Consider the following 57,671-nt stretch of genomic DNA (forward strand, 5'->3'; position numbering starts at 1 on the left):
CTCAATCGTTTACATCCGATTTGCATTATTCTGGATTTGGCAGTGCTCATAATATTGTGGTCAACCAAGCTAATGGTTATGCCTACATCGTAGGAACTGACAGAGATGGTCCCTATGCAGGCGATACTATTATTATTGATATAGAAAATCCATTAGATCCAATTGAAGCTGGTACAATAAGTGGATATTCCCATGATGCTCAAGTGGTTATTTATAATGGACCAGATGCAGAACATTTTGGAAAGGAGATTTATATTGGCAGTAATGAAGATGAAGTTTTAATTGTAGATGTGACCAATAAAGGAAATCCAATAGTTTTGTCTAGTGTTAGCTATAGTAATACAGGCTATACGCATCAAGGCTGGTTTACTGAAGACATGAGATATTTTATTGTTGGAGACGAGCTTGATGAATTGACATTTGGAGGCAATACAAAAACTATTATTTTTGATTTAATAGATTTAGACAATCCATTATTTTCTTTTAACTACATTGGGGCAACAACTGCCATTGACCATAATGGTTATGTTAAAGGAAGTACATTTTATCTAGCTAATTATAGAGCTGGAGTAAGAATGATTGATGTTACAAATATTGAAAATTCTAGTATTTCAGAAATTGGATATTTTGATACCTATCCAGATAATGATGTTGCTTCTTTTGATGGAGCATGGAGTGTATATCCTTATCTGCCTAGTGGAAATATTCTAGTAAGCGATATTGATAGTGGCTTATTTGTAATTAGAGAAAGTGATTTATAAAGGCTTCTAAAATATGAAATGTAAAACACACATATCATTTGTTTGTTTTCTATTTTCATCATGGTGTTTTCTTAATTGCTCAAGTAATGAATCTGAAAACCCTAACCGAGAGAATTCTATCTCCATTAAAACATTTGGAGGCACAAACAATGAAGGGGCAAATTCTGTAATCAATACTACCGATGCAGGTTTCGCCGTTTTGGGCTACGCTCAAAGTACTGATGGCGATGTTTCAGGAAAAACTAACGCAAGTTACGATTATTGGGTTCTTAAGTTTGATGCCAATGCTAATTTACAATGGAACAAAACATTTGGCGGTAATGATAATGACCGTGGCAAAGATTTAGTCCAAACTTCTGATGGAGGTTATGCTGTTTTAGGTTTCAGTACAAGTTCTGATCTAGATGTTAGCGAAAATGCTGGAGCCCAAGATTATTGGATGGTTAAGCTTGATGCTTCTGGAAACATACTTTGGGAAAAATCTTTAGGATTTGCTGGTAATGACACTGGAATATCTCTATTACATACCAATGATAGTGGTTTTCTGTTAGCAGGAATTCTAGATGTAACAGCTTCAGGAGGTGAAGGAAATTACAACAGATCTGGTCGTCATGCAGGTGGTGATTATTGGATTATAAAATTAGATTCCAACGGAGACTTAATTTGGAGCAGATACTATGGTGGCACAAATACAGACACACCTTATGACGTTATAGAAACTCAAGATAACGGGTTTTTAATTGTAGGTTCATCAGATAGTAATGATGTTGATATTACTGCCAGTAAAGGATCTTATGATTTTTGGGTTATTAAAATTTCAAATTCTGGAGATTTACTTTGGGAAAAATCTTATGGAGGTTCAGAAATAGATGAAGCTAGAGCAATTGTAGAAACAGAAGATGGTAATTATCTTGTTGTTGGAGATACAAGAAGTTCCGATTTGGATGTATCTTTAAACAAAGGGGCAGCAGATTTGTGGCTCATTAAAATAACTCCATCTGGAGTTCTGCTTTGGGATAAAACATTTGGAGGAAGTAGTTTTGATGTTGCTCGCTCTATTGTAAGTACTCAAAATAATACTTTTTATTTAGCAGGAAGTTCAAGGAGTATTGATGGTGATCTCAAAGAAAATAAAGGACAAAATGATGCCTGGATACTTAAAATCAATGCCAATGCTGAATTAGATTGGCAGCAAACCATTGGAGGTTCTGAAGTCGATTTTGCTTATAGTATAACCCAACTAAATGATGGAACCGTCATTGCAGTTGGTGACTCTAGTAGTTCTGACGGTGATATCTCCGAAAATAATGGTTTTACAGATGTATTAATTTTACATATAAAATGAAAAAGATCATTAAAAATTTATGGTTAATAGAAATCTTTATGTTGTTATCCTGTTCAAATTCTGACAACAACAATGGTCCTATTGTTTCTCAAGATGCAAATTTTACTTTCAATTTTACACACCATTGGGATGGTACAAATATTACAAATTCAAATTTCAACTCCATACATTTCACCAACGCTAATGGAGAACAATTAAGCATTGAAAAATTGCGATATTTAATTTCAAAAATCACCTTTCAAAATTCAAATGGAACAACCGTGGTAGTAGATGGTTATAATTTGGTAGATGTAACAAACAATACCAACTTAAGCTACTCGCCAAACGTTCAAATACCAAAAGGTACGTATACAAATGTCTCTTTTACATTTGGTTTTGATAATGAAGATAACATTGACGGCGCTTATGCAGATTTAAATACTGAAATTTGGAATGTCCCAATCATGTTAGGCGGTGGTTATCATTTTATGCAGTTAGAAGGGAAATTTATTGATGACATGGCTACTGAAGTAGGTTATCAATATCATGCCATAAGAGCAGTCAATAATTCAGACCCAAATAATTTACAATTTCAAGATACATTTTTTACTGTAGATCTTGGAGGTGTTACTATTAATGACAATATTTCTTTTGAAATTAAAATGAATATTGCCGAATGGTTTAAAAACCCTATTCAATGGGATTTAAAGGAGTTTCACTCCATGCTAATGCCAAACTTTGGAGCACAAATTATGATGTATCAGAACGGCCAAAATGTATTTACTCTGGGTAATGTAATATAATAAAAATGAAGCATTGTATTTGGTTATATACTTTTATTGTTCCATTCATTTGCGCTTCATGTTCAAATGAAAAAGCAGAACAATATGTCAATATACCTACTCCTGCTCCATTAGACGTTCCTCAATTTTTTCAAGACAATATATTGCCTCCTTTAATACCTGTAAGCAACCCTCAAACCGTTGAAGGCATAGTTTTAGGGAAAAAATTGTTTTTTGATCCTGTGCTTTCGGCTGATAATACCCAAGCATGTGCTGACTGCCATTTGCCACAAAATAGCTTTTCGGACCCAGATAAATTTAGCGATGGTATTGATGGCCTTTTAGGTAATCGAAACTCCATGCCTCTCTTCAATTTAGCATGGAATTTTGACGAACGGTTTTTTTGGGATGGTCGAGTTTTTAGTTTAGAACATCAAGCTTTTGAGCCTGTAACTAACCCCATTGAAATGCATAATACATGGGAGAAAGTCGTTTCAGATTTACAACAAACTCCAGAATATCCATCTATGTTTGAAGCAGCATTTGCAACTACAATTATAGACTCAACTTTAGTTACTAAAGCCATTGCACAATTTGAAAGGACCCTTATATCAGGAAACTCAAAGTTTGATCGATATCTTCTAGGAGAAGAAACCTTAACACCTGAAGAATTAAATGGTGTTAATGTATTTATGGATGAAACCAAAGGCGATTGTTTTCATTGTCATGGCAACCCAAATAATCCGCTTTGGACGGACAACATTTTTCATAACAACGGATTGGATTCAGAATTTACAGATCTCGGCTTAGGAGCGGTTACAGGGGATCCTGCAGACCATGGAAAATTTAAAACACCTTCCTTACGTAACCTAGCCTACACGGCACCTTATATGCATGATGGTAGATTTGTTACTTTAGACGAAGTTATCGATCATTACAGTGAAGGCTTACAAAACTCCTCAACAATAGACCCATTAATGAAAAAAGTTGATCAAGGTGGCGTACAACTTACCCAGCAAGATAAAGCCGATCTTAAAGCATTTCTTCTTTCGCTTTCAGATCCATCATTTATTAACAATCCAAACTTCCAAAACCAATAACAAAAACCTATAAAACTATATGCTAATATAATGTTAGGTTATATGGTTTTACAGGACTTATATTGTATATTTGCTCTCTATTTAGACAAAATCTATATAACAAATGATAAAAGTATCTGAAACAGCTAAAAAGAAGGTTGTCGAATTAATGACTGAAGACGGTTATAATTCATCAACTGATTTTATACGCGTTGGTGTAAAAAGTGGTGGTTGTTCTGGTTTGTCTTACGATTTAAAATTTGATAAAGAACAACAAGAAGGTGATAAGGTTTTTGAAGACAATGGAGTTAAGATTATTGTTGATAAAAAAAGCTTTTTGTATCTTATAGGTACAACACTAGAATATTCTGGTGGTTTAAATGGTGCCGGTTTTGTTTTCAACAACCCAAATGCTAACAGAACTTGCGGATGTGGTGAATCATTTTCACTGTAATTTGAATAAAAAAATCAATGAGTAAATATACCGAAGACGATTTAAGAGAAGAACTTAAAACCAAAGAGTATGAATACGGTTTTTACACAGATATAAAATCTGACACATTTCCTATTGGTTTAAATGAAGATATAGTTCGTGCAATCTCTAAAAAGAAAGAAGAGCCTGAATGGATGACCAACTGGAGATTGGAATCTTTTCGCGCTTGGCAACAAATGATAGAACCAGAATGGGCAAATGTTCATTATAAAAAGCCAGACTTTCAAGCTATTTCTTATTATTCAGCTCCAAATAGTAAACCAAAATATAATAGTATAGACGAAGTTGATCCTGAATTATTAGCAACTTTTGAAAAATTAGGTATTTCTCTTGATGAACAAAAAAAATTGGCAGGTGTCGCTATGGATGTTGTAGTCGATTCGGTTTCTGTTGCAACTACGTTTAAAAAGACATTAGCTGAAAAAGGCATTATCTTCTGTTCTATTTCTGAAGCCATTCAAGAACATCCAGAACTTGTTAAAAAATATATTGGAACCGTTGTGCCTCAAAAAGACAACTTTTATGCGGCTTTAAATAGTGCAGTGTTTAGTGATGGTAGTTTTTGCTATATCCCAAAGGGTGTACGATGCCCAATGGAGCTTTCAACTTACTTTAGAATAAACCAAGCTGGTACAGGTCAATTTGAAAGAACACTAGTTATTGCTGACGAAGGTAGTTATGTCTCTTATCTGGAAGGTTGTACAGCACCAAGCCGAGATGAAAACCAATTGCATGCCGCGGTTGTTGAACTCATTGCTCTTGATAATGCTGAAATAAAATATTCTACAGTTCAAAACTGGTATCCTGGTAATGCTGAAGGTAAAGGTGGCGTTTTTAATTTTGTGACCAAACGAGGTCTTTGTGAAAAGAATGCCAAGATATCTTGGACACAGGTAGAAACTGGTAGTGCTGTAACTTGGAAGTATCCAAGTTGTATACTAAAAGGCGACAATTCTGTAGGTGAGTTTTATTCTATTGCTGTAACCAATAACTATCAGCAGGCAGATACGGGAACAAAAATGATTCATTTAGGCAAAAATACCAAGTCAACTATCATTTCAAAAGGTATTTCAGCTGGTAAATCTCAAAATTCTTATCGTGGATTGGTACAAATTAGTTCACGTGCGGACAATGCTCGTAACTTCTCACAATGTGATAGCTTGCTTATGGGTAATGAATGTGGAGCACATACTTTCCCCTATATTGAAGCAAAAAATAAAACAGCTCAAATAGAGCATGAAGCTACAACAAGTAAAATTGGAGAGGATCAAATTTTTTACTGTAATCAACGTGGTATAGACACTGAAAAAGCTATTGCGCTAATTGTTAATGGTTTTAGTAAAGAAGTATTGAATAAACTTCCTATGGAATTTGCTGTTGAGGCTCAAAAATTATTAGAAATAAGTTTAGAAGGATCAGTAGGTTAATATTTATTATGAAAAATTTAGTCTTAATTTTTTTAATAAGCTCATTGATGTTAGCTTGTAAAAATGACAAAAAAACAGAAACTCAAGAAACTGTTATTGAGTCTGAAGATGGTATAACAGCCAAACAAAAAGACGGTTTAACGCTCTTGAAAGGAGAATTTGTGTATTATGCAGATGCTGCTGTATTGCAAACGCATGCTGAAGTTTATGCCGTTGTTATTGATGCTAAAATGCATGAACTTGACAACCTTGTAAAAAAATACAAGCAAGATGCGACAGATATGATTCCTGTAGAAATAAGAGGAAAAATAACACCTAAACCAAAAGATGAGGAAGGTTGGCCTTATCGAGTTGAAATTAAAGAAATATTGAACGTTTATCAACCTGACCCAAAAGATAATAATGTCATAAAATTAGAAAATTAAGTTATGTTAAAGATAAATGACTTACACGCAAGTGTTGAAGACAAAACCATTTTAAGAGGTATTAACCTTGAAGTTAAAGCTGGAGAAGTCCATGCTATAATGGGACCAAATGGATCTGGCAAAAGTACTTTGGCATCTGTTATTGCAGGTAAAGAAGAATATGAAGTAGAAAAAGGAGAGATTCTTCTTGAAGGAGAAAATATAGATGAATTATCCGCTGAAGAAAGAGCACATAAAGGTGTCTTCATGTCTTTTCAATATCCAGTCGAAATTCCTGGTGTTTCTGTTACAAATTTTATGAAGACTGCCATTAATGAAACTCGTAAGGCTCAAGGGCTTGAAGAAATGCCGGCTAACAAAATGCTGAAACTTATTAGAGAAAAATCTGAGCTTTTGGATATTGATCGAAAGTTTTTGTCTCGATCTTTAAATGAAGGGTTCTCTGGTGGTGAGAAAAAACGAACTGAAATCTTTCAAATGGCAGTTTTAGAACCTAAATTAGCCATTCTTGATGAAACAGATTCTGGTCTTGATATTGATGCCCTTCGTATTGTTGCAAATGGTGTTAATAAACTTAAAGGCAAAGACAATGCTGTGATAATCATCACTCATTACCAACGTTTGTTAGACTATATCGTTCCAGATTATGTACATGTTTTACATAATGGTAAAATAGTCAAATCTGGTCCCAAAGAGTTAGCGCACCAACTTGAAGAAAAAGGCTACGACTGGATCAAAGAAGAAGTGAATGCATGATTAATGAGTAAAAATGTTTTAAATACAATTGATTTGTTTTCAGGTTGTGGTGGAATGTCGTTAGGCTTCAAATGGGCTGGTTACAACACACTACTAGCATCTGATATTGATGAAAATTGTAAAAAAACTTTCACTCAAAATTTTCCAGAAGTTCCTTTTATTTGTGGCGATTTGTCAAATCTAAAAAAAGAGGATTTTCAAGATCATATCACATCACAGGTTGATGTTATTATTGGTGGACCGCCTTGTCAAGGATTTAGTTTAGCTAATAAAAAGCGAAACAAAGTCACCGAAGACCCAAGAAACAATTTGTTCTTTGAATTTGTAAAAACCATCAATTGGTATAATCCTCAAGCATTTGTTATGGAAAATGTCAAGGGATTATTGTCTATGAAATCTGGTCAAGTCATTAAACAAATTATTGACGAATTTGAAAATGCAGGAGATTATGGTTATCAAGTTAGATATGAAGTTTTAAAAGCATCCGATTTTGGAGTACCTCAATCAAGAGAGCGTGTTATTATTATTGGATTTAGAAAAGATTTGGAATTGATTCCAGAATTCCCAAATAAAAAATACACAGAAGAAGTAAACGTAAATCAAGCCATTTCAGATTTGCCAATTATAGAAGCATGTGAAGGGGAAGAAGTTCAAGAATATAATCTTAAACCTCAAAATGCTTATCAGGAATTTATGCGAAAGAATTCTGATAAAGTTTACAATCATATTGCAATGAGGCATACCAAACGTTTGATAGAGCGATTTAAAGCCATTAAAAATGGTAAAGGGTTGCTTGATGTTTGGGAAACTCATGGTGCTGTGCAAAGAGGCAATCCATTAAAAAAATCAACTATAAAGTTTAGTCAGAACAATCAACGTTTGCATGGTGATAAACCTGCCCCAACAATAGCTGCATCATTTCAAAGTAATTTTATTCATCCTCAACTAGATAGAAATTTTACTGCTAGAGAAGGTGCGAGATTACAATCTTTTCCCGATGATTTTGTTTTTAAAGGAATGCGTACCAAAATGAGCTGGGAAAAAGGCTTAAGTCAATATCAGCAAATTGGTAATGCAGTTCCACCATTATTGGCTTACGAAATTGGTCTAAAAATAAGATCCCTTTTGGAAAAAGGGAAAATATCAAAAGACATAGAAGAAAATCAATATCAAAACTTTAATCAGCCTGAAATTTTGGCTTATTCATAAAACATGGATTTAAAAGAAAAATTAATATCATCCTTTTTAGCTTTCGAAAATGAAGTAGATGTCGACGCATATGTACATGACATACGTAGTGAAGCTATTAAAACCTTTGAGGAAAAGGGGTTTCCAACCAAAAAAGATGAGGCTTGGAAATACACTTCTTTAAATAAAATTTTAAAACACAATTATAGTGTGTTTCCACATCAGGATACGACTCTTGAATATCGTGATATCAAAAAATATTTTATTCATGATATTGATTCTTATAAAATAGTCTTTGTAGATGGCAGATACTCTTCTCATCTTTCACAGACCACGCATGAAGGGATGGATATCTGCTTGCTTTCAGCTGCGATTTCAAAGCCAAAATATCGTCTAGTTATTGAGAATTATTTTAACAAAGCCGCAACAAAAGATAGTTTGTCATCATTGAATACGGCCTTCTCAAGTGAAGGTGCGTACATTCATATTCCTAAAAATAAACTGGTTGAAAAACCTATTCAAATTATTCATTTTTCAACTGGTAATGAATCTGCTTTAATGTTGCAGCCTCGCAACCTCATTGTTACTGAAGAGAATTCACATGTACAAATTATTGAACGTCATCAAAGTTTAACTGAAAATCCTGTTCTTACAAATAGCGTTACAGAAATTTTTGCTAATAAAAGAGCTATAGTGGATTATTATAAGGTTCAAAATGACAATCATAATGCCTCTTTAATTGATAACACTTTCGTTAAACAGCAGCAACAAAGCCACTGTTATGTACATACTTTTGCGTTTGGCGGAAAATTAACACGTAATAATTTAAACTTCTTTCAACACGGAGAGCGTACAGATTCTACACTTAAGGGAGTAACCATTATTGGTGAAGGACAACATGTAGACCATAATACATTAGTACATCATACAAAACCAAATTGTGAAAGTCATCAGGATTATAAAGGTATCTTTGGAGATAATGCAATAGGTGTTTTTAACGGTAAAATTATTGTTGAAAAGGAAGCTCAAAAAACAAATGCTTTTCAGGCAAACAATAATATTCTTGTTAGTGATAAAGCAACAATTAATACAAAACCTCAATTAGAAATTTTTGCTGATGATGTAAAATGTTCTCATGGTTGCACTATTGGGCAAATTGATGAGAATGCTTTGTTTTACTTACGCACACGTGGTATTCCTGAAAAGGAAGCTAAAGCTTTATTAATGTATGCTTTTAGTAATAATGTATTGAATTCTGTAAAAATTCCTGAATTAAAACAACGCATTACTAAACTAATAGCACTTAAGCTGGGCGTAAGCATTGGATTTAATTTGTAACACCTTTCTAAAAACTAATGATGCCCTTTAATGTTGAAGAAATACGTAAAGATTTCCCTATACTATCTCGTAAAGTAAATGGTAATCCTTTAGTGTACTTCGACAACGCTGCCACATCACAAACTCCAAAACAAGTTATAGAAACCATTGTAGATTATTATTCAAATTACAATGCCAATATTCATCGTGGTGTACATTCCTTAAGTCAAGAAGCAACAGATGCTTATGAACTAGCTCGACAAAAAATTCAGAAGCATTTTAATGCAGAATACACGCACGAAATTATTTTAACATCTGGGACAACACATAGCATAAACTTGGTTGCTAATGGATTTTCATCAATATTAAAAGTAGGAGATGAAATCATTGTTTCGGCTTTAGAACATCATAGCAACATTGTGCCATGGCAAATGTTATGTGAAAAAACAGGTGCTACCCTTAAGGTAATACCAATGAATGATGAAGGTGAGTTGGTTATATCAGAATATGACAAACTCCTTTCAGATAAAACTAGGTTGGTTTTTGTAAATCATATTTCAAATGCTCTTGGAACAATTAATCCCATTGAAGACATTATTAAAAAAGCACGTCAAGCTGGTGCAGCTGTATTGATTGATGGAGCTCAAGCATGTCCACACATAAAACCAGATGTTCAGGAATTAGATGTCGATTTTTATGTGGCTTCAGCTCACAAAATGTGTGGGCCGACTGGTGTTGGTATGCTTTATGGAAAAGAAGCATGGCTTAAACAGTTACCACCTTACCAAGGTGGAGGAGAAATGATAACTGAAGTTACTTTTAAAAAAACAACATATGCTGATTTGCCACACAAATTTGAAGCAGGAACACCAAACGTTTGTGGAGGCATTGCTTTTGGTGCAGCAATAGATTATATGAACACTATTGGTTTTGATGCAATTGCAAATTATGAAAAAGAACTACTTGACTATGCTACACAAAGGCTATTAGAAATTGAAGGCTTAAAAATATATGGAACCTCACCTAAAAAGACATCGGTAATCTCTTTTAATTTAAAAGGCATACATCCTTACGATGTTGGAACGATTCTGGATAAAATGGGAATCGCCGTAAGAACAGGACATCATTGTGCACAACCGATTATGGACTATTTTAAAATTCCTGGTACGGTTCGAGCATCCTTATCATTCTACAACACAAACAAAGAAATTGACTTGCTCGTTGAAGGTGTTAAAAAGGCCAAAAGGATGTTGTCTTAAAACTTTGGCGTCTTTTTTGTATTATTATATTTAGAATCAATACCTTAAAGTAAATGAAATTTAGCTTATTACTATGTATTTTGTTTTCATTAAAATCATGTGGAAACACAAGTGCTATTACATCAATGCAAGAAAATACAATGCAGCAATTATCAGGGAATTATTCGGTAACCAAATTAATTAATAATGACACTCTAATGATTACTCCTGACATAAATTTTGACGCAAGCGATAATCGTGTTTCAGGTTTTTCAGGCTGTAATCGTTTTAATGGCTCATATACAATTGATGGAAACAATATAACATTTGGCCCTTTAGCATCTACTAAAATGATGTGTAGAGAAGAAGCTAATACAATTGAACACAATATGTTTGATACTTTATCACAAGTTAATTCCTTTTCATTACAAAATAATATACTTACCTTATTTAAAGATAAAGATGTGCTATTAACCGCAAAACAAGACAATTCGTATATTATAGAATATACAGCGGTTTCAAGAGGTGTATATCAGCAAGTTATTGTAAAAGATAGTATTGTTTCATTTCAAAAAAATAGAACCTCAAAACCTATTTCTAAAACATGTAATGAAAATGAATGGAACAAGATAACTGCAAATATTGAAACGATTCAGTTAAGTTCAATTTCAAAATTAGAAGCGCCTTCAAAAGCTCATCAATACGATGGCGCTGCTTTGGCGAATCTTAAAATAACCTATCAAGGAAAAGATTACCAAACTCAAACTTTCGACCATGGCAATCCACCAAATGAAATTGCACCTCTTGTTAAAGAAATCTTATCAATAGCTCAAAATATTGAATAGCAACATTACTTGTTGTATTTTTGTATAAAATAACTTAACAGTGACAATAAAAGAAATTCAAGAAGATATTATAGAAGAGTTTTCAATGTTTGATGATTGGGAAGAACGCTACCAATATATGATAGATCTTGGCAAAACGCTTCCATTAATTGACGAACAATACAAAACAGAATCTAATATAATAAAAGGTTGCCAAAGTAAAGTTTGGGTACATGCAGAAATGCATGATGAAAAAATAGTCTTTACGGCAGACAGTGATGCTATTATTACAAAAGGTATAATTGCCATTTTAATTAGAGTGTTTTCAAATCAGCATCCCAAAGATATTATTGAGGCTGAAACATCTTTTATAGATGAGATAGGATTGAAAGAACATTTATCACCAACTCGTGCAAATGGCCTTGTAAGTATGATTAAGCAATTAAAAATGTATGCTATAGCATACCAAACCCAATTAAATTAAAATGGAAACAACTATCGATACTAATGCCCTTGGAGAAAAAATTGTAACGGTTCTTAAAACTATATATGATCCAGAAATTCCAGTTGACATATACGAACTCGGATTAATTTATGATGTTTTTGTTAATGAAGATTATGATGTAAAGATCTTAATGACTCTAACAACACCTAATTGTCCTGTTGCCGAAACACTACCAATGGAAGTTGAAGAAAAAATTAAATCGCTTGATGAAGTCAAAAGTGCCGAAGTTGAAATTACTTTCGATCCTCCTTGGTCTCAAGACTTGATGAGCGAAGAAGCAAAATTGGAATTAGGAATGCTTTAATTCAATATGGCAGAAGAAATTGTAAATCGCGTTGCGAATAGTAAACTTGTTACTATAGATCTGGAAGATTACTATCCTGTCGGTAAACGTGTATTATTTGATATCAAGGATTGGCTTTTTCAAGAACTAGTAATTCGTGAAAAAGAATTTAGAGACTATGTAAAGCAACATGATTGGGTTCAGTACAAAGACTCTTATGTAGCCTTATCCTGTTCTGCAGATGCCATTATTCCCTCATGGGCCTATTTGCTTATTGCTTCGAAACTTTCCGCTTTTGCGAAAAAAATTATTGTAGGTAATTTAGTCGATTTAGAAAACTCAATTTATCAAGATATCATCTCAAATTTAGATTTATCAAATTATAAAGATAAGCCCATAATTATTAAAGGGTGCTCAAATAAGCCAATACCAGACACAGCATATACTCTTCTAATTTCTAAACTTATAAATATTTCAAAATCTATTATGTTTGGGGAAGCTTGTTCGACCGTACCATTGTATAAGAAAAAATAATTTGGTTATATTTGCTTCCCTTTTAAAAAAAAGATACTAACAAAATAGCTTTTGTATGTTTAATTTTTAAATCGTTATTATGAAAATATTACTATTGTTTTTTGTGTTTGTAATTTCACTAGTTTCACTAGAAGCTCAAACTTTAGATGAATTAAAAGCTGAAAAAGCTACAAAGCAAGATTCTATTAATGCTATTCAAAAAAGGGTTGATGCCATTCAAAAAGAGATTGACAATTATCCTGGTTGGCAACTTAAAGCATACGGAACGATAGGTGGAAGCCTGTCTGGTTTTAACAATTGGTATTCTCAAGGAACACCAAACAATTCATCGGGAAATATTGGCTTTACTGTAAATGCTGATGCCAATTATAAAGCCGAGAATTTTTTCTGGTTAAATTCACTAAAATTAAATTTAAATTGGGTAAAATTAGATGATAAAGACGATCCAACAGATGATGATGGGTTTCAACCTAGTGCAGATGTTTTCAATATATCATCTTTATATGGAAGAAAATTAAGTAAGTCTTGGGCTGCTTCTGCCTTAATGGAATACAGAACTACTATTTTAGATAATTTTAACGATCCAGGTTATTTAGATTTAGGTGTTGGTTTTACATGGACTCCTATTAATAATTTAGTTGTTGTAATTCATCCTTTAAACTACAATATTGTTTTTAGTAATGAAGACGCCATATTTGAATCTTCTTTAGGAACAAAAATAGTTGCTGATTATTCTCGAGACATTGGCAAAATAAACTTTAAAACGAACTTATCAATGTTCCAAAGTTATAAGAGTTCAGATTATTCCAATTGGACCTGGACAAATTCATTTAGCTACAAAGTATGGAAATCTTTAGGTTTAGGATTTGATTTTGCCTTGAGGAGCAATAAGCAAGAAGCACTTAACTATGCCATTAATACTTTAGGTGATACCACAGCCACATTTGATAATGTAGATAACGATTTACAATCTTATTGGATCTTTGGTTTAACTTATTCCTTTTAAGGAAAGTTATTCCATATTCTCATAATCTGGGTATAAAAAGTGATTGTATGGAAACCGCGTAATATGAATTTTCCGTACTTCAGTGTAAACTCGCTTTTTAAAATCTTCAAGATTCTGTTTGTTTAAAGCAGAAATGAATAATGCATTATTTCCAATTTTCGCCATCCATGTACGTTTCCATTCATCAAGAGAATAATTTGATTTGTTTCTTTCTATTGTTAAATCTGTTTCATCAAAAGGTTCTGGTTTGTAAGCGTCTATTTTGTTAAAAACCTTAATAATCGGTTTATCAGAACTGCCTATTTCGTCCAAAATTGTATTTACAGAATCAATGTGTTCTTCAAAATTAGGATGTGAAATATCTACAACATGAAGTAATAAATCTGCCTCACGAACCTCATCAAGTGTACTTTTAAAAGACTCTACCAATTGCGTAGGAAGCTTACGAATAAAACCTACAGTATCAGATAACAAAAAAGGAAGGTTTTGCACAACCACTTTTCTCACGGTTGTGTCTAAAGTTGCAAACAATTTGTTTTCTGCAAAAACTTCACTTTTACTAATTACATTCATTAAGGTTGATTTTCCAACGTTGGTATAACCTACCAAAGCAACTCTTACCATTTGACCTCGATTGCCTCTTTGAACAGCCATTTGCTTATCAATGGTTTTAATTTTTGCTTTTAGTAAGGCTATTTTATCTCGTACAATACGACGGTCTGTTTCTATTTCTGTTTCACCAGGACCACGCATTCCAATACCACCTTTTTGCCTTTCAAGATGTGTCCACATCCCTTTTAACCTAGGTAATAAATATTCACATTGTGCTAATTCAACTTGAGTTCTTGCATAGCTTGTTTGAGCTCTTTGAGCAAAAATATCCAATATTAAATTGGTTCTGTCTAATACTTTGCAATTCAAAATTTTACTAATGTTGCGCTCTTGAGCAGGAGATAATTCATCATCAAAAATTGCTGTCCCAATATCATTGTCTTTAATGAATTCCTGAACGTCCTGCATTTTTCCAGAGCCAATAAAAGTTTTAGGGTTTGGCATATCCATTTTTTGAGTAAACCTTTTCAATACTTCACCACCGGCTGTAAAGGTTAAAAACTCCAGTTCATCCATATATTCTTTGGCTTTTACCTCATCCTGTTCTCTGGTTATCAACCCTATCAAAACTGCTTTCTCTAAAGCTATGTCTCTATTTTCTAACATATATAATTTTAAAGTGCAAAGTTAAACAATTGTACTCATTTTAATTTTTATATTTTTAATGACAATTAATGCTTTTGGATGACAAATTATAGTGACAACTTAAAAGAAGAATCAACATATACAATAGCTTTTTATAACCTTGAAAACTTATTTGATATTTATGATGATGAATTGACAAATGATAATGATTTTTTGCCTTCATCAGATAAAAAATGGACTCAAAAACGGTATGATAATAAGTTAAGAAAGCTAGGTTTTTCTATTTCAAATATTGGTATGGAGGAAACACATAAGCCTCCTGTGTTAATTGGATTTGCAGAAGTGGAAAACCAAGGTGTTATAATAGATTTATTATTATCGAAACATTTGAAGGATTTAACATACGATTACGTACATTTTGATTCTCCAGATGAAAGAGGTATTGATGTTGCACTAATTTATAATACTACAATTTTTAAGGTGATATCTTCTGAAACTTTTCCCGTACTTATTATTGAAGAAGATGGTATTAGAGACTATACCAGAGACATATTACTTGTAAAGGGGTTATTTGTTGACGAACCAATATACATTATTGTAAATCATTGGCCTTCGAGACGTGAAGGCCCTGAAGCATCCGAATATAAACGTTTAATTGCTTCAGAAAAAGTAAGTGAAATTATTTTGCAAATAAAACATAATGAGCAAAATCCAAAAATTATTGTCATGGGCGATTTTAATGATGGCCCAAAATCTAACAGTATTAAAAATTTGCTAAATACCAACGATTTATACAACCCAATGTTAAACCTGCATACGATTGATAGAGGAACAACAAATTATGATTTCTCTTGGGATTTATTTGACCAAATACTATTCACTACAAATTTACTCGAAAAAAAATCTGAAGAAATTACTTATGGTAGCACCAATATTTTTGATGCAGAATTTTTAAAGCAGTTTCATGGCAAATATAAAGGGCAACCTTTTAGAACTTATGTGGGTAAAAAATATAAAGTCGGATATAGTGATCATTTTCCTGTATATATGACCATAAAAAAGCCTACTAAAATTTAGCAGGCTTTTTATGATAAAAATATTTTACTTATGGAACCGAAACAGTAACATTCTCTACATGCAATGTCATGTTTTGGTTACTTGTATCACTTCCTGTATATCTAAATGCAATATAAGCAGTTCCTGAATAACCAGAAATATCAATTTCGCCAGAATTAGTAAAATTATACCAATTACCAAAGTCAACAATATAACTTACATCAAAAGTTAGTTCTGTCCATGTTGCCGAAGAAATTCCACTTTCAGTTCCGTCAAAATCAGTAGAAATTAACACGCTTAACGGGTCATGACCTGAATCAGGATAAGCATGTTCCGTTTGGAAAGTTAATACTTCATCATCTTGAGCACTCAAATCTATGCCTGGCGTAATTAACCATGCTATATTTGAAGAATCTCCTGAACTAAATGGATTTAATTCTGCATAGCCATTACCCCTAAAAACTTGCTCTGTCCATACCACTGAACCAGCTTCGGCAAAGTTTATCCAACCTGGTAAATTAAGTATAGTATTATCTATAGCGGAGTTGAAAGATTCCTCAAAAACAGGGTCACAACGTGATTCATTAAAATCAATATCATCAGTTGTATTTAAAACTAACACTCTCGGCGAGCCTCCAAACCCTTGAGTTATGACACCAGAAATACTGCCTCGACCATCTGTTGGTAATGGTTCTTGTTTAAAATTAGCAAATGAGCTTGTCTCCATTTGTATAGAAGATCCATTAACACAACTAACCAAAGGATACCTAGTGTCAAAATCATTTGTTGGGCTATGAAAAGTCATACCATCATAAGCTAATGGAATTTGAACATTACTTAACGTTGCATAAATACCTAAATGTGAATCGTCAACCGCCGAAGGGTCTAGATTAACTGGAACTAATGGTATTGTTGTAGGAGATCTGAATACATGGGTCGAAATCTGATAAATTGTCATTTCATCCAAAAAATTTGCATCCACTTGTCCTCCAATAGAAACAACATCTGATGAATTTTCTCCAAGATATAAGCCTTTAAGTTTAATATAAACTTCTCTACCTTGATTAAATTGGTTGTAAGAATCAACTTGATTTAAAACAACTCCTATCCCTGCTGTAGGGTTCTCTGGTTTATCTTGCATATAAAATTCTTTATAGAAGTTCCCTGTTAAATCTGATGAAGATACATACCCTTTAACAACAATATCAGATTCAATTAATGCAGTTTGCCCAACAAATAGAGCTTTTAATTCTGCAATGGAAATCTCTGTTAAAGCTCCACTTGCAATATCATCCATAATTTGAGTCAAACCAGCATTCTCTTCATTTCCTAAACTAGTAGGAACTGTGTAATCATCGTCTTGTACACAAGATACTATAGCAAAACTAGTTGCTATAGTAAGTATTAATGTTAAAAATTTATTTGCTTTCATAATCTGTAAAATAATATTTTAATTAATTTTTCTTTTTCTTTTAAAATCTAAAGTTAAGGTTTACGAAATAAGTGGCTCCACGAGCATACCAATATTTTGAACCAAATACACGTTCAGGGTTATTGGCATCGTCTCTTAATTCTCTGTAGTTTGCATTTCTACCTTGTTCGAATCCACCTGTTTTATAAACTTCATCCATTAAATTATTAACGCTTGCGAATAGCCCAATATAATAATCATTTATTTTCCATGATTTTCCTCCAATTAAGTTTACAGTAAAATAATCTTTAAACTCTTCTTGTTTCAGCAATTCTTTAGCTATTTCAGGATCGTAATCATTAAATGGTAAGCCATCAGCATCTAGATAGAAATTACGCGTTCTTGTTAAAGGGCTAACATCTACATAAGTATTTGAAAAATAATTTACCGTTGCTCCAAACCACCAATAATCTGGGTCACGATATTCAAATCCTGCAGAATAAGCTCTTTGTGGACCGCCTGCAATTTTGTAGTCTTTTAGATTTGCTTGACCATAAGACACAGTTTGTTTATCTGCGGATAAATATAGATTTGGATTATTATCGTAAGTATATTGACCTACAGAAGCAACACCTTTTAATTTAATAGTAGGTGTAACTTGTGCTTCAATGCCTAGTTCAACTCCAATATGCCTTTTATCTATCCCTTGTAAGACTTCAGAAATAAATTCGTTCGTTACTTGAACACCATCATTTTCAAAACCAGTTACCCCATCGGCATAATAAAATGAAGTTTCATTAGCGTCTTCAATTTTTGTGTAATACCCCGTTAATTTAGCCTTTACAATTGGAGATCTGAAAATATAACTAACATCTGCTGATGTTATTTTTTCTTCGGTAATACGACTAACTTCTGAAATACTTTCACCATTACTTACACCTACATAATCATGATTAGACCTTGAATTTGTATAGGTATTTCTTAAAGTTGGTGCCTGTGTTAAATAACCTGTATTTATATCTACTAAATGTTTTCCAGTGATTTTAAAAGTAGCTCCGGCTTTGGCCCCAAAACCACTAAAAGTTAACTCTTCACCTTTTCCGTAAGAGTTATCTATTACAATATTTCCTTGGTCATCAAATTCAATGTTGGCCTCATTTTGAAATATTCCTTCTCTCTGATATTTTGAATTTGTTATGCTTCCAGCCAAATAAAAGTCGATAAAGTTATATTTAAACTGTGCTTGAGCATATCCAGAGATTACATCTGCGTATAACTTATAATTATATCTGTATTTATCTCCTTTGGTCAACACTTGGTCAGGGTTTCTGTAATCATATTGAAAATTATCGAACGAATCTACATTTAAATAACCTGTAGTGCTTCCAAATAAATCTAAGATTTCCCCAAAGTTTTCTGAATCCAATTTTTTATAATTTACAGATGCGTTAAATAAAATATTGTCATTAATTTCAGAACTTAAGATAGAGTTTATCGTTAGCTGTTTATCATCATTCCTATCCTCATATAAAGCATAAGCTGCATAATCTCCATTGATATTATTAGTGATATTAGCATCAAAAATTCTTTCCCAATCTATTTGCCCGTCATTTATAAAATTTTGTTGTGCTTGATAAGCCCCATCATAATTCGGCCCATCTGGATCTCCTAAAAAGTAACTTGGGAGCTTTTGATAATAAGCTGGACTTGGGTTGCCTCCTCCTGCAAAGTCTAATCGACTATTACCAATCTTCCCAAACTGGTATGCAACATTAGTATTTAACATTGTTTTACCAGTAATATCCCAATAATGGTTGAGCATGATTATCGGCTCTTCAATTTCTTTAATGCGTGAGTTTTTTTTATCTCCATTCAGCCAACCCCAATATTCATTATATTTTATATCTTTTAAATCATAAACTTCTTGTGTATTAGGTGATGATTTCCCTCTTCTATTTGGTGTATAAATTGAAGTAAAATTCAAACTATGTTTTTCACCCAATTTTTTTTCAACTGAAGCGAAAAATGAATTAGAATCATAAAGCGTTGCATCTTGATATCCTTCTTTTCCCCAACGTCTAGACACCATAAAAGAAAATGCCCATCCACCATCTAATAGTCCTGATGAGTAACTTCCCATTAATCTGTTTGTGTAGCTTCTGTTAGAAGATGAATATGTAATACGACCACCTTCTCTATATTGAGAAGCTCTAACATTTATATTAGTTGTTCCCAAAATACCTCCAAAATTATAGCTTGAAGGTTGTAATCCAGTGGTTAGCTCCTGGTTACGTATTACATCATTTAAACCTCCCCAATCACTCCATTGTGGTCTACCATCATATAGTTTATTCATTTCTATACCATTAATCAAAACTGAACCATTCTCTGAATTCAATCCTCTAACTCTAAAAAAAGAAGAACTAAACTCGAACGCTGCAGTACGCTGAAAAACATCTTGAGACGATTGTAATAATCCTGAAATGTTATCCAAACCACTTGTGTCATCATTAAGTTCATCATCTGAAAGAGAAATAGTGAACAAATCGGCAGATTCTACTATATCTATCTCAATTGTCATGTCAGTTATATTGACTGTTTGACCTTCATTTACTACAATAGGATATCTTTTTGTAGTATATCCATCTTTAGAAATTTTTAATACTTGTTCACCTAAAGGAACATTAGAAGAAAATTCAAATTCTCCTTGTTCGTTCGTTAATGTTGTTTGTTGAGTTTCTTCTATCGTTACAGTGACTTCTGATATAGGTTCAAAAGAAACAGCTAGCTTCACACTTCCTTTTATTAAGGTCTGTTGAGCACTTGATGGTAACATTGAAAAAACTCCGAATATAAAAATTAGAAAAAATTGTTTCATATTTGAATTTATTGTTGATATTTAATTTCCTTAAAAATTAATCATTTAAGGCTCGCAAATTTACATTATTTATAATAAATATTTTAATTTGGCGCAACAATTGATTCTTATATAACATAATTTCCAATAAATGATAAAATCAAGAATTCTTATCCAAATTTTCTTAATACTGATCTTTTTTATTAGCAATGCGCAAGAGAAAAAGATTTTTAAAGTTCATACTATTGCATTTTATAATTTAGAAAATTTATTTGATACAATTAATGATACTACTAAATTTGATGAAGCAAGTCCAATAATGGAAATGAAGGGTGATATACAAGAGGTGTATAAAAAGAAAGTACATAATATGGCTCGTGTAATTTCTGATATTGGATACGATACCAGTAAAAATTCACCTGCAATTATTGGGGTTTCAGAAGTTGAGAATAGAGAAGTACTTGAAGATCTGATTAATGACCCACTTTTATTAGACAAAGATTATGGAATTGTACATTATCATTCTCCAGATGCCAGAGGCATAGATGTAGCATTATTATATCAAAAAAAAATATTCACCCCATTATATACCAGTAGTCATGAACTGAAAATCTATGACGATATTACAAGGGAAAGAGTTTATACTAGAGACCAATTGTTGGTGAGCGGCAAACTTGATGGAGAAATGATACACTTAATAGTAAACCATTGGCCATCAAGAAGTGGTGGAGAAGCTAGAAGCAGACCGAAAAGAATGGCTGCAGCTAAATTGTCAAAGCATTTAGTAGATTCAGTACAGGTTAAAGACCCTTATGCGAAAATTTTTATCATGGGTGATTTAAATGATGACCCGACCAATGGAAGTGTAAAAGATATTTTAAAAGCACAAAGTGATCGCGAAGATGTAGGATTAAAAGGAATATATAATCCGTATGAAAATTACTTCAAAGATGGAATTGGTTCAAATGCTTATAGAGATGCCTGGAGTTTATTCGATCAGATAATGATAACCAAACCTCTGCTTGAAAAGGATTATTCTTCATATCGTTTTTATAAAGCTGCCATATATAACAAAAACTACCTAATAAACAAACGTGGTCGATGGAAAGGCTATCCTAAACGTAGTTTTGCTGATGGCGGATTTACAGATGGATTTAGTGATCATTTCCCTGTTTACGTTCATGTCATAAAAGAAGTGACTCCTTAAAGTCTTTCTAATTTGGCCAGACATCCCAAGGTATTCTAGACAAGAATAAGATTACTGCTAGAGTGTAAAACACAGCAATTGTTTTAAACTTTGGCTTTGAGGTTAGTTTCTTTTTATGTTTTGAATAACCAATAGTTATTAATACCACTGCTAAAATATTAATAACAGGATGCTCAACCAAATAAAGTCTGTTAACAGCATCTTTCATTACTTCTCCCATACCAAGCTCACTAAATAAGCTTAATCGTGGTGACACAAAATATAATAGCAATCCTATTAATAGTTGAATATGTGATACTATAAGTGTAAACAAATTAATTCTAAAATCTTTAGCTTCAAATTCTTTCTTGGCAAAGAATTTATACAATGCATTAACAGTTGCCAATATTAAAACCAACAAAACAAGATAGGCCCAATACGAATGTAGTATTTTTATAGTCGAGTACATGAATACGAATTAAGAAATTATAAAAACAAATGTAATGAATTTAGAACATAAAAAAACCATGCTATTTTATAAGCATGGTTTTTTTGTTTATAAATTAAAATTAGTCTATTGATAAACCCAAACGCCGCCTGTCTTAATGACACTCTTGGTTTCATTCGTCGTAGATCCATTATAGATCACATAGGTTAACACATACTTTTGCTCTTCAGCAGTAACAAAATTACCATTTTCTAAAAGCGCATTAAAGGCTTCTAATAGCATTTCATCAGTCCAGTAGTTTGAACTTGAAGGTCTCCTGTCAAAACTACCAAAGAAACCAACATTATCTGCTGGTCCAGGATAAATGTCAATAAATGCATTAGAAATAAATGTAATGTCTGTACCTGTCAACATATATCGTATTGTATTATCTGGCACCCATGTTGAACCATCATTACCAAATTGTAAGGACGTACTTATCACACTCATGTGAGGTGTCCATTCACCATCTATTATGGTATATCTATTTCCTCTTGTTTGTGTACAACTACATGAACTGGAAAAATACTTGTAAATAACTATTAATTCATCTTCTTCTTGAGCATAAGCAAATGGATCGTTTAATGATAAAAATGTAGGTATATAGTTATCCGCAGGAACAGAACTACTAAAATTATTGAATCTTCCTGGTTGACCAGAGCCTTCCCCCATAGAATCATAATCATCAGTGCTTAAATAATAAACTCCATCTATAGCTTCCCATTCACCACCTGAATACATGAAATAATCGCCTTTTGAATTGGTAGCACCGGTTGCCCCAACGGTTTTAATTGCTAAAGCTCCAACTCTCCAACGTCCAGCGTCAGTATCTGATGATACATATTTAAATGCAATGGTAATCGTCATATCATCATAGGCTGAAAAATCATAATCTTCTGAAGCTGTCATACTACCAAAGGCTGTCTTATCAAAAGCAAAAGTATCCCAAGTTGCTGCACCAGGATCTCCAGCATAATCAGTAGAAATCAATATATCTATTTGATCAGGTACACTCAAAAAATCAATCTCTTGAGTTATTTGAAATTTAAGACCACTTTCACCTGATAAATCAATCGAAGGAGATATTAACCATTCTTCATTAGCAACTGCTCCTCCAAAATAACCGTTCCCTTGGACATATCCAGATTGAGATGTCCAAACATCATCAGAACCAATACCTCCCTCTACAATTGTCCATCCTTCAAAACTTCCAGCAAAATTATATGATACTAAATTAGCTAACCCCACAGTTGGTGTTTCTGTATACTGATCATAACTGGCTAAAATCATTTCTCCTTCAGTCGGGCTTGCTATTCGAGCATCTAGAACATCAGGTATATAATCTGTAGGGTCTACATTTGGGTAAAATCCAAAGGCATCACTACCTGCTAAAGCATAATCAGCATTAGTGAATTGGTAAGCGTCCGCACCTGTAAAATCACTAACCCCTTCAGCATTACCAATATATAAATCATAATTCACCAATACAGAAGATCCTTCTCCCCAAAATGGATACATTTCGGCTATAAATGGAGGTAACATTGTTTTGGCATCCTCTTCTGAACTAAAATTTGGAAAATCAAGACCTAAACCTCCATCTTCAACATCATCAGTATAATCTTCACTCGTTAATGTATAAGTAGCTGAACCGACTATTGGGTCTTCTACTGAATCTATATCATTATAGATATCTTCAATAGGGTCACAACCTGTAAAGATTATCCCTAAAATTGCTAAACAATAAATTATTCTTTTCATTTTCATGTTTTTTTAAAAATTAAGTTTTGCACCAATACTAAAGGTTCTACCATAACCAAAATACACTAATGCTGTATCTGTAGTTGATCCAGAACCGTCTTGCGCATCAGAAATATACTCTGTATCAAACACATTGTTCATCCTTGCTGTTAAAGTGGCATCGAAAGGGCCAAACTCAAAACCATGAGTCATAGCTACATCAAACAAGCCGTAATCTGGCATTTTCCACGCATCTGGAGCACCTTGTGTACCACGATCACTAGGATCAAAATCAGCATATATATTATCATAATAATTATAATCAATAATCAGTCTAGTTTTTGGTGAAAATTTATAATTTATCCCTAAAGCAAAAGTTGTTTGGGCAGCATCTCCTACATGCAAGTCTTTAATGAAAAGGTCAACTGTTTCTACAACGTTTTGATCCTCATCAAGGATATCAACATCTGTAACATCACTATCCCATCTCCAATCACCAAAAGAGGCCATACCTGTTATGTCCAATTTCTCTGTAGCCCTGTATATAAAGTCTAATTCCACACCTTGGTGAATTGCATTAACCCCTAGAATATTAGCAGCTGCATTTGTTCCATCTGGTTGTTGAAATGAAACTGTTTCAGTTCTATCATCCCATCTTGTACTGTAAAGGTTCACATTTGCCGATAGTTTATCTCCTCTAAAACCATATCCCAATTCAAAACTCGATATTTTTTGGTTTGGTGCATCTTCATTAATGTTATCATTGGAGAAATTTAAGAATACAGAATCGAAACCTGGTGCTTTTTCAAAATACCCAAGGTTTGCAAAAATATTATGGTTAGCATCTATTCTATAATTGGCGCCACCTTTTGCGCTAAATCCAAAGAAATTGTAGCGATCGGTTTCTTGTAAAGGGTCTGAATCTAAATAATTAAAATAGTCAACTCTTTTATAGGATGTATTTGAAGCTGCTAAAGATATAAATGTGTTAAACTTTTCGTTAACATCATATTCTAATTGAGCAAATGCTCCTAACCAGCCAACTAAACCATCGTTATAATAATCTCTTTTATCGCCAACTTGAAGTGCAGCATTTGGGTTGTTAACATCTCCATTGTCGATAGCAAATTCAGCACCTAATAAATCTGTTACTTCAGAAAAATGGATTCCTTTATAGTATCTCCAATCTAATCCGGCTAATAACACCAAATCGTCATTTATATTCGTTTTTAGCGTAGAAAGCACTCCATACCAATTATGATCATTACGTGATGCTCTCAAATATGTCTCTGCGCCATTTGCACCAGCCGCAATGTTCTCATCAACAATTTTATCAAAGTCAATTGGTCCGAAAGCTCCAATTCTGTAATCGCCTTGACCTGTAGAACTATCAAATCCAAACTTATACTCTCCAGCAGTACCACCTCCACCTCCAGATCCAAATGATGCATATACAGAAGTGTTGATTGAGGTATTATCATTTAAATTCCAATAATGATTTAAGGACATTTGAGGCTTATTATAAAAGTTGTCTTCTTGGAATGTTACCTGACCATTTTTGTATCCCCAATCTGCATTAAATTTTCTTCCTCTTTCAGCTTTTCTAAACGTTTCAATCAATTGCCTGTTTTGTCTTTGACCATGGCGTTGCTTGGCTCCAAAAGCCGAAAACGATAGTTTATGAGCATCGTTTATTTCTTTAGAGATATTAACAAAGTATGATACACCTGAAAATTCCGTTCCATCAACATATCCATCACCTTCAGTTTTAGCGGCAGAAACTGTTGCGGCAAAACCATTTTCCATTAATCCAGTTGAGTAAGTTAAGCCATATTTAAAATAACCGTCATTACCAACTGAAGTTATCACATTTCCTCCAGCTTCCACGTCTGTTGTATTTGTAACTATATTAATTGTACCACCAATAGAAGGGACAGCAATTTTAGCAGCTCCTAAACCCCTTTGTACCTGCATTTGGCTTGTAACATCTCCAAGTCCAGCCCAGTTACTCCAATAGACTCTTCCATTTTCCATATCGTTAACCGGAATACCATTAATCATTACAGCGACATTTTCAGAATTAAAGCCTCTTAAATTAATTCTACCATCTCCATAACCACCTCCAGCTTTGGTTGCATAAACTCCTGGCGTTGATTTTAAAATTTCTGGGAATTCTTGAGTTCCTAGTTTTAACTCAATGTCAGCTGATTTAACAGTTGAAACTGCAACTGGTGTTTTTCTATCAACAGCAACAGAAGCAATAATTTGAACTTCTTGCAACCCAAATTGGCTAGGTTGCATTGATACTTCTCCAAGATCTGTGTCACCCGAAATTGAGATTTCTTGAGTTAAAAACCCAACATACGAAACCAAAATAACCGCATCAGATGTAGTTGTTGTAAGCGTAAAATTTCCGTCAAAGTCTGACGATACCCCATTTGTTGTTCCTTTTTCAACAATGTTTACTCCTGGTAAGGGAGTGCCTAATTCAGGATCCATAGTTGTTCCTGTTACCGTGCTTTGAGCAAAGGCAGTATTGAAACTTACCATTACCAAAGCAAAAAATAAAAATCTAGTAATGTTTCTCATTTTTTTATATTAAGATTGGTTTTAAATTTTGTGCAAAGATTAACATATTGATAAAACTTAAGTTTAAGTTAATGTTAACAAATCACTACTATGCAAATTAAGAAAAATAATGTATAAAATAACTTTATTGAGGATGATATTTATACAATTTTACCTATTTGTTTTTAGTTATTTGATAATAATCGATGAGGTTTCTTGTTGAGGAGTCATGAATTTTTCTAGTGTTTCCTTTAAGTTCAGATAAAATTGTATTTGCTAATTGTTTCCCTAATTCTACGCCAAATTGATCATAACTAAAAATATTCCAAATGACACCTTGTACAAAAATTTTATGTTCATACACAGCTATTAGTTTTCCTAAAGATTCTGGCGAAAGTTTATGAATGAAAATAGTGTTTGTTGGTTTATTGCCAGTAAATACTTTAAAAGGGATTAAAGTCTCCAAATTTCCTTCGGCAATCACTTCTTCTTCAGTCTTTCCATTTAATAAAGCTTCCGTTTGTGCTAAAAAATTAGAGATAAGTTTATCTTGATGATCCTGATTCCCATGCAATGATTGACTAAATCCTATGAAGTCTGCTGGTATTAGTTTAGTGCCTTGGTGAATCAATTGAAAAAAAGCATGTTGAGAATTAGTGCCTGGTTCTCCCCAAATTATAGTTCCAGTTTGATAATCTGTAGGCTTACCATTTCTATCTACACTTTTACCATTACTTTCCATAATACCTTGTTGCAAATATGTAGCAAACTGATTTAGATATTGAGAATACGGAATTATAGCTTCTGTTTCAGCTTTGAAAAAATTATTATACCATATACTTAATAATGCTAATACCACTGGAATATTTCTATTGAATGCTTCACTTTTAAAATGAAGATCCATTTTGTGAGCCCCTTTTAAGAGTTGATTAAAGTTGTTGTAACCAACAGCCAAGCTAATAGTCAAACCTACGGCACTCCAAAGAGAAAAACGGCCACCAACCCAATCCCACATTGGGAAAATATTACTTCCATCTATTCCGAAGGTTTTAACTTTTTCAACATTGGTTGAAACGGCTACAAAATGTTTTGCAATCGCTTCTTCTGGAGCTGACTTTAAAAACCAATCTCTAATAGTATTAGCATTAGAAAGAGTTTCTTGAGTCGTAAATGTTTTGGAAACAATTACAAAAAGAGTTGTTTCGGGATTTATTTTTTTGATAACTTCATTAACATGGTCGCCATCTACATTGCTTACAAAATGAGTGTTTAAATGATTTGTATAATATTGCAGTGCTTCAACTACCATTGCAGGCCCTAGATCTGAACCGCCAATTCCTATATTCACTATATCTGTGAATGCTTTGCCTGTAAATCCTTTTCTTTCAGCATTTATAATCTCATTTGAAAATACTTCAATCTTTTTCTTTACTTGATAAATTTCAGGAATAATATTTTTTCCATCAACTAAAATGGTATCTGTTTCAGGAGCCCTCAAAGCTGTATGTAGAACTGCTCTGCCTTCAGTTTTATTTATAATTTCACCTGAAAACTGGCTTTTAATAGCATCTTTCAACTTAACTTCTTCAGCTAATTCTAATAAATACTGGAAAGTTTCTTCTGTAATTCTGTTTTTTGAAAAATCAACATAAAAATCATTCCACTTTATTGAGAACTTATTTGCTCTCTCTTGGTCTTGAGAAAACAAATCTTTCATCTGAACATTTTTTATGTTATTAAAATGTGCCTGTAAATTTTTCCAAGCATTTGTACTAATAGGATTATTCTTTGGTAATGCCATATTATGAATTTCCTTGGGTAATTACTGGTTGTTCCAGTAGTTCCTCCTCTATTATTTCTGGTTGAAAGAAAATATTATCTAACCTATACTTTATAGGTTGTATATATTCTAAAAATTTTACTTTTAGTGAATCAGAAATAGGCTCGGCTTCTGGCAATTTTTGTTTAAACGGATCTACTTGTTTTCCATTTTTCCAAAAACGATAACATACATGTGGCCCGCCAGTATTTCCTGTCATACCAACCCAACCTATAACATCGCCTTGTTTTACAAAATCTCCAACTTTGGCTTTGCGTTTGCTCATGTGTAAATATTGTGTGGAATATGTGGAATTGTGTCTTATTTTCACATAATTTCCGTTCCCTCCTTTACGTCTAGATTCTATAACTGTTCCATTGGCAGTTGCCAATATTGGAGTGCCAACACTTGCTGCAAAGTCTGTACCTTTATGTGGTCTTACTTTATTGCCGTAATAGGCAATTCTTCGTTTTAAGTTGTATCTTGAGGACACTCTACTAAATTGAACAGGTGCTTTTAAGAAAGCGCGTCTTAAATTTTCAGCCTCTTCATTAAAATAATCAACAATTCCCTTTACGCTGTCTGTTTCAAACTCAAAAGCATAAAATGGCTCTTTTTTATGTTCGAAATAAGCTGCTTTAATATCGCCAATTCCTGCATAGATTGTATCGTCTATATACTTGTCTGAATAGATGACCTTAAACCTATCTCCTTTTTGTAGTCGGTTAAAATCTATGGTCCAAGCATAAATATTATCTGACATTTTATAAGCTAGAATAACGCTTATGCCTTGTTGGTCCAATGCATCAGATATATTCGTGGAAATAACACCTGTTGCAATTTTTTCAACATATTTTATAGGTTTTCTATTTGTATATGCATGAATTGAATCTTGAAAGTTTATAACTACGTATTCCTCTTTGTTTGGTTGATAAATAAAGCATTTAGGTTCTTGAAGTGAATCTTTTGAACAAAGTAATGTATAAGGTTTACCTACTTGAAGTCGTCTAATATCAAAACTGTCTTTAGCTTTTTCTGCAATATGATAGATTTTAGGATATCCTATACTATTACGCTCAAGAATTTGACCAAAGCTGTCGCCTTTTTTAATAGTATCGCGTTTTACAATGTAATCGTCTAAACAAAAACCGAATTCATAAACATCTTTTGGTTCGGCTATTGCAATTTCTTCAATTATTGGTTCTTTGGGGTCATCTTTACAGCTAACAATACTTAAAAACACTAATAAGATTGTTAAACATTCTTTCCCCAATCTTTTAATTCTTGGTCGGTCCATAAATCTGGAAAAAATATTCTTCGTTGGTATTTTGGGTGCATATATTTTACCCATTCACTTCCTCCTGTTGCTTCGGCAGTCTCACCTCCAATATTTAAATAGTGATTTGCCGTATTGTAATGTGCCATTACCCAAGTAATATTTACTGTGTAATCATAATGACGCATTGCTTTAATTAAATTTTTATCCTTTTTCACTACCTCTGGAAGTTCCTTAAATTTACTCCAAAGGTTGTGTGTGTTATAAAATTTGGTAAATCTAATAAATTCTTCTTTGTATTTTTCTTCAAAAGTTGTTAATAAATAACTTTTTTTGCCAGTTTTATAATCTTTGCCAGCAGCTTGCCAATACAAATGGTCAAAAGCATGTTCGTATGGCGTGTTTCTGTCTATGGTCTTTCTAAATCTATTATCAATTAAATTAATGAGTTCAGTAGAAGCAAATTCAATTTTCCTGTATTGAGCACTTTGAAACCCGCTACCAGGAGTTAAAGTTGTTCTAAATTTATTGTATTGTTCAACTTCCATTCCTTCTCGCATAATATTGAAAGATGATGTCAACATGTCAAAATAACGACTAATTCTCATCAGTTTAGATGTAAAAAAATCTGCTTCAATATTCTCTTTTCTTGCTACTTGATCAATTTCCCAGAGTATCATTTTGAAAAGTAACTCATTAATCTGATGATACATAATAAATACCATCTCGTCTGGAATTGTAGTTCTTTGTATTTGAAGGTTTAAGAGAGAATCCGTATGGATATAATCCCAGTAATTCATGGGTTTGCTATAAAGCAATCCTTCTAAATGGGTGTCTAGATCCTGTCCTAATCTATCATATTTTTCTTTAAGCTGGTTGGTAATGTTCTTTTTAGAATCCATTAATCGTCTACAACAATTTTAAACGGGTGTTTTAATCCTTTGAATGCTTCAAGATCTGCTCGTAACGATCCTACAGCAAGATCTGCTTTTACGCGCAAAGGTACTCTATTTTTATCTTTAGAAACCCACAGCGTTAAACTTTCTTCTTCTTTAAAAACTCTTCCTGCCATAACATAAGGCCTAAATTTTAACGCCTCAATATTTCCAAATTCTGTATTTATTATTTCTTCTCCTAAATATTTTAATTTGAACCCATAATTTTCTTCGTCAAAAAACATATCTACCATTATCTCATCACCCAGCTTCAGTTTAGTTACATCTAACTTGTTTCGTAAATAGTAAAAAGTAGAAACCATATCCTGTATGTTAGGTTTTGTATCAAAAACCTTGTTAGTCTTATGCTTTTTATTATTTACATAAGCTTTTTGATTGGTTTGGTCAAATTCTATTTCTATGTCTTTGGTATGCCCTCCTTCATTTATATCTCTTATAAATTTATATGGAATCAACTTTTCCTTATCAAAGTAGCTTTCATATCTATCTTTAACTTTAAAGAACCATTTTATTGCTCCTGTTGTCCAACCCTTACCAACAACATGATAGACTGGCTTGCTATCTAAAGATTCTTCTTTGATGGATAATGTTGCATTGCCTGCTTTGAGAAAACCACTATAACTCATTTCGAACCTAAACCATTCACCATCTTGGAATGCAGGAGTATTTTGTGAAAAGACATTGCATGCCAACAACAGGGACAATATAAGTAGTGTTTTATTCATTTTTGTGTGCAATTGTAATTTAACTCTTTAACCCAATTATTATTGTTTATGCTATTGGAATTACAATTACTGTTCCAAAAGTATTAAAACAAAAAAACTCCATCTATAAGAATGATGGAGTTTTTAAAGAATTAATACTCAATTAATATTAAAGTGTCCCTCTATTTGCTTGTTCTCTTTCAATAGATTCAAAAAGAGCCTTGAAATTTCCTGCTCCAAAACCTTTGGCTCCCATCCGTTGAATTATTTCAAAAAACAAAGTTGGTCTGTCTTCTACAGGTTTTGTGAATATTTGAAGCAAATATCCTTCTTCATCTGCATCGATCATAATGCCAAGACTTTTTAGAGTTTCAATATCTTCTCTTAATTCATGACTGTATTCTTCTAACCTTCCAGGTACAGCTCTATAATATTCTTCTGGCGGTGTTGATAAAAATTCAACTCCTCTAGCTTTTAATTTACTTACTGTTGTAATAATATCGTCTGTAGCTACGGCTAAATGTTGTACGCCTGGCCCTTCATAAAAATCTAAATATTCTTCTATTTGTGATCTTTTTATTCCTTCTGCAGGTTCGTTAATTGGAAATTTTACTCGGCCATTACCATTACTCATGACTTTACTCATGAGTGCAGAATATTCTGTATGAATTTGTTTATCATCAAACGATAGGAAGTTTTCAAATCCCATAACCTCTTCATACCATTTTACCCAAGTATTCATTTCTCCCCAACCTACATTACCAACCATGTGATCTATATATTTCAGACCTGTTGGTTCTGGATTGTAATCTGATTTTTGTGCAACAAACCCAGGCAAAAAAGTTCCATTGTAGTTTTTACGTTCAACAAACAAATGAACAGTTTCTCCATAAGTATATATTCCTGAACGAACAACTTCACCAAATTCATCTTTTTCAACGGTTGGTTCCATATACGATTTTGCACCGCGATTTGTAGTTTCTTCATGGGCTTTTCTAGCGTCTTCAACCCATAGTGCTATAACTTTTACTCCATCTCCATGCTTAACGATATGCTCATTTATAGGAGATTTACTGTTAAGAGGTGTTGTTAATACCAATTTTATTTTGTCTTGTTTTAGAACATAACTCACACTATCACGTGAGCCCGTTTCCAAGCCTTTATATGCATAAGACTGAAAACCAAATGCTGTTTTGTAAAAATGTGCTGCTTGTTTTGCATTACCTACATAAAACTCTACATAGTCTGTTCCTAAAAGTGGAAGAAAATCTTCTGCTCCTTCAAATATTTTTTCAAGTCCGTAATCAACTGATTTTATTTCTTTACTCATTGTATTTAAGTTTTTTTGTTGGATTATTCCAACCATGATTTATGGTAATCTTCGTCTGCTATTTTCATAGCTTCTTCTGTAACCATCAAAGGTTTAAATGTATCAACCATGACAGCTAGTTCGTCTGTTTTGGTCTTACCTATACTTCTTTCGGTTGCTCCTGGATGTGGCCCATGAGGAATTCCAGCAGGATGCAATGATATGTGTCCTTCCTCAACATCATTTCTACTCATAAAATCTCCATCTACATAATACAAAACCTCGTCACTATCTATATTGCTATGATTGTAAGGTGCCGGTATGCTTTGTGGATGATAGTCGTACAAACGAGGCACAAAACTACAAACTACAAATGCATCTGTTTCAAAAGTTTGATGTACAGGAGGTGGTTGGTGAATGCGCCCTGTTATTGGTTCAAAATCATGAATTGAAAATGCATAAGGATAATTATAGCCGTCATAACCAACAACATCAAACGGGTGAGAAGCATAAACCATTTCAATAATATCGCCTTGTTTTTTTACTTTAATTAAAAAATCTCCCTTTTCGTTATATGTTTCAAGTTCTTCTGGTCTTCTTATATCACGTTCGCAAAAAGGTGAATGTTCTAAAAGTTGTCCGAACCAATTCCTGTATCGTTTTGGCGTATAAATTGGTCTATGGGATTCTACAATAAATAATCGATTATCTTCAGAATCAAAATCTATTTTATAAATAATCCCTCTGGGAATTAATAGATAATCACCATATTTAAAATCGAGATTTCCAAACATGGTTCTTAATTTACCGCTGCCTTTGTGTACAAAAATTAATTCGTCTGCATCGGTATTTTTATAAAAATATTCTGAAGTTGATTGTTTTGGTGCAGAAAGAATAATGCTACAATCATTATTCGTTAAAATAGTCTTCCTACTCACTAAATAATCATTTTCAGGCTTTACTTGAAACCCTTTAAACCTGTAAGATTTGATATTATTTGACTTGGCTATTTTTGGAGCAACGCTATATTGTTTTGATATAGCTTTTACCTGTGTTGGGCGTTGCTCATGGTAACTGTTTGTTGACATTCCGTCAAAACCAATGGTGCCAAACAGCTGCTCGCTATACAAAATACCATCTGGTTTTCTAAATTGTGTGTGTCGTTTATGGGGTATTTTTCCTAATTTATGATAAAAAGGCATTGTTCTAATTTTAAAAGTTAAAAATAAAAGCTAAAAGCAATTAGGCCTTTATACTTTTTAAATTACATAAAGATACAATAATGCCAACTCATTCAGGATTTCTCTTGATGAGGAAGTGGAGTAGTAATAATAAATCTGCCCAAAACAGTTTCATAATGGCACAAATATCGTGAAAATTTATGAATTTTTAAACTTAAAGTTATTGATAATCACTAAAACCAAAATCCTAGATTAAAAAACCAAATACTTTCTTTCAATTCTGGGGACCAAGTGCATTTAGCTTCTAAAGGGCCTAGAAATGTTTCAATAGAATAGCCTAAAGTATATCCTGTATATTCTGGGTTTGTTAACCAATCTCCTGTTTCAAATAGATTGTCTTCTACATTAGCAAAATTACCTGCCAAACTGATATGATGCTTTTTGAATATCTCGTAGTCAAAATTTAATGTGGCTTTTACAAAACTATTCCCTGAAATAGTTATAAAATCATATCCATAGAAGGATTTAAAATTATTAATAAAATCGTTACCGTATCCACCTAATACAAAATCTAGATACGGTATTGAGTTATCGCCAATTTTAAAACCTCCTTCTGTTGTGAGTGTTGCTGTTAAGCGTTTTGAAAAACTTTGGGCATACCCAATTTTGGCCTGTGCGATTGAATATTCTGAAAAAGAATTGTTAAAATCGGAAGAATATAAATATAAATGAAAATCACCATCAAATAAAAAACCTTCATTTGGAAAATGTTTATTATCAAAGGTGTCAAACTTAATTCTGCCAAAAACACTAAAATAATCACTGTTTTCGAAAATTTTCTCTTTTTCGTTTGGATCATCGAGAATAGTTTCAGAATTTATTTTTAAATGTTTCAATTCTGCTCCAAGTATTAATGCAAAATCCTTTCTAAATAATGTTTGTAAATAAAATTGATTTGTAAAATCCGATAAATCTGTATCTATTTTATTAACACCAAGAGCTTCAGCTTCTTCTGACGTTAATAATGCTTCTGCATTTACATTTCTATTAAATTGATTAAATCGGGATTTGAACCCAATACTCCAATAAAAGCCTCTATCTATAAAATATTCAAAATTGTACCTTAAGTTATCACCTAAAATTAAATCTAAAGACATGACATCATTCTTTACAAACAACTTCTTTTTTGTTAAGTTAACCAGCAAAGCGCTTTTATAAAGATCATCATAATGAAGTCCAAACTTTATAAAAGCAGTCTCTTGAGACTCTTGAACTGAAGCATACAAGTTATATCCTTCATCATATTGAGTATGTTTAAGCTCGTATTGAAAGCTATCAAAATTATTGGTTGCAATTAAGTTATTGATACCATCATTAAAAGCATTATAACTAATCTTCTCATTAGATTTGATTTTAAGTTTCCCTAAAATGTAGGCCCGTGTGTAATTGTTATTACCAATTACTTCAATTTCGTTAATCTGCAAACTGTCTTGAAGAGTTATTTTAATGGGTAATAGTTTTTTTGTTGATTGCTTAAATACAATATCTTTCAACTGTTCTTCGGCTTGCTTTGCTGCAAAAATTCCTCTAGCTATAATTTCTTGCCCTTGATCAAACGAAACTACAGAGTAATCCTTAATATCTGGTTTTATATAGACATCTGTTTTTTTAGATTTTAACTTCATGTCTTTAACCGTTCTAAAATTATTTATTTGGAGTAAAATATCTGTGGCCGCAGTTAAGCCATCTCTATCCCTTAAATCATCTTGTACGTCAACACCAATAATTATATCAACATCTTTTTCTTTGAGCTCATCAATTGGATAATTGTTCACAACGCCACCATCAATTAGTACTTTATCATCTATGGTTACTGGCTGAAATAACGAAGGAAGAGCACCACTAGCCATTACCGCTTGTGCTAGATTACCTTTGTCCAAAACAACTTGCTCTCCTGTTTCAATATTAGTGGCTATACAAAAAAATGGGATTGGTAAATCTTTAAAATCCTTGATATCTCCAACATGAATGGTTATTTTAGAAATTAAATTATATGCATTTTGTCCACTGGATAAAGCGGAAGGTAATTTAAGTTTAAATTTTTCTAAAGGTAGAGTGATAGCATATTTTTCAGAATTCTCTTTTTCATAAAAGGTTTTTGCTGCTCTAGGTAAATAATCACTTAATATTTCGTCAAAATTTACTCGTTTAAAAAGTGAGTCTATTTGTTTACCTGAATATCCAGAAGCATAAAGTGAACCTACAATGGCTCCCATGCTTGTACCAGCCACATAATCTACGCGTAATCCTAAACTATCAATCACTTTAAGGACTCCAATGTGAGCTAATCCTTTAGCACCACCACCGCTTAACACTAAACCAACTTTTAGGTCATCTTCATGGATAGTTTCTTGTGCAAAAGTGCATATGCTTAGAAGAATTAATATGAAAAATAGTTTATATCTCATTTATTATTATAATAATTGAAAATAATTTTTGCTTTAGACTTGCCAATTACTGGTTCAAGCTCATTAATGCTTAAACTAGTTAGACGTTTTACAGACTTGAAATGTTTTAATAATGTTACGATTGTTTTTTCACCAATACCTGGGATGGTTTCCAACTCCGTATTTAACGCACTTTTGCTTCGCTTATTTCTATGATGTTCTATCCCAAAGCGATGTGCTTCATTTCTTAACTGCTGTATGATTTTTAACGTTTCACTTTTTTTATCTAAATATAAGGGAATTGGATCATCTGGATAAAATAATTCTTCTAAACGTTTAGCAATTCCGATTATGGTCATTTTCCCTCTTAAATTTAATTTATCAATACTCTTTAATGATGACGACAATTGACCTTTACCTCCATCAATAATTACAAGTTGAGGTAAGTTTTGACCTTCATCTAACAAACGTTTATAACGTCTGTACACCACTTCTTCCATTGAAGCAAAGTCGTCTGGGCCTTCAACCGTTTTGATATTATAATGTCTATAATCTTTTTTACTTGGCTTTCCATTCTTAAAAACAACACAGGCTGCAACTGGGTTTGTGCCTTGAATGTTGGAATTATCAAAACATTCTATATGTCTAGGTTCTTCTATTAACCTCAAATCGATCTTCATTTGAGCCATTATTCTGTTTCTATGCCTATCTGGATCTGTAATTTTAATTTGCTTAAACCGCTCCATTCGATAATATTTAGCATTTCTTAATGACAAATCCAGAATATGCTTTTTATCACCAAGTTTCGGAATCGTTACTTTAATGTTTTCTCCAAGATCCACCTTAAACGGAACATAAATTTCGTTTGAATTTGAATTGAATCTTTGTCTTATTTCAGTAATTGCTAATCCTAATAACTCCTTATCTGTTTCGGCTAATTTCTTTTTAATTTCTAAAGTATGGGACCTGATAATTGACCCATAGGAAAGTTGCAGAAAATTAATGTACCCATAGCTTTCATCACTAACTATTGTAAAAACATCTACATTACTGATTTTAGGGTTTACAATAGTAGATTTGGCTTGATAGTTTTGCAAAACCTCAATTTTCTCTTTAATTTTTTGTGCTTCTTCAAAATGCATGTCTAATGCAAGCTGTTTCATTTGTTTTTTAAACTGCGAAAGAGAATCTTTAAAATTCCCTTTTAAAATTTCACGAATGGCTTTTACATTTTCATGATATTCTTTTTCAGTTTCAAGACCTTCACATGGCCCTTTACAGTTTCCTAAATGGTACTCCAAACACACTTTATATTTACCAGCTCTTATCTTACTTTCAGATAGGTCGTAATTACAGGTGCGCAATTGATATAATCCTTTGATTAATTCCAATAAAGTTGACACTGTTTTCATACTAGTGTATGGTCCGAAATACTCACTGCCATCTTTAAAAACCCTTCGTGTAGAAAATACTCTTGGAAAACGTTCATTCTTAATACAAATCCAAGGATAAGACTTGTCATCCTTAAGCATGACATTATATCTTGGTTGATGTTTCTTAATTAAATTGTTTTCAAGGAGAAGAGCATCAGTTTCGGTTTCAACAACAATGTGCTTTATTGCTGCTATTTTTTTTACAAGTACTCGAGTTTTTCCATTCTCATGGGTTTTTGTAAAATATGAGCTTACTCTTTTTTTTAAATTTTTGGCTTTCCCAACATATAGAATTACTCCTTTATCATCGAAATATTGATATACTCCAGGTGCATTTGGTAATGTCTTCAATTGTATTTCTAAAGTAGATTTGCTCATTGATTCAAAAGTAACATTTCAAAATTAACGGTTATTTTATATCTTCAATAATTTAGATTAAAAAAGATAGTTTTTGAATTATCTTTATTGTTACTTTTGCGCGCTTTCAAAATATAAAATGAACAAACAAATTATTGGTAGAGTTGATATTTTAGATTTTCCTGAATTAGGCCTTTCTAAGATTGATGTTAAGATTGATACTGGTGCCTATACATCGGCTATTCATTGCTCTAAAATTACAGAGAAAAACAATGTGCTTTTATGTACTTTCTTTAGTGAAGGCCATCCCAATTTTAGCAATAAAACAGTCCTTTTTACTAATTTTTCAAAAACCGATGTAAAAAGCAGTAATGGTTTTAAAGAAAACAGATATAAAATAAAATCTGAAGTTGTATTTTTTGGCAAGACTTATAAAATATACTTAACTTTAAGTACTCGAGATGATATGAAATTTCCAGTTCTTATTGGCAGGCAGTTTTTAAAAGATAAATTTTTAGTAGATGTTAATCAAAAACATGTATCATATAATCACAATATTTTGAATAAAAATTTGATTACCAATTCTTATCCACAATCAAAAGAAACTATTCAATTTCCTGTTGAATTTAAAAACATTATAAGCCTTAACTAATGAATATTGTTATTCTTTCTAGAAACGGTAATTTATATTCAACAAAAAGACTTGTTGAAGAAGGTGAAAAACGTAATCATGTTGTTGAGGTAATCGATCCGCTTAAATGCGATATTATTATTGAAAAAGAAAAACCCACAATATATTACAAAGACCGTTATCTTGATTATGTAGATGCTATTATACCACGAATAGGAGCCACCGTCACTTTTTATGGCTGTGCTGTAGTGAGACAGTTCGAGATGATGAACATATTTACCACTGTAACATCAGACGCTATTGTACGGTCGAGAGACAAATTAAGAAGCTTGCAACGCCTAAGTAAAGCAGGCATTGGAATGCCTAAAACAGTTTTCACAAATTATTCTCGTGATGTTGAAGAGGTTATCGAGCATGTCGGTGGAACGCCTGTAATTATAAAGCTTCTAGAAGGTACACAAGGTCTAGGAGTTGTACTTGCCGAAACTAAAAGTGCGGCAGAATCGGTACTTGAAGCTTTTAATGGCTTACAAGCAAGAGTCATAGTTCAGGAATTTATCAAAGAAGCCAAAGGTGCAGATTTAAGGGCGCTTGTTGTCGATGGACATGTGGTTGGCGCTATGAAACGACAAGGTAAAGATGGCGAATTTCGTTCAAATTTACATAGAGGCGGTACTGCTGAAATTGTTAAGCTTAATGAGGCAGAATTAAAATTAGCTATGAAAGCTTCTCGTGCATTAAAACTTCCTGTTTGTGGTGTTGATATGTTGCAATCTGCTAGAGGACCTTTACTTTTGGAAGTAAATTCCACTCCAGGACTTGAAGGTATTGAAAGTGCAACTGGAAAAAATATAGCCAGAGCCATTATAACATTTATTGAAAGAAATAGAAGCTAATGACCTATAAGCAACGTAAAACAATAACAGTTTTAGGAGAACAAATAAGCCTTGGTGAAAGCTGTGAATTGAGTTTTGATGTTGCTAATTTACATACCTCTTCGAGTGTTGATGTCCCTGTTATTGTAGAACGCTCAAAAAAACCTGGACCAATTGTCTTATTTACAGCTGGTATACACGGTGATGAAGTTAACGGTGTAGAGATTGTAAGACAGATTATAGCTAAAGGGATCAACAAACCGAAATGTGGGACCATTATTTGTATTCCAGTTATCAATGTTTTTGGATTTATAAATTTAAACAGAGAATTCCCTGATGGAAGGGATTTAAATAGAGTTTTTCCAGGAAAAAAAACAGGGTCTTTGGCTAGTAGAGTTGCTTATAAATTAATTAATGAAATTATCCCAGATGTTGATGTTATTATGGATTTTCATACGGGAAGTGCAGGTCGATTTAATTCACCTCAAATTAGAATAGTCAAAAATAATTCTAGCCTTGATAAACTTGCTAGAATTTTCAACGCTCCTTTTATTCTCTATTCTAAAGACATTAAAAAATCCTTTAGAAATACTAGCAATAAATTAGGGAAATTGATGTTACTTTTTGAAGGCGGAAAATCTTTTCATATTGATAAAACAGTCACTAACACTGGTGTTAATGGAGCAAAACGCGTGTTGGCTCATTTAGGAATGCTTCCTACAAAGTTTAAGGTATCGAAGCCTAAAAAAACGCCCGTTTCTATATTGGAAAGCAGATGGCAAAGAGCTAATTTTTCTGGAATGTTTAAGGCTTCGATCGCCATAAATTCTAAAGTTGATAAAGGCGATATTCTTGGAAACATTACAGATCCTTACGGAAAATTCAATCATTTTGTAAAAGCTTCACATTCTGGATATATCATCAATGTCAACGAATCTCCTATTGTTTATCAGGGCGATGCTTTATTCCATATTTCCACCAAATTCAAATAACTTCTTTCTCAAGTGATTAAATCTGAAATCAGGAAAAAATATAAAACACTTCGAAATAAGCTATCTGAAATTGAGGTAGATGATTTGAGTTTTCAAATTGCAAATTCGGTTTTAAAACTTCCTATATGGCAATATTCTTATTATCATATTTTTTTGACTATCGAAGAGAAAAAAGAAATAATAACTAATTATATATTAAGCATTTTGTCTGGAAAGGATAAAAACATTGTGGTTCCTAAAAGTGATTTCTCAACTGGTGTAATGACCAATTTTCTTCTCACAGACAATACAACACTCAAAAAGAACGCATTAGATATTCCTGAACCTGTTGACGGTATTGAAGTTGCCAATCATTTAATTGAAGTAGTTTTTATTCCTCTTCTAGGGTTTGATAAACTAGGCAATCGTGTTGGATATGGCAAGGGTTTTTATGATAAATTTTTAGCTTCCTGTAAGCCAGAAACTATTAAAATTGGTTTGTCTTTTTTTGAAGCTGAAGATAGTATTTCAGAAATTTCGACTCAAGACGAAAAACTTGATTTTTGTGTTACTCCTAAAACAATATATACGTTTTAGTGTGTAATACAGTTTTCGCAGTAGGTGTTTCTTAAGTATTCATCTTCTAAAAGTTGAAACGTCACGCCACCTTCTCCAAATGGATTAAACAATTTACAATACCGCTCTTGGTTCATATTAAAAGCATTAAGCATTATTGCTCTATATTCTGTTGTATTAGTGAGTTTTGTATTAATTATTGTAAGGTTTAAGTAGTAAAACAAAAGATCTTCATCTACGTCAATGGTGTTTACTTTATCTTTTAATAATTCAACAGATAAATCGGTGTTGGCATAATAACTAAAAAATTGTGCCAGACTTAAATAGTCAAAATCTGAAAATGTAAATTTTGAATAATTATTGTCTATATAAGTGACAGAGATGTCCTTGTTTTTATAATCTCTCTTACGCATATCATTCTCTGCTTTTATAATATGGTAATTTACCATCATTCTTGAGATAAGGGAATTGTCTACCTTATAATTTTTAAGCACATAAATTTGGTTTTTTAATGCTGTTTCATCAATATCAATTGCTTTGTGTCTCCAAAGTTTAAGCTTAAGTGCAACGATATTGTACTTAACCTTCATGTCTTTTGGGACTATTTTTTCAAGCTCTAATAATTCATTATAAACTATCAATGCTTGGAGTCCATCCGCCAAATACTTAAACGAAGAATTTTTATTCATGAAGTTTGCATATTTAGCTTGATTTGGGATTGTCATTTTTCTTAACACCTCTGGAGAAGCTTCCTGACCTTTAATTTTCTCAAAAATTGAATTTTGAATTTTTATTGCTTCATCTAATTGTTCGTTTTGCAAAGCAGAATTAAAATTAATTACTAACTGTTCTGTAGTCATATTTTTATACTTGTCTTTTCTTTCAAGCTCTAATTGTACAACAGCTTTTCTATGTTCTCTTAAAATTGGCTCAAGGCCTTGAGATGTTGAACCAACTAATTTTGCTTTTATATCAGATTTACTTAAGGTTTGAAAGTTTTTAAACCGTGTGTTTTTGATGTCATTTAAAAATTCTACCCAATTTTCTGATGATGAAATATGCGTTATAATGGTTGGCTTTTGGAATTTCTGCAACGCATTGGCTATACTATTTGCTCTTTGGTTTTGCAGTTCTATATTACGCTCTAAAAAACCTTCGACAGAAGAGTAAGCTCTAATGTCAATTGATTTTATATTAAAATCTGTTAATCTTAATGAATCGTAAAGTGGTTTAATGTCTTTTTGTGAGTATTCAGACTTATTCTTCTCAAAAGGAATGATAAATTTCAAAGATTTTGTTTTGATTGTATATCCTTCCTCTTCAATTGGTTTTATCTTTCTTGTGTTATAGGTTAATGAATCTAAATACATTCCCATATCCAAAAGATCCCATGGGTAAGCTTCAAGATCATAAACAACATAATATTGGCAAAGGCTTTGGTTGCTTAAAAATAAAATGTTGAATTCCAAATCATCGTTCAAAAGGCCTTGTGGAATTCTTCCAACCAAAACCCTATACTTATTTCCAACTTTTTTTATTCCGTTTTTTAATTCTTGAGTATAAACAGGTTCTAAAAGAAAGCCTTTTATTTGAGTGTCAATAACAGCTTCTAAACCACAATTATATCTGTCTTTAGGAACAATATCTATTGCCAAACCATCATCATTAGATGTTAACAAGCTTTTAAACCAATTTTCATCATTGGTCTCAAAAAACAAACTTGCGTTTACTTTAACTATTGAAAAACGAACCTCTCTAGGTCTTTGAAGAAAAGCCTGATTAAATTTTTGGCAAATTTGATTTCTTTCACTTCCGAGAAATTTAATACCATGAAGGTTTTGTGAATGATTAGAATAACTCGTAAAAAGAAGGATAATTGTTAAGGCAATCTTGAAAGACTTCATTTTTTATTTCGGATTAATAATCTGAAATATATTAATTTATTCTTTAGTCTTACTTATAAATTATTTAGAAAACGCTCTTTTATTAAAAACAATAAGTAAAAGAAAGCCAGTACTTATAGCCACATCTGCCACATTAAAAACTGGTTCAAAAAATGTAAAATAATCTCCTCCTACAAAAGGAAGCCATTCGGGTAAATAGCCTTTCCAAATTGGAAAATAAAGCATGTCTACTACGCTACCATGCAATAAAGTGTCATAGCCACCTCCTTTAGATAAAAATGTAGCGATCTCTCCATGACTGTCACTAAAAAGAATTCCATAAAAAACAGAATCTATGATGTTACCCAATGCTCCAGCAAAAATCAAAGCAATAGCAATAATAAGTAATTTAGAGCTTTTCTTTTTTGTAGAATCATAAAGCCAATAGCCTATTCCAAAAATAGCCACTATCCTAAAAAGCGTTAAAAGCACCTTTGCAGTTCTATCCGAAATGAAAGACACAAAATCGCTAATCTTGGTTCCCCAAGCCATGCCACTATTCTCTACAAAATATATTTTGAACCAATCAAAAACTCTAATGCTTTCTTGAAGTGTAAAATGCGTCTTTATATAAATTTTACTTATTTGGTCAATAAGCAAAATCATTATAATAAGTAAAACGGCCTTTTTTAACGACATTTTTTTGCTGCTTCTTAAAAATAAAAACGCCTCAAAAAAGAGGCGCCTTTTGTGTTTTAATCTTTAAATTATTGTTGCATATTCTTTGCTTCAATACTCAATGTTGCATGCGGCACAAGTTTTAGACGTTCTTTGTTAATTAGCTTTCCAGTAACTCTGCATACACCATAGGTTTTATTTTCAATCCTAATCAATGCGTTCTTTAAATCACGAATAAACTTTTCTTGTCGTATGGCTAACTGCGAATTAGACTCTTTACTCATGACTTCACTACCTTCATCAAACGCTTTGAATGTTGGCGAAGTATCATCCGTACCATTGTTATGATCATTCATATAAGCACTTTTAATCAACTCTAAATCGTGTTGTGCTTTCTTTATTTTTTCTTGAATTAATTCTTTAAATTCTGCTAATTCTTTATCAGAATATCTAATGTTTGTTCCTGCTCCCATAATCTTAATGTTTTTTAATAAACAATCTGGTATTTATCTCATCAAATGCTATTTCAATACCATTGTTTACTTTGTCCATAATCTCTATTTCTTCGGTTAGCGTTTCTGCTTTTATGTATTCTAAATTTTGCCTAATGGCGTTTACCATATCATCATCTTTCTGTAACTTAACATCAATTCTGTCGGTTACTTCAAATCCTGAATCTTTTCGTAAATTCTGAATCCTGTTTACAAGTTCTCTTGCAATGCCTTCTCTACGTAATTCATCAGTAATTGTAACATCTAATGCAACTGTCAGTATTCCTTCATTTGCAACAAGCCATCCTTCAATGTCTTGGGATGTTATTTCAAAATCAATGAGGTCTAAAGTAACAATTTTTCCATTAATGTCAACGTCTAAACTACCACTTTGCTCGATTTTTTTGATGTCTTCTGAAGTTAATTCACTTATTGTATTGGCTATCAACTTCATATCTTTACCAAAACGTGGTCCTAAAGTTTTAAAATTAGGCTTTATTTGTTTCACCAAAATATCCGACGCATCATCTAAAAGCTCAATTTCCTTAACATTCACTTCATGCTTTATCAAGTTCGCAACGGCCAATATTTCTTCCTTTTGTTGTTTGCTATCAATAGGAATCATAATCTTCTGCAAAGGCTGTCTAACCTTGATCTTTACTTTAGCTCTTAACGACAATACTAAAGATGATATTGTTTGGGCGCTTTCCATTTTTCTTTCAAGAGTCTTATCAACAAAAGACTTATCAAACTCTGGGAATTTAGCCAAATGAACACTTTCAAAAGCTTCTTTTTGTGTAGCTAAATTCAAGTCTAGATACAATCTGTCCATAAAGAATGGTGCAATTGGCGCCCCTAACTTTGCTATGGTCACCATACAAGTGTAAAGTGTTTGGTATGCCGAAATCTTATCTTGTTGGTAATCGCCTTTCCAAAAACGCCTTCTACTTAATCTTACAAACCAGTTACTTAAGTAATCTTGAGTAAAATCTGAAATAGCTCGCGCTGCTTTTGTAGGTTCATAATCTGCATAATACTCATCAATTTTTTGAATAAGCGTATGTAATTCAGAAAGAATCCAACGATCTAATTCAGGTCTTTCAGCTAATGGAATATCTGTTTCTGAATAATTAAAACTATCCAGATTAGAATACAATGAAAAGAATGAATAGGTATTATAAAGTGTTCCAAAGAATTTACGCTTTACTTCTTCAATACCTTCTACGTCAAACTTTAAATTATCCCAAGGATTGGCATTACTTATCATATACCATCGTGTGGCATCTGCTCCATAAGTTGATAAAGTTTCAAAAGGATCGGCAGCATTACCCAAACGCTTTGACATTTTTTGCCCGTTTTTATCTAATACTAATCCGTTAGACACCACATTTTTATAAGCTACAGAATCAAAAACCATAGTCCCAATAGCATGTAATGTATAAAACCATCCTCGAGTTTGGTCGACACCTTCAGCAATAAAATTGGCAGGGAAAAATTTATGCTCATCAATCAATTCTTTATTTTCAAAAGGATAATGCCATTGTGCATAAGGCATAGAGCCAGAATCGAACCAAACATCAATCAAATCACTTTCGCGCTTCATTGGTTGTCCTGATGGCGATATTAACACAATCTCATCGACAATGTTTTTATGTAAGTCTATTTTAGCATAATTCTCCTCAGAGTTGTTCCCAATTTCAAAACTTTCAAAAATATCTTTAGCCAAAACATCTGCTGAAACAGCTTTTTCCATTTCAGCCTTTAATTCCTCAACTGAACCTATGCAGATTTCTTCTTTACCATCTTCGGTTCTCCAAATTGGTAGCGGAATGCCCCAATAACGAGAACGTGATAAGTTCCAATCGTTAGCATTTGCCAACCAGTTTCCAAAACGACCCGTTCCGGTAGCTTTTGGTTTCCAGTTGATGGTTTCGTTGAGTTCAAACATTCTATCACGAACATCAGTCACTTTAATGAACCAAGAATCCAAAGGATAGTATAAGATTGGTTTGTCAGTTCTCCAACAGTTTGGATAGCTATGCTTATATTTTTCAACCTTAAAAGCTTTATTTTCTTCTTTTAGTTTAATGGCCAATTCCACATCTACCGAACGTTCTGGAGCTTTACCATCTTCATAATATTCATTCTTAACATACTTACCGGCAAATTCTCCCATTTCTGGTCTAAAACGTCCTTGTAAATCCACTAATGGTACCAAATTACCGTTCTCATCTTTCACCAACATTGGTGGTACTTCGGGCATGGCTTGTTTGGCTACCATGGCATCGTCAGCTCCAAAAGTTGGAGCGGTATGAACGATTCCTGTGCCATCTTCAGTAGTTACAAAATCTCCGGAAATGACTCTAAAGGCGTTATCAGGATTATCATTTGGTAAAGCATAAGGCAACAGTTGTTCGTACATTATGCCCACCAAATCTTTTCCCTTGAATTCTTTGACAACATAAAATGGAATCTTTTTATCTACTGAATTATAAGCTAAAAGTTCAGGTTTATTTTCAACTTGGTTGAACTTCCCTGAAAACTGATAGTTGACTAATTTTTTAGCTAAAACTACATTAATTGACTTGAATGTGTATTGGTTGTAAGTCTCGACTAAAACATAATCAATTTTTGGTCCAACCGTTAATGCTGTATTACTAGGTAAGGTCCAAGGTGTTGTTGTCCAAGCCAAGAAATAGATATCGCCTTCATCCTTTAGAAAGCTAGGTAAAGATTCTGGTTTAGCTTTAAACTGCGCTACAACGGTAGTATCGGTAATATCTTGATAGGTTCCTGGTTGGTTTAACTCATGCGAACTTAAACCTGTTCCTGCTTTTGGAGAATAGGGTTGAATGGTATATCCTTTATACAGTAGATTCTTGTTGTAAATCTGTTTTAATAACCACCAAACCGATTCCATATATTTAGGCTCGTAAGTGATGTATGGGTCGTCCATATCTACCCAGTAACCCATTTTTTGAGTCAAATCATTCCAAACATCTGTGTACCGCATAACAGCTTTTCTGCATGCTGCATTATAATCTTCAACCGAAATGGTTTTACCAATATCTTCTTTAGTGATGCCTAGTTCTTTTTCAACACCAAGTTCTATAGGTAATCCATGCGTATCCCAGCCAGCTTTACGTTTTACCTGGAATCCTTTCATGGTTTTATAACGCGGAAAAATATCTTTGATAGCACGTGCTAGAACGTGGTGTACTCCAGGCAATCCATTAGCAGATGGAGGACCTTCGTAAAACACGTAAGGTTCATTGCCTTCTCTGGTTGAAACACTTTTTTCAAAGATGTTGCTTTCTTGCCAATAGCTGAGAATGTCTTCTGCTACTTTTGGTAAGTCAAGTCCTTTATATTCAGGAAATTTAGCCGCCATTTATTCAAATTTCATTTCGAGGTGCGAAATTAATGAATTTTAGGAAAATAAAAAGATTGAAAATAAGTTAATTAAACAATAAAATTCACCAAGTCCTCAATCTTGGAAATGAGTTGAATTTTAATCATTGTGTTTTTAAGTGAAATCTTATTGTATTTAGACACAAATATGGTTGAGAATCCTAATTTTTCAGCTTCTAAAATACGTTGTTCTACACGTTGTACAGGACGTATTTCTCCAGACAATCCAACCTCTGCCGCAAAGCAATAATCTTTTTGCAAGGCTGCATCTTCATTTGATGACAAAATAGCTGCTACGACTGCCAGATCAATTGCTGGATCATCTACTGTAATGCCTCCTGTAATATTTAGAAAAACATCTTTTGCTCCTAGTCTAAAACCTGCTCGTTTTTCTAAAACGGCTAAAAGCATATTCAATCTCTTTGCATTAAATCCGGTAGCACTACGTTGAGGCGTACCATAAACTGCTGTACTTACTAAAGCTTGAACTTCTATCATTAAAGGGCGCATGCCTTCTAAAGTTGCTGCAATGGCATTTCCTGACAACTCTTCGTCTTTTTTTGAGATTAAGATTTCGGAAGGGTTAGTTACTTCTCTTAAACCAGAACCTTGCATTTCGTAGATACCCAATTCGTTGGTAGAGCCAAAACGGTTTTTGTTGGCACGAAGAATTCTAAATACATGATTTCTGTCTCCTTCAAACTGTAAAACTGTATCGACCATATGCTCCAAAATTTTTGGGCCAGCAATATTACCATCTTTGGTAATATGGCCAATTAAGATGACAGGTGTTTCCGTTTCTTTAGCAAATTTGATGAGTTCGGTTGTGCATTCTTTAATTTGCGAAATGCTTCCGGAAGACGACTCGATATAATCACTGTGCAAGGTTTGTATGGAATCGACCACTACAATATCAGGTTCTAATGCTTCAATCTGTTTAAAGATATTTTGTGTTTTGGTTTCAGTAAGAATATAGCAGTTACTACTATTTGGATTAATGCGTTTGGCACGCATTTTTATTTGCTTCTGGCTTTCTTCGCCGGAAACATACAAGATTTTATATTCTAATTTTAACGCAATTTGAAGTAAAAGTGTACTCTTGCCAATGCCAGGTTCACCTCCTAAAAGAATTAAAGACCCTGGAACGATTCCACCACCAAGCACTCTATTAAACTCATTGTCATTAGTGATTAAACGAGCTTCATCTGATGCATCAATATCATTAATTTTTAAAGGCTTTGAAATTCGTTTTACAGAAGATGTTGATGATTTCCAATCACTTTTTTCTGCTTTCTGAATGACCTCTTCAACAATGGTATTCCAATCTTTACATGCAGTACATTGCCCTTGCCATTTGGCAAATTGGCTTCCACAGTTCTGACAAAAAAAGGTAGTTTTTACTTTAGCCATTTAATATCCGAAATCTGCTTTGATAGTGTCTGCTCTTTCAAGCATTTCATCTTTGGTTATTCCAGCAATTTCATCCAATATATATGCAGATTGGTATGTTCTCATTGCTTTTTTTGGTTCGCCTGTCTCCTCATAAAAACGTCCTAAATAATAGTGCCCTAATAAAGAATCTGGATACGCTTTTCGAGCAAGTTTACTTAAGTCTTCATAGTATTGAAACTCTTCTTTCTTTTCGATTGCAGCCGAAATAGCTTTAAAATCATTAATTAGAATTTGTTTATCAATTCCAAATAAGTCATATATAGTCTTATATTTTTCCTGAAGATATTCCACAGGAGAGCTTTGAAGTTTAAGAATCTTATCAGAATATTCTTCTTTACTTATAGGTTGAAACACGTAAAAAATACTTTCTAAAGCTTTTGGAATTGCATGCGCCGGTAGTGAATAATGCGTAGGACCGTCAAATTTATCGTAATTATACAGGATTTCCTTGTTGTCAATGTTCTCAATGTTCTTGTTTAAAGCTTCCGTTTTTTTAAAAATAGACTTATTATCATTTGATGAGGTTGCTAAATAATAAAATATCTTTTTGTCTTTAATAGCTGTTAAACGCTCCGTTAAATATGTCGTAATATCTGTTGCTAAATCTGGGCTTATAGCAACATATCCTTGAAAAAGTGGATCTCCTTTTAAAAGATAATAATTAATGAAATTTGCTGTTTCACCATGACCTACAGCAACTCTAAAGTTTTCTGTTCTATAGTTACTAATCATATGCGGAATTAATTCCATACTTATAAACTCAAAAAAACTTGCTCCACTTTCAATAGGCAATGAATTTTGTTCTGAATACATGCAGTCGTCATAGCGTTTCTCTATTTGATTAATTCCGACAACAATGGCATCTGGCATATCTTCCCAATAGGAATAATAATCGACATTTCCGGCCACAACTTCAAACATATAGTCGCCATCTAAAACTATGAATAATGGATAGTTTTTGTCATCACTATCATATCCTCTAGGGAGTTGTATTTTAATTTGTCTGATTTCTCCAAGTTTTTGAGAATCGAATTCTTCATAAATGACTTGAGCACAAAGGCTATTGAATGCAAAGACTAAAATGAGTGTGTAGATTAGTTTCTTCATTTTTTTAAGATTTGAGAATTATGTATTGTAATGGCAATTTACAAATTATTTTGTTCTGTTGTAAATTGGTAAAAACACAAAAGATAATATTCCACAAAAAATGATCATGATGGTTTGAGAAGTCCAGATAATCCAACCAAAAGCAATACTAGGTTCTTTTTCTAAACCAAAAAGAGAAAATGCAGCATAAACAGCTAACGGATAGAAAAATATGCCTCCATTGGTTGCCGCAATAGTGAAACTAGCAGATATAAAAGCTATAACTACAGCAATAAAAGGAATATCATGCAGTTCTGGAACAGCAAAAGTTGTTATATAAAACATCAAAACATACATAAGCCAAATAAACAATGTATGAAATATAAAAGCCCACTTTTGCTTCATTTTAAAAATGCTAGTCACACCTTCAATCAAACCTTTGACGAAGGCTTTAATTTTATTTGCAAATTTTGATTCAGCTTTCCTGACATAAAAAATAAATAATACGATTACCACTAAAACCAGAGTTATACCAACAATTATTTTAGTTGGGTTAAAATTTTCTGACAAAAGATTAAAAATAAAATCGAATTGAAAAAAGAGTGTAGTGAGAATAATTAAACCCATAACAACAAGGTCTGCAATACGTTCTCCTACTATGGTTCCAAAGCTTTTCTCAAAAGGTACTTTTTCATAGTTTGTGGCTACAGCCGCCCGTAAAACTTCTCCAGATCTAGGAATACCATAATTGGCAAAATAAGCTATAAAAACAGCCATAATACTATTAGGGTATTTAATCGAGTAACCCATAGGACTTAGCATAAATTGCCACCTGTAAGCACGAGATAAGTGACTCAAAAACCCAAGGAAAATACCAAGAGAAATCCACCAATAGTTGGCGTTTTTGAAATAAGGAACAATATCTTCTACAGATATTTTTGTAAATGTGTACCACCCAAAAAATACTGCCAAAAGAATTGGAAATAATAGTTTTACAATTTTAGAGTGGCCTTTTTTCAATTGAAATTTATTTTAACAAATTGGTGTTCTCGTCAGGGAAGACAATTGATGGTTTAAATACTCTGGCTTCATTCATTGTCATAAATGCATATGTCATTAATATTAATGTGTCTCCAACTGAAACTTTTCTAGCAGCAGCACCATTTAAAATAATTTCCCCGCTTTCGCGAGCTCCAGGAATAACGTAAGTTTCTAAACGTTCACCATTATCATTATTAACCACTTGGATTTTTTCGCCTTCCACAATATTGGCAGCATCCATTAGGTCTTCATCAATTGTAATGCTACCAATATAATTAAGGTCTGCTCCGGTAACTTTAACTCTATGTATTTTAGATTTTACAACTTGAATTTGCATCATATAAATGTACTTAATTAAGTGCAATGTTATCAATAAGTCTCACATCATCAGCATACACAGCTATAAAAGCGCGATATTTATTTTGAGAAGATTTTCTCTTTACCATTTTTAATGTTTCAATGTCTGCAATAACAAAATATTCAAGCTTTAATAACTTATTGTTTAAGAACTGATTTTCTACCCACTTTTTTGTGCTATTTGCACTTTCTGTTTTAAACATTTTCTTTGCTTTCATTAATGTTTTATATATAAATGGTGCTTCGTTTTTGTATGCTAATTTTAATCGCTCATTTCTCGAACTCATTGCAAGACCATTATCTTCTCTATATATCTTACACCCAACAATATTTACGGGAATGTTATACTTTTCAACTAGTTTTTTTATTATCATTAATTGTTGGAAATCCTTTTCTCCAAAATAAGCATTGTCTGGTTTCACAATTTCTAGAAGTCTTTTGACAACTGTTCCTACTCCATCAAAATGACCTTCTCTAAACATGCCTTCCATTTCAGATTCCAGACCATCAAAATCAAAATGTTGTGATTTGGTGTTGCCCTGATAAATGTCTTCAATTGAAGGCGCATAAATTAAGATGTTTTCAGATTGTGATTTTAAAAGTTCTTTATCTCTTTCTAAAGTTCGAGGGTAATTTTTTAGGTCTTCTAAGTTGTTGAATTGTGTTGGATTTACAAAAATACTTACCACAATCCAATCGTTTTCTTTAAACGCTCGGTTCACCAAAGACATGTGCCCATAGTGTAATGCTCCCATAGTAGGAACCATTCCGACTGTATTCCCTTTTGTTTTTAATTGGGCAATAAAGGTTTGAATTGATTTGTTTTCTGTGAATACCTTCACTTTTAATAAAAAATTAACAGCGTGCAAACTTAAGATTTTACTAGCAATCTGCATAAATTTTTGTAATTTTGCGTGTTTTTTATTTTGAATTTTCAAAAGCAACACATTTTATGAAAGATAAGAGGATATTATATGTATCATCTGAAGTAGTTCCTTATTTGCCTGAAACCGAAATTTCTTCCATGTCTTTTGAGGCTCCTAGAATGGTTAACCAACTTGGTGGCCAGATAAGAATTTTTATGCCTAGGTATGGAAATATTAATGAGAGAAGGCATCAATTGCATGAAGTTATTCGTTTATCTGGTATTAATTTAGTTATAAATGATTTGGATATGCCATTAATCATTAAAGTAGCTTCTATCCCAAAAGAACGTATCCAGGTATATTTTATTGATAATGACGAATATTTTAAAAGAAAGGCCACATTAACTAATGAAAATGGTGAATTGTTTCCTGATAATGACGAGCGTGCCATTTTCTTTGCTAAAGGAGTTATAGAAACTGTTAAAAAACTAAACTGGTCACCAGATATTATACATGTTCATGGTTGGCTGGCTTCTTTGTTGCCGCTTTATCTCAAGGAATATTATAAGGATGAACCTTTATTTAATGAAAGTAAAATAATTACTTCTATATACAATCAAAGTTTTGAAGGGACGTTAAATACGGATATGCTATCTAAAATTAAGTTTGATAATATTGATGAAGAGAGTTTCAAAATTCTTGAAAACCCAACTTACCAAAACTTAATGAAAGTAGCTATAGACCAATCTGATGCATTAATTATTGGGTCTGAAGAAATCCCAGACGAATTAAATGCATATTTAAAAAATTCAAAGAAACCTGTTTTAAACTACATAAATAAAGATGAATTTGGAGATGCTTACACACAATTCTGTTCAGAGCAAATTTTGAGTTAGTCTATCATTAGTTTATATATATGAAAAAGAATCTAAACGCCCTAAAATTAATCTTTGTCGTATTAATAGTTACGTTAAGTTTTATAGCTTGCGATAAAGATTACAATACAATAGGAAGTGACATAATTGGTGACAAAAACTTTGTAACATCAAGTGCAATTTTCAGTGCAACTTCTTACAATAAAAAATTAAATCCTGTACAAACTAATAATTTACCATCTAATCTATTAGGCTTCCATAATGATCCCGTTTATGGTAATACTACTGCAAATATTGTTACTCAATTATTACCTCAAGTTTATTCTGTAGATTTTGGAGAAAACACATTGGTGGATTCAGTAATATTGTCTATTCCATATTATAGTAAAGTATCTGCTGATTCTCCAGACGAAAATGGTAATACTTTGTATTCAATTAGTGATTCATTATATGGAGACTCTCCTATTAAATTGTCTGTTTATCGTACAGATTATTTTTTAAGAAATTTTGACCCACAATCCGAATTTAATGATCCTCAATACTATTATTCTGATGCTAATTCTACAATAAATTTTGATAATCATATTACAGATCTTCTATATGAAAACCCATTATTCACACCTAGTAGTGACGCAATCCCTATTTTTGAGATTAATGAGTCAACGGGTGTTTATGAAGAAAAAGAAAGGTTAGCACCTGCATTAAGAGTTCATTTAGATGCTGATTATTGGAAAGAAGTAATTATAGATAAACAAGATGATACAGAGTTAAGTAATCAAAACAATTTTATCAACTATTTTAGAAGTCTTTATTTTAAGGCTGAAGCAATATCTACTGAAGGAAATATAATTATGTTAAATATGGCTTCTACTTCGGCTAATATAACTATTTATTATTCTAAAGATTCTGTGGTTACAGAAGGGGAAAGGGATCCTGGAACGTATACAATGACCTTTGGTGGAATTCGTTTTAACACTCTAGAAAATAATTTTAATCTTACATTAGAAGATGGTGATAGTGATTTAGGTGATGAAAAATTATACCTTAAAGGAGGTGAAGGTTCCATGGCTGTTATTGATCTTTTTGGTAATACAGACCTTGATGGCAATGATATTCCAGACGAACTGGAAGAATTTAAAAGTCACAAAGATGATTGGTTAATAAATGAAGCCAATTTAGTTTTCTACGAAGATGAAGATATGTATACTCCTGAAGATGACTATCATAAATATGATCGTGTTTATTTATATGATGCAAAAAATAATAATCCCGTAATAGATTATTTTATTGATCCAACCATAAATGAAATCAATCCTATTAACTCAAGAGTTGTTCATTTGGGACAAAGGTTCAATGATGATGATGGTACTCCTTACAGGTTTAAAATTAGAATTACTGAATATATCAATAGCATTCTTTTAAAAGATTCTACCAATACAAGATTAGGTTTAGTATTATCTACCAACGTCAATACAATTCAAAATGGTAAAATCAAAGGATCTGAAGATCAAAATGTTACTGTAGTTCCATCTGCATCCGTTTTGACTCCAAAAGGCACTATTTTGTATGGCAGCAATAACAATGTCCCTGAAAACAAAAGAGTATATTTAGAAATCTTTTACACTGAACCTGCAAATTAAAAAATTATGTGCGGCATTGTCGGATATATAGGACACAGAGAAGCCTATCCAATTGTTATTGACGGCTTAAAACGACTCGAATACAGAGGTTATGACAGTGCTGGAATTGCCTTATTTGATGGTCAACATCTTAAAATTTCTAAAACCAAAGGGAAAGTTGCAGATTTAGAAAAAAAAGTAGAAAATGAAATCTCTAAAGAAGGTAACTTGGCTATTGGTCATACGCGATGGGCTACTCATGGCGCTCCTAATGACATTAATGCACATCCTCACTTTTCAAATTCTGGGGATTTAGTTATTATTCATAACGGTATCATAGAAAACTACGGAGCTCTTAAAAAAGAACTTATTAAAAGAGGATATACTTTTAAATCAGATACAGATACTGAAGTTTTAATAAATCTAATAGAAGATGTAAAAATTAAAGAAGATGTTAAACTTGGTAAAGCTGTTCAAATTGCTTTAAACCAAGTTGTTGGCGCATATTCTGTAGCTGTTTTTGATAAAAATAAACCTGACGAAATTGTTGTAGCAAGGCTTGGTAGTCCATTAGCCATTGGTATAGGCAAAAACGAATTTTTTATTGCTAGCGATGCATCACCTTTTTTAGAATATACAAAGAATGCCATTTATTTAGAAGATGAAGAAATGGCTATTGTTAGGCTTGGAAAAGAAGTAAAAGTTAGAAAAATTAAGGATGACTCTCTTGTTGATCCTTACATTCAGGAACTCCAACTTAATCTTGAGCAAATTGAAAAAGGTGGTTATGACCACTTCATGCTCAAAGAAATATATGAGCAACCAAATGCAATTAAAGATACTTATAGAGGTCGTCTTGGTGTTAAGAATGGTATAATTAAAATGTCTGGCATTGATGATAATATTGAAAAATTTTTAAATGCTAACAGAATAATTGTTGTTGCCTGCGGTACCTCATGGCATGCCGGTCTCGTTGCAGAATATATATTTGAAGATCTGGCAAGAATTCCTGTTGAGGTTGAATATGCTTCAGAATTTAGGTATCGAAATCCTGTTATCACAGAAAAAGATGTTGTTATTGCTATTTCGCAATCAGGGGAAACTGCGGATACACTTGCTGCTATTAAACTGGCAAAATCTAAAGGTGCTTTCGTTTTTGGCGTGTGTAATGTGGTAGGTTCTTCTATAGCAAGAGAAACTCATGCCGGTGCATATACTCATGCTGGTCCTGAAATTGGTGTCGCCTCAACAAAAGCGTTTACGACACAAATAACTGTTTTAACTCTTATTGCATTAAAACTTGCTAAAGAAACTGGAAAAATAAACAATACAGATTACAGGTATCATCTTCAGGAATTGGATTTAATACCTCAAAAAGTAGTTGAATCATTAAAATCTGATTCACATATTCAGATGATTGCGGATACCTATAAAAATGCTCGTAATTTTCTGTATCTAGGAAGAGGTTATAATTTCCCTGTTGCTTTAGAAGGTGCTTTGAAGCTCAAAGAAATTTCATACATACATGCTGAAGGATATCCTGCCGCAGAAATGAAGCATGGACCTATTGCTTTAATAGATGAACAAATGCCAGTTGTAGTTATAGCAACTAAAAAAGGCCACTATGATAAAATAGTAAGCAACATTCAAGAAATTAAATCAAGAAAAGGGCGTATTATTGGTGTAGTAACAGAAGGAGACACATCCGTAAAAGAGCTTGTTGATCATATTATTGAAGTTCCTGAAACATTAGAATCTCTAACTCCTTTATTAACAACGATTCCGCTGCAATTACTTTCTTATCATATCGCGGTGATGTTGAATAAAAATGTTGATCAGCCAAGAAATTTAGCAAAATCTGTTACTGTAGAATAGCTAAATTATTAATTTTCTTTTTTTAAGAGCGTTATAAACTATATCTGTTTTTCTCAAAAGATCTTTATTACAATCTGATATATCAATGTTTTTTGGGTTTACAAAGGGTTTTATATGCAAAAAGTTAAACTGTGTTTTTAAGTCTTTTTCTACAGCTTGTAATACCTCTTTTGGATGTTTTAAATAATCTTCATATTCAATAAAGATCGTATTGTTGTCAATAATGTTAACCAAATAACTATAATAATTTAACCATACTTCTAACCAATAATTCAATGAGTTTTTATCAAATGTAATATTAGGAGCTTCTTCAGTTAACTTAAATACTTTTTGATTATTTCCAAACTCGTGATGCCCAAGCCAGTTCATATAAGTGAGTACAAAATCATTTTCATTTTGCAAGTTGGTGAATCTTTTATGTTGATTTAAAAGTGAATAAGCATGCTCGACTGGTTTTCTAAAAAGGAATATGGTCTTGAAATCTTTATTTAAATTTCTCAAAGAACGATACCTTAAGATTAGATTGTTGTTTTTTGATATATACATGGCATCAGACTTCTTCTTGATCAATGCTTGATACTTCAAATAATTTTCGTAAACCTCTTGGTCAATTTTGTGTTCTATTAAATATTCATCAGAAATAAAACTGTCATTCAAAAAAACTTTGAAAAAATATTCTTCAAGCGCTTCAATAGTATTCACTCCAAAAAGTATTTTATCTCCATGCTTTCGTTCTTTTAACTTTGCTTTTTTAGGGTTATATAATTTCTCCCAAAGATTGGGTGCTAGTAGTAATGGCATGTTAGAATAATCTAATGAACTAAAATTACCTGCCTTAAAAATTTGTTCTGTAAGGCTTGTTGTCCCAGCTCTAGCTAGCCCAGAAACTATTAAAAAATTGGAATCCTGTTTTATATTCTTGTTCTTTTTGAACTTATGGTCGATAGAAAATAAAAATTTAGAAAGAAAATAATTATTTAAAATGAGTTTATGTAGAAGCTTGGATGCTTCCGAATAGTCTTCATTTTTCTTTTTCTTGTTAAAAACAAATGGGAGAATAC

49 protein-coding genes (2 of these 49 only partly in view) are annotated in these 57,671 nt (G+C 32.6%); 25 read left to right on the top strand and 24 right to left on the bottom strand.

Features of this window, described 5'->3' with window-relative positions; genetic code table 11:
* The 16 genes from AAFP94_RS02660 to AAFP94_RS02735 all read left to right on the top strand — a co-directional run.
* On the top strand, positions 1-761 hold the 3' portion of the coding sequence (locus tag AAFP94_RS02660; RefSeq protein ID WP_316660659.1) for a choice-of-anchor B family protein. The gene continues 712 nt to the left of window position 1, outside the view; 761 of the gene's 1,473 nt are visible here — the last part of the coding sequence; its start codon lies off the left edge, out of view; its stop codon occupies positions 759-761.
* 13 nt (positions 762-774) lie between these two features.
* Positions 775-2,106: a hypothetical protein gene (locus AAFP94_RS02665; protein ID WP_316660658.1), complete on the top strand. Its 1,332-nt coding sequence runs from the start codon at positions 775-777 to the stop codon at positions 2,104-2,106.
* On the top strand, positions 2,103-2,888 hold the full coding sequence (locus AAFP94_RS02670) for an MbnP family protein (protein ID WP_316660657.1): 786 nt from the start codon (positions 2,103-2,105) through the stop codon (positions 2,886-2,888). The genes AAFP94_RS02665 and AAFP94_RS02670 overlap by 4 nt, the downstream gene beginning before the upstream one ends.
* A 5-nt stretch (positions 2,889-2,893) precedes the next feature.
* Positions 2,894-3,967 (top strand): cytochrome-c peroxidase, encoded by a 1,074-nt coding sequence (locus AAFP94_RS02675; protein ID WP_316660656.1) that lies wholly within the window; start codon positions 2,894-2,896, stop codon positions 3,965-3,967.
* Between the two features lie 103 nt (positions 3,968-4,070).
* On the top strand, positions 4,071-4,400 hold the full coding sequence (locus tag AAFP94_RS02680) for a HesB/IscA family protein (RefSeq protein ID WP_316660655.1): 330 nt from the start codon (positions 4,071-4,073) through the stop codon (positions 4,398-4,400).
* Positions 4,401-4,417: 17 nt separating this feature from the next.
* Positions 4,418-5,866 carry a Fe-S cluster assembly protein SufB gene (gene sufB / locus AAFP94_RS02685; protein WP_316660654.1) on the top strand — a complete coding sequence of 483 codons (1,449 nt, stop codon included), beginning with the start codon at positions 4,418-4,420 and terminating at the stop codon, positions 5,864-5,866.
* 8 nt (positions 5,867-5,874) lie between these two features.
* Complete coding sequence (locus AAFP94_RS02690; protein WP_316660653.1) at positions 5,875-6,291, top strand: hypothetical protein; 417 nt, start codon at positions 5,875-5,877, stop codon at positions 6,289-6,291.
* Positions 6,292-6,294: 3 nt separating this feature from the next.
* Positions 6,295-7,047, top strand: a complete 753-nt coding sequence (gene sufC / locus AAFP94_RS02695; protein WP_316660651.1) for a Fe-S cluster assembly ATPase SufC — start codon at positions 6,295-6,297, stop codon at positions 7,045-7,047.
* 3 nt (positions 7,048-7,050) lie between these two features.
* Positions 7,051-8,256 (top strand): DNA cytosine methyltransferase, encoded by a 1,206-nt coding sequence (locus AAFP94_RS02700; RefSeq protein ID WP_316660649.1) that lies wholly within the window; start codon positions 7,051-7,053, stop codon positions 8,254-8,256.
* Between the two features lie 3 nt (positions 8,257-8,259).
* The gene (gene sufD, locus AAFP94_RS02705) at positions 8,260-9,573 is read left to right on the top strand and encodes a Fe-S cluster assembly protein SufD (RefSeq protein WP_316660647.1); all 1,314 of its coding nucleotides are present in this window, start codon (positions 8,260-8,262) and stop codon (positions 9,571-9,573) included.
* A gap of 20 nt (positions 9,574-9,593) precedes the next feature.
* Complete coding sequence (locus AAFP94_RS02710) at positions 9,594-10,811, top strand: aminotransferase class V-fold PLP-dependent enzyme (RefSeq protein WP_316661273.1); 1,218 nt, start codon at positions 9,594-9,596, stop codon at positions 10,809-10,811.
* Positions 10,812-10,864: 53 nt separating this feature from the next.
* Complete coding sequence (locus tag AAFP94_RS02715; RefSeq protein WP_316660645.1) at positions 10,865-11,635, top strand: META domain-containing protein; 771 nt, start codon at positions 10,865-10,867, stop codon at positions 11,633-11,635.
* 40 nt (positions 11,636-11,675) lie between these two features.
* Complete coding sequence (locus AAFP94_RS02720; protein WP_316660644.1) at positions 11,676-12,098, top strand: SufE family protein; 423 nt, start codon at positions 11,676-11,678, stop codon at positions 12,096-12,098.
* A gap of 1 nt (position 12,099) precedes the next feature.
* On the top strand, positions 12,100-12,423 hold the full coding sequence (locus AAFP94_RS02725; RefSeq protein ID WP_316660643.1) for an SUF system Fe-S cluster assembly protein: 324 nt from the start codon (positions 12,100-12,102) through the stop codon (positions 12,421-12,423).
* A gap of 6 nt (positions 12,424-12,429) precedes the next feature.
* Positions 12,430-12,936 carry a DUF2480 family protein gene (locus tag AAFP94_RS02730; protein ID WP_316660642.1) on the top strand — a complete coding sequence of 169 codons (507 nt, stop codon included), beginning with the start codon at positions 12,430-12,432 and terminating at the stop codon, positions 12,934-12,936.
* A gap of 79 nt (positions 12,937-13,015) precedes the next feature.
* A complete protein-coding gene (locus AAFP94_RS02735) occupies positions 13,016-13,942 on the top strand; it encodes a DUF3078 domain-containing protein (RefSeq protein ID WP_316660641.1) in 927 nt (308 codons plus the stop codon).
* Positions 13,943-13,948: 6 nt separating this feature from the next.
* Here the strand turns inward: AAFP94_RS02735 and hflX are convergent, their stop codons facing one another.
* Positions 13,949-15,160, bottom strand: coding sequence for a GTPase HflX (gene hflX / locus AAFP94_RS02740; RefSeq protein WP_316660640.1), 1,212 nt, complete (start codon positions 15,158-15,160; stop codon positions 13,949-13,951).
* 78 nt (positions 15,161-15,238) lie between these two features.
* On the opposite strand from hflX, the gene AAFP94_RS02745 reads away from it, so the two are divergent.
* A complete protein-coding gene (locus AAFP94_RS02745; protein WP_316660639.1) occupies positions 15,239-16,216 on the top strand; it encodes an endonuclease/exonuclease/phosphatase family protein in 978 nt (325 codons plus the stop codon).
* Between the two features lie 28 nt (positions 16,217-16,244).
* Here the strand turns inward: AAFP94_RS02745 and AAFP94_RS02750 are convergent, their stop codons facing one another.
* Both AAFP94_RS02750 and AAFP94_RS02755 read right to left on the bottom strand, forming a co-directional pair.
* Positions 16,245-17,627 carry a DUF5689 domain-containing protein gene (locus AAFP94_RS02750; RefSeq protein ID WP_316660638.1) on the bottom strand — a complete coding sequence of 461 codons (1,383 nt, stop codon included), beginning with the start codon at positions 17,625-17,627 and terminating at the stop codon, positions 16,245-16,247.
* 40 nt (positions 17,628-17,667) lie between these two features.
* Positions 17,668-20,484 (bottom strand): carboxypeptidase regulatory-like domain-containing protein, encoded by a 2,817-nt coding sequence (locus tag AAFP94_RS02755; protein WP_316660637.1) that lies wholly within the window; start codon positions 20,482-20,484, stop codon positions 17,668-17,670.
* 130 nt (positions 20,485-20,614) lie between these two features.
* Here AAFP94_RS02755 and AAFP94_RS02760 point away from each other — a divergent pair, with 130 nt between their 5' ends.
* Positions 20,615-21,670: an endonuclease/exonuclease/phosphatase family protein gene (locus tag AAFP94_RS02760; RefSeq protein ID WP_316660636.1), complete on the top strand. Its 1,056-nt coding sequence runs from the start codon at positions 20,615-20,617 to the stop codon at positions 21,668-21,670.
* A gap of 7 nt (positions 21,671-21,677) precedes the next feature.
* Here the strand turns inward: AAFP94_RS02760 and AAFP94_RS02765 are convergent, their stop codons facing one another.
* From AAFP94_RS02765 to uvrC, 11 genes are all read right to left on the bottom strand, one after another.
* Entirely contained in the window at positions 21,678-22,118 is a 441-nt protein-coding gene (locus tag AAFP94_RS02765) for a hypothetical protein (RefSeq protein ID WP_316660635.1), read from the bottom strand.
* A gap of 105 nt (positions 22,119-22,223) precedes the next feature.
* Positions 22,224-23,894, bottom strand: coding sequence for a choice-of-anchor J domain-containing protein (locus tag AAFP94_RS02770; RefSeq protein WP_316660634.1), 1,671 nt, complete (start codon positions 23,892-23,894; stop codon positions 22,224-22,226).
* Positions 23,895-23,906: 12 nt separating this feature from the next.
* Positions 23,907-26,462, bottom strand: coding sequence for a TonB-dependent receptor (locus tag AAFP94_RS02775; protein WP_316660633.1), 2,556 nt, complete (start codon positions 26,460-26,462; stop codon positions 23,907-23,909).
* A 154-nt stretch (positions 26,463-26,616) separates the two neighbouring features.
* Positions 26,617-28,242, bottom strand: coding sequence for a glucose-6-phosphate isomerase (gene pgi, locus AAFP94_RS02780; RefSeq protein WP_316660632.1), 1,626 nt, complete (start codon positions 28,240-28,242; stop codon positions 26,617-26,619).
* Between the two features lies 1 nt (position 28,243).
* On the bottom strand, positions 28,244-29,557 hold the full coding sequence (locus tag AAFP94_RS02785; protein ID WP_316661272.1) for a peptidoglycan DD-metalloendopeptidase family protein: 1,314 nt from the start codon (positions 29,555-29,557) through the stop codon (positions 28,244-28,246).
* Complete coding sequence (locus AAFP94_RS02790) at positions 29,515-30,438, bottom strand: tryptophan 2,3-dioxygenase family protein (RefSeq protein ID WP_316660631.1); 924 nt, start codon at positions 30,436-30,438, stop codon at positions 29,515-29,517. Before AAFP94_RS02790 ends, AAFP94_RS02785 begins: the two co-directional genes overlap by 43 nt.
* A complete protein-coding gene (locus AAFP94_RS02795; protein ID WP_316660630.1) occupies positions 30,438-31,217 on the bottom strand; it encodes a DUF3108 domain-containing protein in 780 nt (259 codons plus the stop codon). Before AAFP94_RS02795 ends, AAFP94_RS02790 begins: the two co-directional genes overlap by 1 nt.
* Before the next feature lie 148 nt (positions 31,218-31,365).
* Positions 31,366-32,526, bottom strand: coding sequence for a 4-hydroxyphenylpyruvate dioxygenase (gene hppD / locus AAFP94_RS02800; RefSeq protein WP_316660629.1), 1,161 nt, complete (start codon positions 32,524-32,526; stop codon positions 31,366-31,368).
* A gap of 23 nt (positions 32,527-32,549) precedes the next feature.
* Positions 32,550-33,707, bottom strand: coding sequence for a homogentisate 1,2-dioxygenase (locus AAFP94_RS02805; RefSeq protein WP_316660628.1), 1,158 nt, complete (start codon positions 33,705-33,707; stop codon positions 32,550-32,552).
* A 212-nt stretch (positions 33,708-33,919) separates the two neighbouring features.
* Positions 33,920-36,154 carry a patatin-like phospholipase family protein gene (locus AAFP94_RS02810; RefSeq protein ID WP_316660627.1) on the bottom strand — a complete coding sequence of 745 codons (2,235 nt, stop codon included), beginning with the start codon at positions 36,152-36,154 and terminating at the stop codon, positions 33,920-33,922.
* Positions 36,151-37,944, bottom strand: a complete 1,794-nt coding sequence (gene uvrC / locus AAFP94_RS02815; RefSeq protein WP_316660625.1) for an excinuclease ABC subunit UvrC — start codon at positions 37,942-37,944, stop codon at positions 36,151-36,153. The genes AAFP94_RS02810 and uvrC overlap by 4 nt, the downstream gene beginning before the upstream one ends.
* Positions 37,945-38,062: 118 nt before the next feature.
* Here uvrC and AAFP94_RS02820 point away from each other — a divergent pair, with 118 nt between their 5' ends.
* Genes AAFP94_RS02820 through AAFP94_RS02835 form a run of 4 tightly spaced genes read left to right on the top strand, consistent with a single transcriptional unit; the run spans position 38,063 to position 40,997 of the window.
* A complete protein-coding gene (locus AAFP94_RS02820) occupies positions 38,063-38,575 on the top strand; it encodes an ATP-dependent zinc protease family protein (RefSeq protein WP_316660624.1) in 513 nt (170 codons plus the stop codon).
* Positions 38,575-39,450, top strand: a complete 876-nt coding sequence (rimK, locus tag AAFP94_RS02825) for a 30S ribosomal protein S6--L-glutamate ligase (protein ID WP_316660623.1) — start codon at positions 38,575-38,577, stop codon at positions 39,448-39,450. The genes AAFP94_RS02820 and rimK overlap by 1 nt, the downstream gene beginning before the upstream one ends.
* The gene (locus AAFP94_RS02830; protein ID WP_316660622.1) at positions 39,450-40,421 is read left to right on the top strand and encodes a succinylglutamate desuccinylase/aspartoacylase family protein; all 972 of its coding nucleotides are present in this window, start codon (positions 39,450-39,452) and stop codon (positions 40,419-40,421) included. The genes rimK and AAFP94_RS02830 overlap by 1 nt, the downstream gene beginning before the upstream one ends.
* Before the next feature lie 12 nt (positions 40,422-40,433).
* Complete coding sequence (locus tag AAFP94_RS02835) at positions 40,434-40,997, top strand: 5-formyltetrahydrofolate cyclo-ligase (RefSeq protein ID WP_316660621.1); 564 nt, start codon at positions 40,434-40,436, stop codon at positions 40,995-40,997.
* On the opposite strand, the gene AAFP94_RS02840 is transcribed toward AAFP94_RS02835, so the two are convergent.
* From AAFP94_RS02840 to panC, 9 genes are all read right to left on the bottom strand, one after another.
* Positions 40,994-42,880 (bottom strand): hypothetical protein, encoded by a 1,887-nt coding sequence (locus tag AAFP94_RS02840; RefSeq protein ID WP_316660617.1) that lies wholly within the window; start codon positions 42,878-42,880, stop codon positions 40,994-40,996. The two genes, AAFP94_RS02835 and AAFP94_RS02840, sit on opposite strands and share 4 nt — an antisense overlap.
* 60 nt (positions 42,881-42,940) lie before the next feature.
* Positions 42,941-43,558, bottom strand: coding sequence for a lipoprotein signal peptidase (locus AAFP94_RS02845; protein WP_316660616.1), 618 nt, complete (start codon positions 43,556-43,558; stop codon positions 42,941-42,943).
* A gap of 68 nt (positions 43,559-43,626) precedes the next feature.
* Positions 43,627-44,010: a TraR/DksA family transcriptional regulator gene (locus tag AAFP94_RS02850; RefSeq protein ID WP_316660615.1), complete on the bottom strand. Its 384-nt coding sequence runs from the start codon at positions 44,008-44,010 to the stop codon at positions 43,627-43,629.
* Positions 44,011-44,014: 4 nt separating this feature from the next.
* Entirely contained in the window at positions 44,015-47,419 is a 3,405-nt protein-coding gene (gene ileS / locus AAFP94_RS02855) for an isoleucine--tRNA ligase (RefSeq protein ID WP_316660613.1), read from the bottom strand.
* Positions 47,420-47,490: 71 nt separating this feature from the next.
* Complete coding sequence (radA, locus tag AAFP94_RS02860) at positions 47,491-48,849, bottom strand: DNA repair protein RadA (RefSeq protein ID WP_316660611.1); 1,359 nt, start codon at positions 48,847-48,849, stop codon at positions 47,491-47,493.
* Positions 48,850-49,998, bottom strand: a complete 1,149-nt coding sequence (locus AAFP94_RS02865) for an alpha/beta hydrolase (RefSeq protein ID WP_316660610.1) — start codon at positions 49,996-49,998, stop codon at positions 48,850-48,852.
* A gap of 45 nt (positions 49,999-50,043) precedes the next feature.
* Positions 50,044-50,997, bottom strand: coding sequence for a lysylphosphatidylglycerol synthase transmembrane domain-containing protein (locus AAFP94_RS02870; protein WP_316660608.1), 954 nt, complete (start codon positions 50,995-50,997; stop codon positions 50,044-50,046).
* A gap of 7 nt (positions 50,998-51,004) precedes the next feature.
* Positions 51,005-51,355 (bottom strand): aspartate 1-decarboxylase, encoded by a 351-nt coding sequence (panD, locus tag AAFP94_RS02875; protein ID WP_316661271.1) that lies wholly within the window; start codon positions 51,353-51,355, stop codon positions 51,005-51,007.
* 13 nt (positions 51,356-51,368) lie between these two features.
* Positions 51,369-52,217 carry a pantoate--beta-alanine ligase gene (panC, locus tag AAFP94_RS02880; protein ID WP_316660607.1) on the bottom strand — a complete coding sequence of 283 codons (849 nt, stop codon included), beginning with the start codon at positions 52,215-52,217 and terminating at the stop codon, positions 51,369-51,371.
* 110 nt (positions 52,218-52,327) lie between these two features.
* On the opposite strand from panC, the gene AAFP94_RS02885 reads away from it, so the two are divergent.
* From AAFP94_RS02885 to glmS, 3 genes are read left to right on the top strand one after another with little or no spacing between them, the layout of a single operon-like run.
* On the top strand, positions 52,328-53,137 hold the full coding sequence (locus tag AAFP94_RS02885; RefSeq protein WP_316660605.1) for a glycogen/starch synthase: 810 nt from the start codon (positions 52,328-52,330) through the stop codon (positions 53,135-53,137).
* A 20-nt stretch (positions 53,138-53,157) separates the two neighbouring features.
* The gene (locus AAFP94_RS02890) at positions 53,158-54,756 is read left to right on the top strand and encodes a DUF4270 domain-containing protein (RefSeq protein ID WP_316660603.1); all 1,599 of its coding nucleotides are present in this window, start codon (positions 53,158-53,160) and stop codon (positions 54,754-54,756) included.
* 6 nt (positions 54,757-54,762) lie between these two features.
* A complete protein-coding gene (gene glmS / locus AAFP94_RS02895; RefSeq protein WP_316660602.1) occupies positions 54,763-56,610 on the top strand; it encodes a glutamine--fructose-6-phosphate transaminase (isomerizing) in 1,848 nt (615 codons plus the stop codon).
* Here glmS and AAFP94_RS02900 read toward each other — a convergent pair whose 3' ends face one another.
* Positions 56,611-57,671, bottom strand: the 3' portion of a protein-coding gene (locus AAFP94_RS02900; RefSeq protein WP_316660601.1) for a sulfotransferase family protein. 328 nt of this gene lie beyond the right edge of the window; 1,061 of the gene's 1,389 nt are visible here — the last part of the coding sequence; its start codon lies off the right edge, out of view — the gene reads right to left on this strand; the stop codon is at positions 56,611-56,613. It lies immediately after the preceding gene.

The organism is Gilvirhabdus luticola, from assembly GCF_040117515.1.
GTDB classification, from domain to species: domain Bacteria; phylum Bacteroidota; class Bacteroidia; order Flavobacteriales; family Flavobacteriaceae; genus Gilvirhabdus; species Gilvirhabdus luticola.

Bases quoted from the DNA above. Each gene is read 5' to 3' on its own strand.
- AAFP94_RS02665 (WP_316660658.1), top strand. From the start codon at position 775: ATGAAATGTAAAACACACATATCATTTGTTTGTTTTCTATTTTCATCA.
- AAFP94_RS02670 (WP_316660657.1), top strand. From the start codon at position 2,103: ATGAAAAAGATCATTAAAAATTTATGGTTAATAGAAATCTTTATGTTG.
- AAFP94_RS02675 (WP_316660656.1), top strand. From the start codon at position 2,894: ATGAAGCATTGTATTTGGTTATATACTTTTATTGTTCCATTCATTTGC.
- AAFP94_RS02680 (WP_316660655.1), top strand. From the start codon at position 4,071: ATGATAAAAGTATCTGAAACAGCTAAAAAGAAGGTTGTCGAATTAATG.
- sufB (WP_316660654.1), top strand. From the start codon at position 4,418: ATGAGTAAATATACCGAAGACGATTTAAGAGAAGAACTTAAAACCAAA.
- AAFP94_RS02690 (WP_316660653.1), top strand. From the start codon at position 5,875: ATGAAAAATTTAGTCTTAATTTTTTTAATAAGCTCATTGATGTTAGCT.
- sufC (WP_316660651.1), top strand. From the start codon at position 6,295: ATGTTAAAGATAAATGACTTACACGCAAGTGTTGAAGACAAAACCATT.
- AAFP94_RS02700 (WP_316660649.1), top strand. From the start codon at position 7,051: ATGAGTAAAAATGTTTTAAATACAATTGATTTGTTTTCAGGTTGTGGT.
- sufD (WP_316660647.1), top strand. From the start codon at position 8,260: ATGGATTTAAAAGAAAAATTAATATCATCCTTTTTAGCTTTCGAAAAT.
- AAFP94_RS02710 (WP_316661273.1), top strand. From the start codon at position 9,594: ATGCCCTTTAATGTTGAAGAAATACGTAAAGATTTCCCTATACTATCT.
- AAFP94_RS02715 (WP_316660645.1), top strand. From the start codon at position 10,865: ATGAAATTTAGCTTATTACTATGTATTTTGTTTTCATTAAAATCATGT.
- AAFP94_RS02725 (WP_316660643.1), top strand. From the start codon at position 12,100: ATGGAAACAACTATCGATACTAATGCCCTTGGAGAAAAAATTGTAACG.
- AAFP94_RS02730 (WP_316660642.1), top strand. From the start codon at position 12,430: ATGGCAGAAGAAATTGTAAATCGCGTTGCGAATAGTAAACTTGTTACT.
- AAFP94_RS02735 (WP_316660641.1), top strand. From the start codon at position 13,016: ATGAAAATATTACTATTGTTTTTTGTGTTTGTAATTTCACTAGTTTCA.
- hflX (WP_316660640.1), bottom strand. From the start codon at position 15,160: ATGTTAGAAAATAGAGACATAGCTTTAGAGAAAGCAGTTTTGATAGGG.
- AAFP94_RS02745 (WP_316660639.1), top strand. From the start codon at position 15,239: ATGACAAATTATAGTGACAACTTAAAAGAAGAATCAACATATACAATA.
- AAFP94_RS02750 (WP_316660638.1), bottom strand. From the start codon at position 17,627: ATGAAAGCAAATAAATTTTTAACATTAATACTTACTATAGCAACTAGT.
- AAFP94_RS02755 (WP_316660637.1), bottom strand. From the start codon at position 20,484: ATGAAACAATTTTTTCTAATTTTTATATTCGGAGTTTTTTCAATGTTA.
- AAFP94_RS02760 (WP_316660636.1), top strand. From the start codon at position 20,615: ATGATAAAATCAAGAATTCTTATCCAAATTTTCTTAATACTGATCTTT.
- AAFP94_RS02765 (WP_316660635.1), bottom strand. From the start codon at position 22,118: ATGTACTCGACTATAAAAATACTACATTCGTATTGGGCCTATCTTGTT.
- AAFP94_RS02770 (WP_316660634.1), bottom strand. From the start codon at position 23,894: ATGAAAAGAATAATTTATTGTTTAGCAATTTTAGGGATAATCTTTACA.
- AAFP94_RS02775 (WP_316660633.1), bottom strand. From the start codon at position 26,462: ATGAGAAACATTACTAGATTTTTATTTTTTGCTTTGGTAATGGTAAGT.
- pgi (WP_316660632.1), bottom strand. From the start codon at position 28,242: ATGGCATTACCAAAGAATAATCCTATTAGTACAAATGCTTGGAAAAAT.
- AAFP94_RS02785 (WP_316661272.1), bottom strand. From the start codon at position 29,557: ATGGACCGACCAAGAATTAAAAGATTGGGGAAAGAATGTTTAACAATC.
- AAFP94_RS02790 (WP_316660631.1), bottom strand. From the start codon at position 30,438: ATGGATTCTAAAAAGAACATTACCAACCAGCTTAAAGAAAAATATGAT.
- AAFP94_RS02795 (WP_316660630.1), bottom strand. From the start codon at position 31,217: ATGAATAAAACACTACTTATATTGTCCCTGTTGTTGGCATGCAATGTC.
- hppD (WP_316660629.1), bottom strand. From the start codon at position 32,526: ATGAGTAAAGAAATAAAATCAGTTGATTACGGACTTGAAAAAATATTT.
- AAFP94_RS02805 (WP_316660628.1), bottom strand. From the start codon at position 33,707: ATGCCTTTTTATCATAAATTAGGAAAAATACCCCATAAACGACACACA.
- AAFP94_RS02810 (WP_316660627.1), bottom strand. From the start codon at position 36,154: ATGAGATATAAACTATTTTTCATATTAATTCTTCTAAGCATATGCACT.
- uvrC (WP_316660625.1), bottom strand. From the start codon at position 37,944: ATGAGCAAATCTACTTTAGAAATACAATTGAAGACATTACCAAATGCA.
- AAFP94_RS02820 (WP_316660624.1), top strand. From the start codon at position 38,063: ATGAACAAACAAATTATTGGTAGAGTTGATATTTTAGATTTTCCTGAA.
- rimK (WP_316660623.1), top strand. From the start codon at position 38,575: ATGAATATTGTTATTCTTTCTAGAAACGGTAATTTATATTCAACAAAA.
- AAFP94_RS02830 (WP_316660622.1), top strand. From the start codon at position 39,450: ATGACCTATAAGCAACGTAAAACAATAACAGTTTTAGGAGAACAAATA.
- AAFP94_RS02840 (WP_316660617.1), bottom strand. From the start codon at position 42,880: ATGAAGTCTTTCAAGATTGCCTTAACAATTATCCTTCTTTTTACGAGT.
- AAFP94_RS02845 (WP_316660616.1), bottom strand. From the start codon at position 43,558: ATGTCGTTAAAAAAGGCCGTTTTACTTATTATAATGATTTTGCTTATT.
- AAFP94_RS02850 (WP_316660615.1), bottom strand. From the start codon at position 44,010: ATGGGAGCAGGAACAAACATTAGATATTCTGATAAAGAATTAGCAGAA.
- ileS (WP_316660613.1), bottom strand. From the start codon at position 47,419: ATGGCGGCTAAATTTCCTGAATATAAAGGACTTGACTTACCAAAAGTA.
- radA (WP_316660611.1), bottom strand. From the start codon at position 48,849: ATGGCTAAAGTAAAAACTACCTTTTTTTGTCAGAACTGTGGAAGCCAA.
- AAFP94_RS02865 (WP_316660610.1), bottom strand. From the start codon at position 49,998: ATGAAGAAACTAATCTACACACTCATTTTAGTCTTTGCATTCAATAGC.
- panD (WP_316661271.1), bottom strand. From the start codon at position 51,355: ATGCAAATTCAAGTTGTAAAATCTAAAATACATAGAGTTAAAGTTACC.
- AAFP94_RS02885 (WP_316660605.1), top strand. From the start codon at position 52,328: ATGAAAGATAAGAGGATATTATATGTATCATCTGAAGTAGTTCCTTAT.
- AAFP94_RS02890 (WP_316660603.1), top strand. From the start codon at position 53,158: ATGAAAAAGAATCTAAACGCCCTAAAATTAATCTTTGTCGTATTAATA.
- glmS (WP_316660602.1), top strand. From the start codon at position 54,763: ATGTGCGGCATTGTCGGATATATAGGACACAGAGAAGCCTATCCAATT.